The organism is uncultured Gilvimarinus sp., from assembly GCF_963972205.1.
Taxonomy (GTDB): Bacteria; Pseudomonadota; Gammaproteobacteria; order Pseudomonadales; family Cellvibrionaceae; genus Gilvimarinus; species Gilvimarinus japonicus.
Map to the genome: position 1 here is coordinate 1 of NZ_CAXAUC010000004.1, position 57,671 is coordinate 57,671.

Genomic DNA, 57,671 nt, shown 5'->3' on the forward strand with positions numbered 1-57,671 from the left:
CTATTTTAATGGAATTTTCTACTAATAACCGCTGTGGATTATTGGGGGGATTACATATGGTCAACGCCAAAAAATGTATCAATTAGTGTTTCATTGGTGTGCCCACCTCTCTCTTTATATGAAAGCAATCCTTTGTCAGGCCGTTTTCCACCATTTAACTCTAATAGAAAAAATCGATAATCACTAGGGAGTTTAAAATTAAGATATTTTTCGGCCTCTGCAATTGCTGATTCGCTGGTCGGCTGAAACTTGATTTCAAAGCTTATGTTCATTGGTTTGTTCCTGAGTGTCTGGCAGCCGAGGCTCCTCCCGAATGCGGGAATGCGTTATGGACGTCATCTCTAATTAGTAGCATGTTTTTTTGTTTTCGTGATGATGCCATATGTAACCGTCAGGATGGTCATAAGCTTTATGGCCAAAGTCCGCTTCATAATTTGCAAGTGTAATCCCCCAATTTTAAACCGCCTTGGATTCAACCGGTCACTGTAACAGTTGGTTAAGCATATCAGTCGGTGTTTGGAAGTCGAGCGTTTTCCTTGGCCTTGTGTTCAGTTTGTGCGCCACCTTGTTTAGATCCTTCTGAGAAAATCCAGAGAGGCTGCTGCGCTTAGGGAAATACTGCCGAAGTAGACCATTCGTGCTTTCATTGGTGCCGCGTTACCAAGGACTCTGCGGGTCGCAAAAATAAACGTCGATGTTGGTAGCGATGGATAAATTTTCGTGAGATGCCATCTCGGTTTCTCGGTCCCAAGTTAAGCTTTGCTGTAACAAGGCCGGCAGTTTTTTCATCTGTCTAGAAAGCGCTAACACTACGTCGCTGGTTTTCTTGGTTTTTACTTTAATCAAGACCGTGTGCCGAGTCTTCCGCTCGACTAGTGTTGCGATTTGACTGTTGTTTGACCCCAGTATCAAGTCACCTTCCCAGTGTCCTAGAACAGTACGGTCTTCAGTTTCTGAAGGGCGCTCACTCATAGATACACCATCAACGATATGGCCGCGACCTGCTGGAGAATGCGGCTTCGCGTGCCTAAACTTTCGTTTGGTGCGTAAATGTGTACGTAATTCCTTGCGAAATATACCCCGAGTCTGAATAAAGAGGCTTTTATAGATTGTTTCGTGCGATACACGCAAGCTCTTGTCATCAGGATAAGTTCGCTCTAGCCATCCGGATATTTGTTCAGGCGACCAATCCAGCAACAGCTTACCTCGAGCTATGCGATACAGTCGCCGATGTTGTGTGAGCAGGCATACTTTGCGTCGTCTAGAGTGTTTCTTTGCATTTGATTGAGCTTCTGTAGCCCGATATCGACTGACACCACCATTGCTGCTCAATTCGCGACTTATCGTCGAGGGGGTTCGGGAAAGTTGTTCAGCAATTGCTCTCAAGCTAAGGCCAGCGGCTTACGCCTCTGGATATTTCCTCTCGCTCTTCTAGCCTGAGAGCCGAAGATCGCTGCCTTTTGGGTCGAGGCTTAATTCCCCCATGATAACGCAAATACGAAAATACCGTCGCGGGAGACTTACACACTGAGCGTGCAATCACGCTCATGGGCTGGTCCTTTTGCTATTGATCCCAGATAGCAGCCTTTTTCACCTCGTTCATCCTATCAAACTCCTGCATTTACCACCTCTTTACTCATTGTAGTATGGGGTGTTGCAATGACCGGTAGAATTCAAGGCTGTGGATTATTGGGGGGATTACAAGAAGGCGTAATTTCCCTTGTTTGAATGCCTGTAATTTTTTAATCTAGCGGGCTTTTAAAGTGTTTAAAGAACAAGATTTCTATTCGTCAGAAGCATCACTAGACAATTAGAACAGGTTCTTTAAGGCTCTCTAGCCTTTTCAAGGCTGCTAGATTTTCTTTTTTCTCTAAGCTTCTTAATCCACGGTATATTTTTAAATAATTTTTATCATTCATTTTAAATTTTAAGCCGTACATTGCCATAAGTGTTGAGGTGGATGTAGCCGCAGGCAGTGTTGATTTTTCATCTATCGTCGTTTCTTTTAGGTAGTTAATGGCTTCAGTTGTTGTTGGTGAGGAAGGTATGAGCTGATACTTCAAGCTACGAACTTCTTCGTTGGAGCTTCTTACATCTAGAGAAACCAAATCGTTTATGTTTTCTTTTGTGGGGTTATAGTTACATACGTAACCGCTCATGAATACTCTTCCGTGCATGATTATGTCATTATCACGTTGCTCTGGATATCTCTTGGGTTCTTTTTTTAGTTCCTCTTTAAAAAGATTAATAGCTTTTTCTGAGTCGCACAAGTAAAGGCCTCGAAGATTTTCTAAATGATGCGTAAAATTTGGATTGCTTTTGAGGTAATTGAATGCTTTATTTTTTTCTTCGCTCGTCATGGAAGAAAAGTAACTTGAATCTAGCCCCTGAAGTCGCTCTAGTTGCGTTAAGGTAAAAAAATCCAGAAAGTGTTGATAGGCTGGGCTGATATTTAAATCATCTTTCATCGAGGGATCCCTTCTAGGTCAAGTAAGTCGTTTACGTAGTTTTCTGATAATGGTATGGCTTGGTTTTTCCCGTTAAGAACATGCATGTTAACATTAGTTATCCTTCCGGTTGAGTATGAATCTCGAATAATAGGTTTTTCAATGTTGTGCCATACGGTGCCTTGGTCCCATAATTTTTTAGATGTTTGAATAACATGGATTTCACCTGTTGCCGAATTGGCAAATTTTCTTGATACACCATTCCATAATTCACCACTACCGGCTGCTTGACCTACTTCACTTTCCCAAGGTATGTTTTTTATATCGCTCCAACCGTCAATAACCCTGCCGCCAGGGGTGCCTTCGAGTGTGCTGCCGCCAATACTCTCTGCAAACTGTTGTGCAGAGGTTTGGCTGCCAGACCACAGGGTCGCACCATCCTTCGGTGTGCTGACGTCAAGCCTTTCAATAAATCCATCCCATGTGTCCCCGGGCTTTTGAGGTATGTGTGGTTTAAGGATTTCTCTTGCTTCAGCCAATTTTTTATCAGCTAATTTATAATCTCCATTTGTTCTGGCAACATTGGCCTCATTGGATAGCTTTGTGATTTCTTTTCTATCTTGCGCTGCGGTACGGATGACTTTTTGTTTCTTTTTAACCTTGCCGCCGTTTCCCGCTGGTCCTGTGGGTTCTTTGGCTTTACTGGCAGCGCTCGCGTCAGGTGTTTTTTTTGCCGTACTGGCATTGCTGGCGGTATCGGCTATTTTGGGGTCAGCTGTTTTATCCGCTTTGAGTACATCGCTGCTCGTGTCGGCTATTTTAGCGGTGTCAGCAGCAGTGTCTAGCGCTTTTCTCCCTCGCGCCCCTTTGGCAACGCTGGCTGGAGCTTTTACTATCGTACCGACGGGAACCAATATGGAGGCGATGCTACCACCTGTTTGAGCGTCATTGTCGAGCTCAAAAATATCCCCGACGATCCCCGATTCTAGAATGCTGGCCGATTGACTCGCGAGGCTATTCGCACGCGCTAGATTGCCATCTTCATAGTTAAATAGTGCCATTTTATCGAGAAGATAGCTGTATGCGATTTTGCCGTTCTGGGCTTTAGAGGCAGTTACCGCTAAATTCCATAGATCCGAGGGGAGGTTGCCGACTCCTTTTAATACGCCTTTACCGAATTCTCCGGGGTTATCCCACGAGGCTTCTGCGATACGTTGCGTGCTGTTCCATGCCGATGCGGCTCCTTCTTTTGTTCGCTGCCAATAGCTGCGTTCATCTTCGGACTCATCGATCAACGTCTGTAAGTGTTCGTTGGGCTGGCTGTTGTCGGTCTCAGGTGTCTGCTCCTCGGGTGGTGGTTCAGGCGGGTTAGCGTACTCTGCCCTTACATTACTAACTGATGGCATAAAGGTGAGCTGCCCCAGAGTGTTACCTGTGGCTTCAGGCACGATGGGCGCGAGTTTTAGAGATTGTAGGTGGGGCTTCTGCCTAAATTCATCATACTCCTCGTGGCTCATCTTTACGTTGACTAAACTTCCAGCATCGCCTGAGCCATTTTGCGGATAATTATCTTGTCGTATATTTTTAAAACCGTTTTCCCGTGCGGCTTCATTCATATTGAAGCCTTCTTGGGGCTGCCAAGCCAGCGTTACGCCATCAGGGCGGTTAATAATGTTAAGCCCTTGATGCTGAATGAGCTCGCTGGTCAGTGTATTGATCAGCAGAGGGGACTGTTCTGCTGGTGACTGGTTCTTGCTCATGAATCCGTTGTCCTTGCGAGCCCAGTAAGGGCATTCCTGATTCCGTCATTAAGATGCTGTTTGTGTCGAGTTTAAGTCGGGTACTTTTATTAATCGTAGCGACCTTCTTTCTCCCATTGTGCGCGCACTTCGGCGGGAGAGGGTGGGGGGAATTGCACACCTTGGGACTCTAGGTAGGCTTTGATTTTCATGGCCGAATCGTAATTCGTTGATCCAGGAGAAATAATTCCCTTGTTTAGCATATTGTGAATATCCCAAGCAATATTGGCTCCCGCAGTGTTGTGTTGTTTGTAATCTCCGCCTCGCTCAATGAGAAAATACACAAGTTCGTAGTTGTTTAGGTTTGAGGCATAAAGCAAAGCATTGTCGTCAGACCGATTTAATTGGTTTATGTCAGCCCCGTTTTCTAGCAGTATATCTATTTGAGACTTGCTCCCACCACCTACTGCTCTAAACAGAGGCGGTCGGCCCGTGCTGTCTACAATATTAGGATCGGCACCGTATTCTAATAATAATGTAACCCATACGTCGTACTTGGTTTCTCCTCCAATAACTTTATTTAATGGTGTATTACCGTATTGTTTTTCGGGAAGGTTGGGGTCTGCTCCTAGCTCCAAAACTAGCTCGGTACCTGATATGTCATTGGTAGCGATAAACCAAAATAGAGGTGTAATTCCATATTTGCCGTATATGTCGAGGGGGAGACCTTGGTCGATAAGCGCTTGAGCCTGCTCTTTTTTGCCTTTTTCAATGAGATTAATGAGCTGAACGTATTCCGGAGTGAAGTAATCAGACGGCTTCATGGTGAATCCTTGTGTTGAGCAGGCGCTTAAAGCAAAAATAAGAAAAAAAGTTATGCAAAACCGATAGATAGAAGTTGTCGATGTTTTTTTGGATGGGGTCATTCGGGTGATGCTCCTTGAAGGGTGGCAATATCCGTTTCTTTTTGAGCTTCAATGCCATCGATTACTTGATCCATTCCATGGCGGCTGAGGGGGCTGCCGCCTTCGACGCTGTCTAATTTTTGAATGTCGCCGAGAGCTCCGGGGATTTTCAATAGTTGATCGGCTGCGATGGTGGCGGCTGCGGCACCAAGCGCGCCACCTTCCTTTGCCCCAAACTCGGCCGCTAAACCGCTAATCACCGGGTTGGTATAGGTTTGCACGCCAGTTAACACCTCTCCTAAAACATGTTGGCTAGTGATTAATGAGCTGATCTGTCCTTCGCTGAGATCGCTTTTTTCTTCTATGGTATTTGGGTGTAGACCCGCGGAATTAAAGGTATAACCTTCGGTGCCGGTTACTGCGACTCCGGCGCTTGCCAAGCCTCCACCTAAAGAATGTCCCACTATACTGAAAGAATCACCTAGTGCTTGTTCGGTTTTTTTTGCGAGCTCCATTGCATCGTTGTACTGTGCAGTCTCAAAGCCTGCACTTTGTCCTAAGTTAGTTCCCCAGTCTAAAAGCCCTGTAACGCTATTATTGGTGCCGCGGTAGGTCAGCATTGTTTCGCCATTAATCTCAGATTTAAACAGCGCCGAGCCGAAGCCTGACTCTTCACTCATAAACGTTGCATCTTCAAGCCCAGGTATTTTACTCGGGTCTTGCAGCTCTAAACCCACCGGTGGCTCAGGTAATGCTTTGGTGTGTCCGCGATCAAACTCATCCACCTTGTACACATACTCGGCGGCTTCAGCGCGAAGGATATTGTCGTTGTTGAGATTGAGTCGCTCGCTCGCCGCAATGATATTCGGGTCGGTACTGCCGGCGTTTTTTTCGATTAAGTCCTCTCGCTCTTGATAGCGTGCTTTGCGCGCCTCTACTGGTGACGGTTTTGGTTGTGAGGGCGCGTTACCCGTAGCCTCACCATTCATCCAAAACAAATCCCCGTGGCGTAGGATGCGCTGTTTGTCCGCGTTAACAGTGGAGCTGTGTTGCCCAGATTTAAACGATGCGGTGCCGCCCACGGTGTCAGAGACTAACCCTTTTTTAACCCCTGGCTCTGCCCCTGTGGTTGTGGGTAGATAGCTGGCTAAGGTAATAAAAGGCATGCCGTTGGCGCGCACATGGGGCACCTCTTGTGCGGCATCACCGCATTTGGCAATGATGGGATACGGTACCGGCACATCGGTGCCGCCAATAGGCGTTTTGCACACATCCGGTAACATGCTGATAACCAGCCACTGGCCGTCTTTGCGGGCGGTGAGGTTGTTGGTCATGTTGTGGCTTCCTTGCGGGTTGTTTGTATCGCGGAGGTTTCTTGCCTGTGTAAATGCGGCCGCCACTTTAACAAAGGTGCGCTTGGGTCGACTTCGAAGCGCGTCTCAAGGCTGGCGATTAATGGGTTTTTGGGGATCCGGCAGCGCCAGACGACACTCAGGGTTTGTTGATCTGTGTCGAGCACTAAGGTGTCGATGACGGCGGGCAGCGGCAGTGGTGTACCGTTGTTGAGACGCGCCATCACAAAGGCACGGTGCCCGGGCAGCTGCATGGCCACATAACCGCTTGGTGCAACGGCTGAGTCAAACAGGTGCCACGCCTCTAATGAGCAATCTGGGCTGGGCCACGGTGCCTGCTGGTCGAGCGGGGCGCAGTTCCAGTAGCGCTCGTCAAAGTCTTTAGGCGGCAGTGGCCAGCGCGTTTTTTGCCACAGTTCGTCATAGGTGCCGCTAAGTGCTAAGCGCGGTGCCCAGCTTCGATTGACCACGCCCAGCCCCGCCGGTTGCAGAGGGTAGCCTGCCGCTACCTCAGCCATCTCCTTCGCATTGGTTACGTCTTTGGGGTGTTTGATTCGTGAAGGCTCTTGCAGTGATTGTTTCGGGTAAAAGATACTCGGCGCGGTTAACTCCTTAGGTAGGGCGGTATTGGCCTTACGCGCTAAACGAGTGTGGCGTTTGTCCATCCAGCCGCCCCCCAGCGGGTTGCTGTAACACACCTCGTTAAGCAGCCATTCGGGCTGTGTATCGTCCGTTTGATGCTTAGGGTTGGGGACTTGGCTTTTACCGCCAAAGGCATACTCCCAACGCAGGGGGACTTTAATGGCTTTTTTATCGCGCTTGAGCGTCCAGCCCAATACACCGTGATAAAATGCCCCCGGAGGTGACACCTCTAACACTTTCTCGATTACAGGCACGGCGGTGGTTGGGCTGCTTTGGGTGCGGCTTTGCAGGCGTATTTTTATAGGCCAGCGTTTGGCAGGTTTGCTTTGTGGGGCGTGGGCACTGCCCACTACCAACACATCGCAGCACGGCTTGAACGGCGCTAAGTCGGTTTCTTGTCGTAAGCTGTGTTCGTAAAAGGGTTTTTCAGAGTCACGTTTTAATGCTTGGGCATCATGAGAGTTGGAGTCACCCTCTCCGATGGTCATAGGCTCCCAATAGCTATCCTCTAATTGCAGTGGCTCGGCATCGGTATCGCGCACTGTTAACGAAGCCACACCGCTCGCTGGATCAATCGTTATATGGTAGCCAACGCGTATGACTACAGTATCGCAGGCTCGGTCGAGCGTATCGACCGAGCTAAAGCACAGTGCACTAAAGGGCGTTAAGTTGGTCAGTTGCATGATTCGTCTTCGCGCCTAGTTTAAATCAATATCACTGCCGGTGATCTGCATAGGACCGCTGGCCTCGAGTGTCACCTCATTGCCGACTAAGGTAATGTTGCCGTTGCTATTTAAAACGAGCGATGCTTTACCGACTTGCAAAGTGATGGAGTTTCCCGCCTCTAGCACCAGATCTTCACCGGTATTAATCGTGGTGTTCTTTTTGACTTTGGTGGTTTTACTTTGGCCTATTTGTTCTGTTTGATTCAGGCCAACAATGGTGTTCATCAACGCACCGACATTTAAGCTATAGGCGGCGCCAACGTTATCCATGCGCGCGAGAGCAACCGTTTGCATGCTGGTTTTGCCGATGCTCGCTTTGTGATGCCCACCGACATTCAAAGTGGCGTTTTTACCTACACTGAGGGTATCGCTTTTGCCGATGTCGGCGCTGCGGTCGACACCAATATTCACCGTCTCATTATTGGCCACATTTTTACTGCGGCTATCACCAATGGTAATGCTCTCGTTTTTACCCACCTCCTCGGTGCGGTTGTCGCCGATGCTGATGGTTTCGTTTTTATCGACGCGCTCTTGGCGGTTTCTGTGCACAGTGATGGTCTCGTCGCCATCGACTTCTTCGGTGCGGGCTTTGTGCACGGTGATGGTTTCGTTGCCATCGACGGTTTCGGTGCGGTCGCGTTTGATGTGGGTGGTTTCATCGCGGTCGATGGTTTTGGTGCGATCGTTCCCTACCCAGTGGGTTTCGTCGTTGTTGACTTCGATGTCTTGGTTTTTTTGTGCGTGCAGCCAAATTTGCTCCTGGCCGATTTTGTCTTCAAAGCGAAAGGCGTTGGCTTGCTCCCAGGTGCCTTTGGGGGTCGAGCGGGTTAAAAAGCCCGATTGGGTGGCGTTGGCCGGCAGTGACCAGGGCGCGGGTTGCAGGTTGTTGTACACGCGGCTGGTAATCACGGGGCGGTCGGGGTCGCCGTTTAGGTAATCCACCAAGACCTCTTGGCCGATACGCGGTACGTGAATACCGCCAAAGCCCGCGCCGGCCCAGGGGTGCGAGACGCGAATCCAGCAGGAGCTGTTTTGGTCGCGGCCGCTGTAGCGATCCCAGTGAAAGTGGACTTTAACCCGGCCGTGCTCGTCGGTGTAAATCTCTTCGCCCGCGGGGCCGCTGACCACGGCGCTGTCGGGTCCGTGGGTAAGGGGTTTGCGGGTAAGGCGCGCTGGGCGGTAGGGCTCGCTGCTAGGGTGCGCCTCAAATTGTACTTGCATCACAAACGGTGCGGCGCCGGTATCGGCTTCGTAATCGTTGGCCTGAAAGTCGTAGTCGCAAGCGACCATTAAATACTCTTGGTTGTGGTGCGCCTGCGGGTGCTGCTCCAGGGTGAGTAAGCGGCCGGGCGCAATGCCGCGCGCCGAGGCCTTGCCGTAGCTGCGCTGGTGGGGGCTGCGCAGCTCTTCGACGCGCACTTTGGCGTAACCCTCGCCGTCATCCACGTGGGGGTAGCTGCCGGGGTAGTCAAACACATCGAGTTTGCCAAACGGATGGCTGGCGGGTTGTGCGCGCTGGGTGTCGAGCAAGGCGCTGGCTTGCTCAAAGTTGTAGTCACGCGCTTGATAACTGCCCGAGGTAACGCTGCCGGCGCCGTGCCAACGGTCGATAAAGTCTTTGTTGGGCTCGGTGGCGCCGGCCTCCTGAAACGGTAAGGCGGCGTAAGCGGGTGCGGGGCTGGCCAGACCGATGTCGTCGGTCATGACTAAGGTGTGGCCGCTGGCGCTGTGTTCAAAGTAAAACCAGATGCCCTCGTGCTCGAGCAGGCGCATCACAAAGTTAGCGTCGCTCTCGCGGTACTGCACGCAGTACTCCCAGTTGCGGTAGCGGCCGCACAGGTTAAAGCGGCATTCAAACGGGTAGGTGACCAGCACTTGCTTGACCATGTCGGGCACGCTTGAGTTTTGAAAAATGCGGTAGTCCTGGCGTTGGGTGGCGTACCACAACCAGGGGCGCAGGCGCGCACGGTAGAGGTACTGGCGGCCGTGTTTGCCCAGGCTTTGAAACTCGGTGCACTGACCGTTTAGATGGCGCGTACCGCCGTCGGCCAGAGCCACCTCCAGGGTGAGCGCCTGGCCTAATAAGTCGGCGGGGGTGATGTCGCCACTGGGGCTGGTTAACGTCAGATCAAACTGAAACAGTTGCGAGAGTGACTCGCGCCCTTGCAGTGCGCTAAAGCGCAGTTGCTCGGCGTCCAGCGGGCTGATGAGGTTGTATATGCGTTCCATGGGTTAATCCTTTATACCACGTCAAGGGCCGCCAACTGTTGGCGCGTGCCAGTGGGTAGGGCGGTGTGGGCGGCTGGCTCACTTTGTTGGGGCGAGAAGCTGTAGTAAAAATCGTCGTGCTCGGCGCTTAAATGAATGTGCGTTAAGGCGGCGCCCTGAGCCATGCGGGTCAGTAACTCGCGGCTAATAACTGGCAGTAAGTTGTGAGTCAGTATGGTGTCGATCATGCGACCGCCGGACTCGACCTCGGTGCAGCGCTGAATCACTAAATCGATAGCGGCTTGGTCGTAGCTAAATTCGATACCGTGTTGCTCGCCGGTGCGCTTGGCAATTCGGTCGAGTTGCAACCTAACGATTTGTGCCAGCGTTTGGTTGCTGAGCGGGTAGTAGGGAATGACCACCAGACGCCCTAAAAATGCTGGCGGAAACACTTCGAGTAATGGTTCGCGCATAGCGCGGGTTAGCGCATCGGGCTCGGGCATTAGCTCGGGGTCGCGGGTCAGGCTGGTTAGCCGCTCGGTGCCGGTGTTGGAAGTGAGCAATATGACGGTGTTGCGAAAATCAATCGCGCGGCCTTCGCCGTCTTCCATCCAGCCTTTATCAAATACCTGAAAAAACAACTCGTGAACGTCCGGGTGGGCTTTCTCGATTTCGTCGAGTAGCACTACCGAGTAGGGCTTGCGCCGCACGGCTTCGGTTAGGACGCCGCCCTCGCCATAACCGACGTAGCCGGGAGGCGCACCCTTTAAGGTGGAAACAGTGTGAGCTTCCTGAAATTCACTCATGTTAATGGTAATAAGGTTTTGCTCACCGCCGTATAGGGTTTCGGCCAGCGCCAGCGCGGTTTCGGTTTTGCCGACGCCGGAGGGGCCGACCAACATAAATACGCCGATGGGTTTGTTGGGGGCGTCAAGGTGAGCGCGTGCGGTTTGAATGCGACGGCTGATTTGTTCTAACGCGTGGCTTTGGCCGATAACTCGCTGATCGAGGTTGTCGGCTAGTTGCAACACGCTGGTGATTTCATCGCGCACCATGCGTCCTACGGGGATACCGGTCCAGTCGGCTACTACCGAGGCCACGGCGGTATCATCGACCGCAAGCAGCACTAATGGGTTCTCGCCTTGTAAATCGGTCAATTTTTGCATCGCTTGTTGATGGCGTTGTAGCAACTCCTCTAGCGTTGCTTGAGGCGCAGTTTGGGGTTGTGGCTCGTCGGCGCTGGGCGCGCTATTCGCATCTTCGTTCTGCTCGGTGGTTTGCGTGTTGTTTGAGTCGGATGCCGTTTTTTTCAAACGGTGCTGGTGGAGTTGTTGGCGCAGTTGCAATAGCTCATCGATCAACTGTTGTTCTTGTTGCCAGCGCTGGGTAAGCTCGGCCTCTTGGCTCAGCAGTTGTGTTAATTGCTCTTGACACTGTTGCTCTTGGGCTTGGTTTGGTAACCCTAGTGCTGCCTCGCGGGCGATGGTATCGGCTTGGATTTGCAAGCTGGTAATGGCGCGCTGGCAATCTTCGAGCTGGGCGGGGGTGGCATGTTGACTCACGGCAACACGGGCGCAGACGGTGTCGAGTAAACTGATGGCTTTATCTGGCAGTTGCCGTGCGGGAATGTAGCGGTGCGATAGTTTAACGGCAGCGGTGATCGCCTCGTCCAGCAGTAATACTTGGTGGTGTTTTTCTAAGTTGGCGCTGATGCCGCGCAACATGTTGATGGCTTTGGCCTCGTCGGGCTCACCCACTTGCACGATCTGGAAGCGACGGGTTAAGGCCGGATCTTTTTCGATGTATTTTTTGTACTCGCTCCAGGTGGTGGCACCAATGGTGCGCAATGTGCCACGGGCCAGGGCGGGTTTTAGCAGGTTGGCTGCGTCGCCGGTGCCAGCGGCGCCGCCAGCACCTACTAATGTATGAACCTCATCGATAAATAAAATAATGGGCTTGACGCTGGCTTGCACTTCATCGATTACCTGGCGCAAGCGCTGTTCAAATTCGCCTTTCATACTCGCGCCCGCTTGCAGCAAGCCGATGTCCAGCAAACGTAAGCTCACGCTTTTTAACGGTGGCGGTACATCGCCCTGAGCTAAGCGTAATGCAAGCCCTTCGACGACGGCGGTTTTGCCTACACCGGCCTCGCCGGTTAGCAGTGGGTTGTTTTGTCGGCGACGCATTAGGATATCGATAATCTGCCTGATTTCGTCATCGCGACCGGTTACCGGGTCGATTTCACCGTTGCGCGCTTGCTCGGTTAAATCAACCGTAAACTGTTGCAGCGCTTGCTGTTTGCCCAGAGCACCGGGTGCCATAGCGCCGCTGGTTTCGCCGGGGGCGCCCAGTTGTAGCTCGCTGGTGTCGTTGGCGCTCAGTTGATCTTCGGGCGAGTCGGCAATGATGCCAAGTAACTCGTCGGCCAGTGTGTCGACTGAAATGCTCGCTAAGGTGGGGGAGATTTGCCCGAGTTTGTGTTTAAGGTTGGCGGTTTTGAGCAGCCCAAGTAAAAGCGTGCCACTGCGAACCCGGTTGTGGTTATACATTAAAGTGGCGTATACCCAGGCGCGCTCGACGGCGTCTTCGACACTGGGTGATAAATCACTGATGACGTTGGCGCCGCGGGGAAGAGCTTCTAGTGCCTGTATTAGCTCGTTGGCAATGGCGCTGCTGTCGAGCTGGTAGTGTCGTACGATGCGGTGAAGGTCACTGTCATTAAGTTGCACAATTTGATGCAACCAGTGCGCTAATTCGACATAAGGGTTGCCCCGCAATTTACAGAATACGGTGGCCCCTTCGATAGCCTTGTAGGCCAGCGAGTTTAGTTTACCGAACAGGGCGGTGCGGCTGATTTCACTCATAATGATTCCTAAATTGTCAAAACGCGGTGTGGCTTAGCGCGATTTCTTTCCGTAGAGGTTTTGGTACTGCTCACGCGACAGGCGAGCGGCCGTAAAGTAATGGCCTTGGTCATCGAGCCTGTCGGCCACAGGTGTTTCCGCTGTGAGTGTTAATTCCCACTGGGGGGCGTTAGTATTTTTTTGCAACACATATGATAGAGGGGCATCGTTTTTAATCACGCGCTTGATGCCGTTACGGCCCAGCTCGTAGAGCAAAATTTCGTAGCGTGTGGCTTGACGCTCGAAGTTCCAGTCAGTAGGCACTAAGCGTGCGTAGTTAAGGTAATTGGAGCCGGGCAGGCGTCCGAGCACCTGTTCGCCTAACCCGGCATCGGCGAATAGCGGGTAGTAATTTACGATGCCACGGCCTCGGCCAACGTCTAGCACGTGTAAAAAGCGGTATTGCTTCCAGTTGGTGGTAGAGAAAATTCCCTCGCCCAGGCCCGAGAGGACTAAATAGTTGGTTTGCTCCATAGTGATATCGAGTAGGCGCATTGTGTCGGGGTCAAGGTGAGGCAAGCCGCCCCAGGGGGTGTCGCCAACAGGGTAGCGTTTTTTGCGGTATTCGATCGCGCCGGTATCACCCGACTCGCGCAGGTAAACCGGGGCGTTCTTATGCTGTGGCTCTTGCCGAAAGGTGTCGTCGACTACATGGGTATGCACTTGCTCGGTGAGCATGTGGGTGGCGTTGCGTTCCATTTGCCAGATGCCATCAAACGCTTGAGCCAAATACGGATCGGGCGTGCCGGCGTTTTGCGCGGCCAGTTGAGGGCCATATAGACTGAGTAATAAGCTGCAAAGATAAAACGTTTTTTTCATGGTGTAAGTCATCGTAAGTGTTAAAAGGTTAGTGAGTTTGTTGGCTTTGTACGGCTTGCTGTTGCGCTGTCGTCTGAGTCTCGGGACGCAAGATGGCGTCGCCTAAATGACCGAGCTCGACGTCGCGTTCGCCCAGCCAACTGTTCCAGCCTAAGTGATGTGTTTGCCCAAGTTGCATGCCAGCGGTTTGTTCGCGGTTGCAAAGTATCAGGCGTAAGTCCCAGCTCAACTCGATGCCGACGTAGTTGCGCACCCACTCGCGCAGTTGCACGTATTTTTGACACGCAGGTAAAAATTGCTCGTACTGATTGCTGCTCAGCGGCCCAAGATGAATGCGAAAGTGCTGTTGACGATCCATCACCTTCGTGCCGAGTACAGAGTCAAAGCCCAATTGTGCGCCCTGCACACCGCCTAAGCGGCTACGTTGATCGGCGGGTAGCTCTAACCAGTGGGCAACAAATTGCTCAATCTTTACGGGTACATTGAAATAGCTGTTGAGTATGCTGGTTAAGCCCTCAGCGCTACGGCTTTGTTGCACGAGATGACCACTGTGATACCAGCGACTGTGATTGGCGATGCTGTCGGGTGAGTGGTGTGGATCGATCCCGAGCCCGGTGAGGCTAGCTACATGGCGCGAGAAACTGTCGTTTGGGCGATCGAGGCTGGCGCAGGATTGGGCGTTGGCCCACGCGCGATAAAACAACATGATTAAGCGATTGTGAAATACGTCGACAAAATCGCTGAGAGTGCCGTCGCCCTGGTGTGTCATACGCTCGCGGGCATACTCGGTAAACACCAACGGCATAGGGCCATTGGGGCCAAACAAACCGAAGCTATAGATGCTTAGTTTACTTTTGCGCTTGCCCTTATAGTGGTATAGCTTGGCGACACTGGCGCTGGCGAAGGCGCAGCTGGGCTCTTGCCCCAGCTGCAGAGGCTCGTGCCGATAGCGCTGTGCGCGACCGAGTGGCGGGTAGTCGCTGATGCAAGATTCAACTTGACGCAATAAGTTGAATAGATCGTAGCCATACGGATTTTCGCCGACGTCTTGCAGCAGCTCGTGCAGAGCGTGTTGCGGCGTTAAGGCGGCATTCATAGTGTGGGCCTCCCACCAATACGAGCCGGCCAGTGGGCAATTTCACCGCGTTGAGCACTGAGCAAATGAAACTCAGTAAAAGAGTTGATGCCAACATGACGAGTAAAATAACGTTCGAGTACAGCACCCAATAAATAAGGGCTAGCGCCCGCGAATAAGGTTTCATCGACTTCTAGGTTGATAGCTACGCCGCGTCCAAACACTAGCGGTCCGTTACCGGGGAGGCGGCGAGTGATAGGCCGTAGTTCACTTTTCAATAAACTTTTACTGTGCCTGCCGGTGGCGCTGTCGCCGAGAGCTGTGTACAGGCTAAGTAGCTCGCGCAATGCTTTGGCACCCTGCTCAGGAGTGTCGTGCGCCAGGCTTTGGTACGACAGATTTAAGTGGCTGACAAAACGCCAATGCATTTCACCGGCATCGATGGCGGCTACCGGCCTTGTTGGCGCATGAATAATTTTTATACCGGCAACGGGAATTGATTCGACCGGCGTAAGATCTTGCTCGGTACCTGTGTTTAACAGTAAGGGTAAGTCGCGGTTGCTGCAGGTCATCTCCACGCCGAGCTGGCGCATGGTTTTGCTGTAGGGCGCGTCGTGCTGATTAACCAGTGATAAAAATACTTCTGAGCCTTGATAGGTCGAGCGTGGGCCCTTTCGTTGACTGGCCTCGGAGGCGAGCCGAGGTTCTCTGCGCATAGAAAAGTAAGCGCCGTGGTTGCCTTTATCGTCGGCGTTGGAGGCATAAAACGGCCGAAACTCCTCTTCGATAGTATTGTCCCGGTCGAAGCCCTCGGCGTGTTCGATGCTGTATACCTCATAGTCCATCGGTCGTTCGCGATCGGGTACGGCGTGAAACTCATTGCGGGTATCTGACAGTGGGATACGGTCGGAACGCATGTGAATTAAATTAATGGCCGGGGTGCAAAACAAGTCAAAATGACTCTTGTCGATCACCTTTTCAAATTCGCCAGCGTCTTGATCGAGCAAGACTGCGATTTCAAACTTTGTGCACTGCTCAAATTGGCTGAGCGCTTTTTTTATGCCGTGCAGTGCAAAAAAATGAAAACGGCTGGGCATGGCAAAATATTCGTGAAGTAAACGATACCCTTGAAAACTTTGGTTGGCGTAGGGTAGCAGGGCTTGATTTTGGTCAAAGCCATGAGGGGCTAGGGCCTCGGCTGATAACTTTTGCCAGGGCTGTGTATTGCCTTGGTCGAGCGGCCGAATAGCAACCCCCAGGTGATGTCCTACAATCAATTCGTACAAGCTGGATGCGATTTGGTAGTCGCCGCAAATATGCACGGGGATGCTGTCTGTGCACTTGGGGGTGTGCAGTAGCGGAACGTGCAAGGAAAACTCCATGCGTAAACTGGAGGCCGGTTTGGAGTTTGAGGTATGCCCCAGTAGTTTTAAATCAGTGGTCAGAGGTTGGAAGTGAGCGCTTTGCAGCTTTAATGGCAATAGTTCGACCGAGTGTGCTGTGCGAAACTCGCAAGGGGTTTTACCCAGAATCGGTTTTGAGCGAAGTCGTGTTCCGCGTGGCAAAGTGTAGCCATTACGCTGGTTGTTGGCCAAATCACCAGGTGTCATGCGAACAATACACATAGACGGTGTGGGCGCTAGATAATTGGGGTAGACGACTTCGACCAAACGCTGAATAAATCGTGGAAACTCGGCATCCATTTTTAGCTGGATACGTGCCGTTAAAAAACTAAAGCCTTCTAATAGGCGCTCGACATAAGGGTCGGCCACATCAATGCCGTTCATAGCTAGCCGCGATGCTACTTTGGGGTAATGCTCAGCAAAACTCGCACCTGCTTCGCGCAAGTAAGTTAACTCTTTGTTGTAGTATTCGAGCATCTTTTGGTTCATGAATAAACACCGTAAGCGTCGGACAATTGCACTTGACCATTTTCCAGATCGATATGGGTGCGCAATAAAAAGTCGAGCGGGTAGGGCTCAGACCATAATTGTCCTTTTATCTCGAGTGCCACCTGATTATTTGCGGCGTAGGTGTCATCCATAGGCATGACTTTTACGGCAAGGCTGTCTGGTAGTATGCGCGGCTCGTAGGCAAGAAGTGCTTTGGTAATAGCGCGCTTGATCATGGCTCGGTCGTCGTCAACTAACTGTTGCCCAGATAGCGCCAATACGCCAAAATTCAAGACAGACGCTTGGGCGCGTGGATGCTCGCTAAAGTCGATATGCGACTCGGCGTTAATGGTGTTTAGCAGCCAGGTTATATCTCTGAGTACGCTGGCGCGATAGGTGCCTTTGTCCATCATGCGCGTATTGACCGCTTCGGTTTTTTCTTGCGGTTTATGATCCGTTAATCGATCCAGCAAAGCGGGAATTAAACGGTTTTCACGCGGAGTGTCATTTACTTGCATAAATACTAAACAGCCACATCGGAGGAGGAGTCAGGGGTTAGGCTTCTGGTCTCGAGTAGGGCAAAATCTCGTTGTTCACTTACCAGCATCTTTTGTCCGATGCCGGCCCAGGCGGTCTCGCTGAGCGCTTGCCACTCAGTACGTGCCGCTAGTGCGATCTGGTCGTCAAAGCGGTAGCTAAACGGGTAGCGGGCTGGTAGGAAGGCGAGCTTTTCAGTGTCATTAATAAGGGTGACTTTTGCCGGGATCCAGACCAGATCGCGAAGATCTTGCGGGGGCTCTAGCTCGAGTGTACGTATTTGGTTGAACCCCACCCAGTAGTAACCACCATTAATAAATAGCTCACAGCTGGGCCCTAGACGTGAATCGGCGTCGGCTAGCCACTGGGCGGCTGTGCCGTCGATGTAGATAGGCGAGGCGTCGGCTTGGCTATAGGCTTGATCTTGAAGCTCATCGGCACGCGTGTGCTTGCCGTTCTGGCGGTGTTCTATTGCATCAGTTAACAAGGTGACAACAGGTTGATAGCTGTCGTTGCTAAGCGGTTGTTTGACACCGCTAAAAACCTGCTCGCGAAGTACTTCAGCTTGAATTAGTTCGCGATAGGTTTGCGCCATAGGTATTGTTTTGGCATCTAGCTGCGCCGCCGTTTGCAGTTGTTCGAGGGCGCGCTCCCACTGGCCTGTTAGCATAAGTAGCTGAGCAAAATGAACTCGATGTTTTACTTCATTGGGGGCGGCGCGAATGCTCTGCTTAACCTCGACGATCTGCTCAGTTAATGCCGCTTTAGATGTGGTAGGGCGAGCTTCGGGGGTGTTAGGCATGACGCTGAATCCTTAACATTTGGCGGTACAGTATGGCGCTAAAAAATCAGTGTCTAACAGAGTTAGACACTGAAGTGTGGTAATTAAGCTTTGTTTTGCTTAACGTCCCAGGTGCCGGTGACGGTTGCGCCCATAGAGCCGTCTTTATTCTGCTCTTTGACTTCAACTTTGATCTCAGAGTATGAGATGCCGACTTCTTCTAGTACACGAGGGCTGTTAGTGGCACCCATAGGCCGAACGTGTGTAACCAGTACGTCTTTTAAGGTGACCTTCATATACTCTTGTTGGCCGTCGCCTACTTTGCAGCACGACAGTTCAACAGAGGGTACGTGTTTGCCGCTGGCGCAATATTTAATAAGGTTGGCGGTAGATTTATCGACATAGTGAGTAAAAAGCAGCTCGCTAAAGTGAGCTTTGCCTACACCGCCGCCGCCACCGACATTAGCCGACGAGGACTGGCTTACGGCATAGCCCCAGCTAAGAACATCGATTTGACCGGCATGGTTTGAGTCTTTTGATTCTCCTGGAATTCCCTCAATTTTTATGAAGAAGTCTTGCAGAGATTCGTTTGCTGCGGTGTTTACGGAGACCTGTGGGGGGGCCATAACGTTGTTAGAATTTCCCATTGACATACAATATCTTCCTTAGTTACTAGATATAAAAACAAGGCGTCAATCCTTGGTTGTGTCGACGCCCATTGCGGTTAAAGCCCTGCGCAGAGCCGCAGGGCTTTAACATCAATTTCCGCCGTTTTTAACCGACGGCAACTTGGATACAAGGCGCAGCGATACTGTTAATCCCTCAAGTTGGTAGTGAGGCCGTAAGAAAAATTTAGAGGTGTAGTAGCCAGGGTTTCCTTCCACTTCTTCGACGTAAACTTCGGCCGCTGCGAGCGGTTTAATAGCTTTAGTTTGTTGTGATGAGTTGGCGGGATCACCGTCGACGTAGTTCATGATCCACTCATTAAGCCACCGTTGCATGTCTTCGCGCTCTTTAAACGAGCCGATTTTGTCACGGACGATACACTTTAAATAGTGGGCGAAACGGCAACAGGCAAAAAGATAGGGCAAACGCGCTGCAAGCTTGGCGTTGGCCGTGGCATCCGGGTCTGTAAACTCACTGGGCTTTTGCAACGATTGGGCGCCGATAAATGCCGCGACATCGGTGTTTTTACGATGTATCAACGGCATAAAACCATTTTTAGCCAGCTCCGCCTCGCGTCGGTCAGAAATCGCGATCTCGGTTGGACACTTCATGTCGACCCCGCCATCATCGGACGGAAAGGTATGGGTCGGAAGGTTGGGTACCGAGCCACCTGACTCAACGCCACGAATGGAGGTACACCAACCAAACTGTTTGAATGAGTTGTTGATGTTGACTGCCATGGCGTAAGCGGAGTTTGCCCAGCAATAGCGCGAGTGATCAGAGCCGTCAACGCTCTCTTCAAAATTGAAATCGTCGATCGGGTTGGTTTTAGCTCCGTAAGGTGTGCGCGCTAAAAATCGCGGCATGGTTAACGCTAGATAGCGCGAGTCGTCCGATGTACGCAAGCTTTGCCATGCGGCGTACTCAGTGTTTTCAAAGATCTTAGTTAAGTCGCGGGGGTTAGCGAGCTCCTGCCAAGATTCCATTTGCATCACCGATGGTGCGGCAGCGCTAATAAATGGGCAGTGAGCGGCGGCAGAGATTTTTGCCATTTCGCCAAGTAGCTCGACATCAGGTGGCGAGTGGTCAAAATTGTAGTCGCCCACCAGGCAGCCGTAAGGCATGCCGCCAAGTTGATCGTACTCTTGTTCGTAAACCTTTTTAAATATCGGGCTTTGATCCCAGCCTACGCCTTTGTGGCGACGCAGCGTGCGGTGCAGCTCGCGCTTGGCTATAGGCATAAAGCGAATCTTTAATGTTTCATCAGTCTCGGTATTGTTGACTAAATAGTGTAATCCGCGCCAGGCGCTTTCGAGTGCCAAAAAGTCTTCGTGATGAATAATCGTATTGATTTGCTCAGAGAGTTTTACATCGATCTCTGAGATGATGGCTTCGATGGCCTTGTAGGCATCGCCATCAACCGTTGAAGATAATGATAAAGCTTGTTGCGCTAACGTCTGCACCGCATTTTGTACTGCGGATCTCGCTTCGTCGGTTTTGGGTTTAAACTCTTTTTGCAGCAAACTTGAGAAGTCGCTGTCGTGAACTTCGAGTTCTTCTGGTTGAATCGCTTCAGAAAGCTCCATGTGGCGTTCTCCTGTTGGGTGTTGGCTTGCTAATCGTTGTTTTGTGCGGTATCGCTGCTTGGCTTAGGCGCGTTGGCCAAACTTTGCAGTAGCGTTGGGTTTTGCAGTGCGTTGCTAATAAGCTCTTCCGCGCCGGTCTTGCCGTCCATGTAGGTCAGTAAGTTGTTGAGCTGGGTTCGCGCATTTAGCAGGTCTGATAGTCCATCGACGTTTTTTGCAACAGACGATGGTGAGAAGTCGTCCATACTGCTAAATGTCAAGTCGACCGCCAGATGACCCTCACCTGTGAGTGTGTTGGGGACGGTAAAGGCAACACGAGGTTTTAACGCTTTCATGCGCTCGTCAAAGTTATCAACGTCGATTTCAAGAAACTTTCGATCGGCAACAGGTGGCAACTCTTCTTTTTGTTTGCCGGAAAGATCTGACATGACGCCCATGATAAAGGGTATCTGGATCTTTTTTTCCGATCCGTATATTTCCACGTCGTACTCGATTTGAACTCTTGGAGCGCGGTTTCGTGCAATGAATTTCTGACTGCTTTTGTTGTCACTCATGGCTGATCTCCTGCAACATTTTCGGATTTAAAGGGTTTCATCGAGTTACTGATGTAGGCCTGTGATGTGCTCTGCTTGGGATACGCCATCGGGCGCAATGTCTTTTAAGATGGTGAAGAAATCTTGTCCGATCATATTGCGGGCTCGTCGAATAAGATGTGGTGCCGGATTGGCAGATTCGTGGTGCTCTAGGTATTCGCAAACGATGTCGAGCATGGCGATAGCGTCGGCGCGATTTCTAACGCTAGAGGGCACCCCTGTTTGTTCGGTATGGACGGTGGCTGGTGCGTCTGAGTGTTCGCCTACCGGTGGTTCGTCCGCTGCAACGGACGGCGTCTGAGGCACGATCTGTTGTAAGAATCGTATTGTAGAGCTTAAATCTGGACGATCTTCAGGCCCCAGTACGGCGGATAGCTCGGCGTTAAGCTGCTCGAGTTCGAGAAGTAATTGTTGCAGCTGAAGCAGTTCAGGGTGCTGATTGCTCAGTGTTTCGGCTAGTGCTTGAGCCATTTGATCTCGACGCACAGGCTGGTCTTCATCTGTACCACCAAGGATTTTATCAATGCTGCCGAGCGACACGGTGCCAACCTGACCAATCGATAGCGTGCTATGGCGAAGGTCACCTAACAGCCCTTGCATCGAGCCGAGTGGGGCGATGGCGTTGCTACGCAGTAGCGAATCGTACTCCCCGTCAAACTCTAAACTAGGAAACGCAACCGCCCAGCAACCGTTTACTAAAGCTCGTACGAGCTGTATGCCTTTTACCGCACCGGATAAGCCTTCGCGGTGCGTTAGACAGCGCGCGATAATAACGGCCACTCTAAAGTCTAGGCTTTTTCCCAATAGCTGCATTGCCAGCGGTAAAGCCTTGGCCCAGTCTGGCTCGGCGGCGGGGATTATAGTGTCGCCATACTGTTGCTCTGGGCTTGACGCCAGCAGGTTTTCCAGCTCGATAAAGTCCGGATCGTAGTCAATTTCGCAGCCGGGCAGTAATTCCGCATCGGTCGCGCTATTGAGCTGTTCGAGGGCGTTATCAATATGTAAGAAGTTCATTCCTGCTGCGCCTTACTCTGTGGTTGTGCCATTGCGTGCGAGTTTGAATTGCGGGCCCCAGAGTGGATGGGTGACCTCGGCTTCTGATAATTCAAAACGTGGATCAAGTTGCAACGCTTTATTGAAAGCATGTCGGCACAAGGTGGCGCGGTCGGTAACGCAGTAGGTAAACGCTAGGTATTTTAGCGCGACTAGTTGCGTGCCCGACGTGGCGTGCCAAGTGGTTGCACCAATCAAGTCGGTTTCGGCCTGATTGTAATTGCCCGCGTGAAAGTGCGACTTGCCTCTTTCGAGCTTTTGCTCTGCGTCAATTTGCGCGAGCTCGTGCTCACTTTTTTTCTGAGTCATGCAGCCGCTTATTATGGCTGGGCTTAGGGCGATAATGACGAATAATAATGCGGATTTTACATTCATAAGGTTTGAGTCTATCGGTTCGCTCTAGTTAAAAATATGTTTGATTGTTCGGTCGTTGTCGGCGCTAACCTCAAGATGTATCTCTTTGGTGGGGTAGCTTGGGTTGACAATTTTTATGCTGTGTTGCGGTTTGTCTAGGTTTAACTCGCGCAGCGGTGGTGCTATGCCGACTTTTTCTCCGTCGACCCAAACCTCTCCCCAAGGCTGTACCATTAGGTTAACCGTCCAAGGCGCGATGGGTTCAGTTTTGATTGCAGAGGTCTTTACGCGTTCGGCGGCCGTCGTTTTGTCATTGCTTATGTTGGGCATTGTTCCACTAGACGCCGCTGTGGCATTTACTGTGTTTTCTGGCGTATTCTCGATTACCTGTTCTGGGCTTTTCTCGCGTTGGTTGTTTACGGTGGTCGAATGCGATTCGGAATCGTCGTCTTTTTTCAGTGTGTGCTTGATGGTCACGGTTTGTTCTGATTTTATTTCAACCGTACGCGTTTCTGTTCGCATGCCTGGGCTGCGTATTTGCAGCTGATGAACCCCTTCGGGTAGTGACAACGTCGTCAATGGCGGGCTTACGCCGTATTTTTTGTTGTCGATCCAAATCTCGCCCCAAGGTATGACGCTGAGTTTAATGTCACCGCTTCTGACAATAGACGCTGCCGCTTGGTTAGACGGTTTATGCTTAGCGGTTTGGGGTTGTATGTCCGCATTAGTAGGTGCGGGTTTTGGCGCTGGCGTTGTTTTATTGGCGATCGCGGGTTCTGGTGCTGGTGTTTCTGGTGCGGCCGCCTTTAAAGGGAGCTCGAGTTGAAGCTGAAGTAATGGTGGTGTTAACACCGGAATTGGTGTTGTCGCTTGAGCTTGCTCGGACGGCGTGACTACGCTAGGTGCAAGCGACATGCTTGGTGGTATAAGTGCCGTTGCTGTACGGCCGACCTGGGGGGCGGAGTTGGTGAGTTGGGAGTTTTGTGTTTTTGTTCGTGGAGCCTCCACGATGGTGTTTTGCGCTAACGTTTGATCGTCAGGCTGGTCGCCCGCTTTAAGGTTAGCTCTAATGTCTTGGGCAAGCGTGGCGCTTGATGGCTCGGTTGGAGTTCCATTGAAAACCGCGATGGCGATAATGCTTAGTACCGCTAATATGCTAGCGCCAAGAACGGCCGTTTGCAGCTTGAGAGTTTTGCTACTCCTAGGTAACCAAGTGTAAGCGCGCTTAGGCTCTAGCGGTGTGCTGGGGCTAATGGACGCAGCAGGTTCGGGTGAGGTCGCTCGGCGATCAGAGACCTGCATCTGGTAGTTTCCGCCCCTTTCGGTTCCATCGAGCAACTCTTTAACATCGTCAAATGTGCTAGCGCTCGTGGACGGAGTGTCGAAGGCTGATGAACTTAAAGGGTTGTCGGTGTCGAGAGCGCTAGGCGCGCTTGGGCCGTGTACGGGCCGTGGCGCCAGAAGTTTATTTTGTAACGCCTCAACTTCATCCTCAGAAAGGATAACCGTTTTGCCATCGTCCTCATCATAGGTGGTGCTGCTTTTCTCGTCGGTTGCCGGTGGTAGGCTGGTAATGGCTTCGGAGAGCGCAGAGCTGATGCTGAGTGACTCGCGCAACTCGTTGATGCTCTGTTGGCGTTCACTTGGCTGCAGCTTTAAGGCTTTATTGACCGCAGCTAAAAACTCATCACTAAAGTTTGGGTATTGCTCATGAGTTAGAGGTGGCAGCGTATCTTTCATCATTCGTGACACAGAAGCATTGGGAGCGCGGCCAGTTATAACAAAATAGATAACAGCGCCCAGTGCGTAAATGTCAGTCCACGGCCCTTGCTCCGTTATGGTGTCATCGGTGTACTGCTCGATAGGGGCGTAACCTGGCTTCACGACGACGGTAAGTGCTTTTTGTAAGCCTGAGATTACGCGCCTTGCGGAGCCTAGGTCGAGCAGGACGGGTTGGCCATTATCTTGAATGACAATGTTGTCAGGGGCGATGTCGCGATGGTAGATCTGTTTTGAGTGGAGTAGCTCAAGCGCACTGAGCAATGGGCCAAGTACGGATTTTAACCAGCGTTCATCGGTATTTTTAGAGGATTTTTTTAGAACTTTCTTAAGGGTTTCACCTTGGTAGTTAGGCATAACCATATAGGCGGTGCCATTGGCTTCCCAAAACGTTAAAATTTCGACAAGTGCGGGGTGTTTAAATTGTGCGAGTAGTCGCGCCTCTTCGATAAAGCCTTTTAATCCAGCATCAAACGTCCCTTTATGTCTTTCTGAGCGCAAGCTGACATGGCTGGATGAATGCCGGCTGGCGATCGCGGCAGGCATGTACTCTTTGATTGCAACGGTACGCTTTAACCGTGTGTCGTGAGCGGCATAGACGATACCGAACCCGCCCTCACCAATGACATCAGTGACGACAAATTCGTTGAGCTTGGTGTCGGTTGGTAGCGCTGCCGGAGAAAAAATAGGAGAGTTTTTCTGCTGAGTATGTTTGTCCGGCACTTCAACGCTTAGACTCGCGTCCATGCAATTCTCACTAATATCCTTGAGTTTTTGGCGCCCAATTGGCGGTGGCTATGCGGATGTGTGTTTGGGCGACAGCCACGTTCCCTAAGTTGATGGCCGGCATTCTATTGTCTAATCAAATAAATCTTTGTGATTAAAGTCTCACTTATTAATTTGTGTAGAAATTTTTTATGGTTATTATGGCGACCATGAAATGTTGATCTGTCTCCTGAGCATATAAAGCATTCATGTTTTTTATGGTTACACGGAATTTAGTATATGTACCTCTCTCCAGGATTGGAGCTAGTCGCTCTGTCATTTGATGGAATGTCGATAGAGAGCACCCAGCCGCGTTGTTCACTCAGCCTTGATCAAAAAGTTTTGGTGGGACGTAGTCATGATAACCATATGGTGTTGGATGACCCGTCTCGTTGTGTATCTCGCTCGCAAGCTAGCCTCTCGCTCACCAAAGATGGCTCTGTTGTGCTGGAAAATATCAGCGGCTCAGTCAGTATCTTTGTCAACGATAATGAGCTTCGACCGGGCCAAAGCCAGAAGGTGTGTTGCTCAGACAGGGTTCTTATTGGTCGATACGTAGTTGGGCTAGAAGAAAAAGAAAAGCCGTTATCCGATACCTGTAATGTTTCTGAAATAAAGGAGCCTTTGTTTAACGGGGGGGCGGCAGAGCCCGACACGACGAACGTGCGCGACACCTATATCCCTGAAGATTTTGATATATTCGCCGAACCGCAAGCTAGCGATGAGAGCGTCGCCGACACATTTGATCTTAACGAATTGAGTGATCCCCTCTGCGAGACGACTCAGTCCCTGATTGGGGGACTCGATGAAACCTCGCAGGCAGCGAGATCTCTTGATCACCCACAGATGCCTGAGAGTCGCTTGCTTGGCGATGATTTAGAGCATATTGATCCTTTGGCTCTGCTGAGAGATGAAGCTGTTCATAATAATGACTTAGAGCAGATGTTTAGTGGCAATAGCCAGGCTGATCATGGTTCGGAGTTGTCGATGCCTTTTGTGGCCCCAACGCCTGTCAAGCGTAATGAGGCTGAGTCAAGTGATGTTAGTGCGCAAGCCCGTGATGCGTCGTCAGGATCTGAGTTGTTAAAGTCGACACGTTCAATGAGATCAAGTCCTGAGCTTTCTAAAATCTCTTCAGCACCCGCCGACGTACTGGACTCAGGCCCCGAAAGTATTTCGGGCGACGACGTTATGGCTGAACAGCTTCGCACGGCGTTTAGTGAGACTTCGGGTGTTGCGGTGGATCATCTACCGACATTTGACGAAAAATTTGCAGCGACGCTGGGGAGCTTGTTATCGCACCTTACGGCCGGGACCATTGAAATGGTGCATGCGCGCTCTGTGACTAAGCATGAAATGCGGGCAAACGTCACCATTATTGCCGCGGCGGGAAATAACCCGCTTAAGTTTGCCCCTGATGCGCAATCGGCTTTGACGCAGTTAATTGCGCCGACCTTTTCTGGCTTTATGGACCCGATGACCTCTATCGACGAGGCTTTTGAAGATTTGGCTGCCCATCAGGTGGGTTTAATGATGGGGGCGCGTGCGGCGGTTTATGAGGTGGTAAATAAGTTTAGCCCAGAGCGTTTGGGACGCTATTTGGCGTCTAACCAAGTGATGGATAGCATTTTGCCAATGTCACGTAAATCGCGCCTTTGGGAGCTGTACGAAGCAAATTACTCGGATCTTGCCGGTGATGCCAAAGAGGACTTTGAGGTGCTTTTTCAGCAGGCTTTTGCCGAAGCATATGAAAAGGAAGTCGAGCGGGTGCAAGAAGCGAGGGCTTTGCAATGACAGCCTATCACGCGACATCCGGAACGGTAATTGATTTTGCGACGCTGTCGCGTTGCGGCGCCCGTGATTATAACGAGGATGCTTGTGGTTACTGGACGTCGGATACCGGGGCTTGCTTTGTTGTATCCGATGGCGCAGGCGGACATGGTGGCGGTGACGTGGCATCCGAAACTGCTGTTAAAACATTTTTAGCGGGATTTTCTGGAAACCCCCTGTTGACAAAAGAGGCAACAGACTCTTTGTTAACAAAAGCGGATGCGGCGGTGCGCTATGGTCAAACCTTGTCCGACGGACTGGAAAAAATGAGCGCAACCGTCGCTGGGCTTTTTTTAAGCCGCGATGCGACGCAGGCTCAATGGGTTCATGTTGGGGATACCCGTATTTATCTTATTCGTCGGCAAGTGTGCCAGCTACTAACGAAAGATCATAGTTTAGTGCAGCGGTTTATTGATAACGGGGTTATGGATGAGGCAGAGGCGCACAACAAGGTCTCTAGAAGTGTGCTCTACGCCGCGCTTGGCACTGGCGAGTCAGTGCCGCCGGCCTCACTAACGGCGCCTTTTAGCGTGGTTGAGGGGGATGCATTTTTAATTTGCTCGGACGGTTTTTGGGAGTCGTTGCCGCAAGCAACTTTGGTGGCGACTCTAGGCCGGGCCGCATGTGCAGAGGAGTGGTTACTGCGTCTAGAGCAAGAGTTGATCGCTGTCGCTGAACCCAGCCAAGATAATTATAGCGCTCTCGCCGTTTGGATCGGTGGCCCTAATGACATTACGCTTGCGTGGGCGGGCGACTCAATTATGACAGCTGCTGATGCTTAGCCGCTAACGGATACTTTGACGATGGGAATCACAATGCATGAAAGAATAGTTTTTACTTGTCAAAAAATCTTACGCTTGCTCAATGTTCTGGCTTTAGTGAGTGTCTGCGTTGCGTGTGCGTCGTCTCCTAAAAACGACTCAATGTCGGTAAGGTATGTGGCGGATCACGGTATTAACCCGGATATTAACGGACGAGCGTCGCCCGTGGCGGTTACGTTTTATCGGCTTCGTGACGCGACGGTGTTTAAAAGTGCGGATTATATGACGCTTATGGAGCGGGATGCGGAATTGTTGGGTGATAGCTTGTTGTCGAAGGAGCGAATCATTTTGCGCCCCGGTGAAACACAGGAACAGATCTATCTTTTAAATGGTGAAGAGCGAGCTTACGGTATTGTTGCGGGTTATCGCTCTATCGACGCTGGAGGCTGGAAGCTTGTCGGCGACATGCCTAAAGCGCGTTCAGGGTTTATGAAAGTGGTTCGTCACCGTCAGTCGCGCCATGCCAAGACAATTTTTATCGGAAAAAAATCACTCCAAGAAGATGTAGGTTCAATTTTGAACGAGTAGCAAAGGCTCAGGTATATGGATTCGTACAAAAAGATCGTATGGACGGAAGGTATGTTTCTTCGTCCGCAACACTTTCAGCAACAGGATCGTTATGTAGAGTTTTTGGTTCATCAGCGCTCGCTGGCACCAGCTTACTATTTTTGGGGCTTTAGGCGGCTAAATATCGATAGCTCTGCGCTGGCTCTTGGTGTTGTGTCGCTGCTTGAAGCCGAGGGTGTTTTTTCTGATGGAACTGCTTTTAATTTTCCGGTGCAGTCCGCGCCACCTGCGCCATTAACCCTTCCTGAGGGCGCTGTAGATCAAGTTGTTCACTTGGCGATACCTGTTAAGCGCGTCCACGCCAACGAGGTTGAGTTTGAAGTGGACGACTCATCGCTAGCGCGTTTTGGTGTGATCGATACGCTGGTGGAGGATGTAAACTCCGTAAAAGGGGAGGCTGCAGAGCTTCAGGCAGCGACTCCGAGGCTTACACTCTTACTCGAAAAAGATCTTACCGACGCGTGGGTTTCGTTGGGCGTGCTAAAGGTGATAGAGAGGAAAAGCGATCGGCAAGTCGTGTTAGATGAGCACTTTATTCCTCCTGTGGTTGCCTGCGGTGCAGCGAAGCAGTTAACCAGCTATTTAAATGAGCTTCTTGGTTTGGTCGAGCAACGCGCTGATGCGTTAAGTGATCGTGTCGGGCAAATGGGACGCGGTGGAATTTCCGAAGTCGGTGACTTTTTAATGTTGCAATATTTGAACGGATTGCAACCTCAGTTGACACATCTTCTGGCCAGCCACGGGGCGCAGCCAGAGGCCATGTATGGCGTGTTCTCTGCTATGTGTGGCGAGCTGTCGACTTTTGTGGAAAACAGTAAACGCTGTCCGGACTTGCCAGCTTATCAGCACGATTGTCTAAGTAAGTCTTTTCAGCCTTTGGTGAAAACACTAAGAGGTTATTTGTCGACAGTCTTGGAGAGAAACGCTATTGAAATCGAGCTGGCTGAAAAAGCCTATGGCGTAAAAGTTGGACGTGTCAGTGACAAAGAGCTCATTACTAAAGGCCGGTTTATACTGGCGGTAAGCGCGGACGTTGCTTCTGAAGTTGTAAAATCTAATTTTCCTAAGCAGGTTAAAATTGGGTCCGTAGAGAAGATTAGAGATTTGGTTAACTTGCAGTTGCCTGGGATACAAATTGCGCAGATGCCTATTGCGCCGAGACAGATTCCGTATCACACCGGAACACACTATTTTGAGATGGACCCGTCTTCTTCAATGTGGAAGGCGTTTGAGGCCTCTGGGACCATTGCGTTGCATGTTGCGGGGGATTTTCCCGGCCTGGAAGTTCAGTGCTGGATCGTACTGGCTTAATCTTTAGTTTTCAAAGGAAGTGACAATATGACCGCTGAAGATGCGTTTGGCTTAAATCAATCCCGCACGTTTGTTATGCCCACTCCAGGTGGGCGTCGAGATAAGCCACAAGTGAATCACGCGGGATCTAGTCGCTGGCGCGATACCGATGAGGTAGTGTGCGGGAGTAACTCTCTGGTTGCCGTTGCCAATCCGATTCTAAATATGATCTATCAAGTCAGAACCTTGGTGCATAATCCCGATCCCGCAGAGCTTAAAAGTGTTCTTGTAGAAGATATTAAACGCTTTGAAGCGCGCGCTAAGCAAGAAAATATCTCTCAAGAGCACATTGTGGCAGCGCGTTATTGCTTGTGCACTGTGCTGGATGAGACGGCAGCTAAAACGCCTTGGGGTGGTGGCGGGGTTTGGTCTCGTTATAGCCTGTTGGTGACTTTTCATAATGAAACGTGGGGGGGCGAGAAGTTTTTTCAAATTCTCTCTAAGGTAAGCCAGTCTCCAGCGGTGCATATCGATTTAATAGAGTTGATGTTTTATTGCATTTCACTTGGGTTTCAGGGCCGATATAAAATTGTCGACAACGGAAAGTCCGAGTTAGAGCTTTTACGTCAACGTTTGGCCGAAGTTATTGCTGGCGTAAGAGGCGATCATGTGCGCGCCTTTTCTAGTAACTGGCAAGGTGTCACTAAAGATCAAACGCCGGTGTGGGCCGCTCTACCTGTTTGGGTGTCGGCGGTTGTATGCCTAATTCTAGCCGCTGCGCTGTATTCGGTCTTTACTCTGCGGCTATCAAGTCTCTCCGATGTTACCTTTGCAAATATTCTGTCAGCTAGGCTTCCTGAACTTACCTCTGATGCGCCCACTATTAATATGAGCGTGCGGCTTACGCAATTTATGCAGCCTGAAATTAAGGCAAAGTTGGTGCGGGTAAATGAAACAACTGAGGCCGCCACCGTGACTCTGATCGGTGACGGACTGTTTCGCTCTGGCAGTGTCGATGTAAGTCCACAATATGAGGCGATTATCGGAAAAGTTGCACAATATGTAGACGATTTCGGTCGTTCGGTTGTGGTTTCAGGCCATACTGATAATCAACCAATCCGAACGGTCCGTTTCCCTTCAAATTGGCACTTGTCAAATGATCGCGCGCGAAGTGTCGCCAGCTTATTGCGCAGCCAAATGCGTGCGGCTTCCGTTCAGATTACGACTCAAGGGCTGGGTGCCTCTGCGCCTGTAGCAACAAATAGCACGGCAGAGGGGCGAGCGATGAACCGACGTGTGGATATAAAAATACTGACGCCTTCGGCAAGCTATTAAAAGGACTTATTTGTGATCACTCGTTTTTTTCGATTTTTGTGTAGTCGAACCTTTTGGGTCATTGTCGGTATCGTTGCCGTCATTTTATTTATTTGGTTCGCGGGGCCGCTATTTGCGTTCTCAGGCTGGCGCCCCTTGTCATCGACAACCGTTCGGTGGTGGTGCATAGGCCTCTTGTTGGCGTACTTTATTATTAAGTTGTTGATTGGGTTTTATCGTTCAAAAAACATCAACGATAAGCTCTTGGCTTCGATGGCTAAACTGAAGCCAGAGGGATCTCCGGGCGAAACTGAGCCTTATAGTGATTTGCAGCGCAACTTTAGCTCTGCTCTGGAGCACATTAAGACACTGTCGTTTGGTCGTCATAACGGCCTTTTTTCTCGTTTTAAGCGAAAGTATGTTTATCAGTTGCCGTGGTATGTCTTTATTGGAGCGCCTGGGTCCGGTAAAACGACGGCTTTGGTAAACAGCGGGCTGCGTTTCCCACTATTGGACGTACTCGGTAAAGAGTCGGTGAAAGGCGTAGACGGTACACGTAATTGTGACTGGTGGTTTACTGAAGACGCTGTTTTTTTAGATACCGCGGGGCGCTATACCACGCAAGACAGTAGCGCCGAGGCAGATAAGCAGGAGTGGCACGGCTTTTTGGGCTTGTTGCGTAAATTTCGTCCTAAACAGCCTCTAAATGGTGCGATTGTTACTTTATCGGTTGCTGATTTATTGGTGGCAGATGATAAAGCGTGTGAACAGCAAGCGCGCCAAATTCGCTCTCGTTTGGCAGATCTTACTGAGAGTTTGGGTGTTAACTTTCCGGTTTATGTGTTGTTAACAAAAGCAGATCTGTTGGGCGGGTTTTCAGATTACTTCGCGGGGCTGTCAAAAGAGGAGCGCGAGCAGGTATGGGGCTTTACGCTGACCGAAACCCAAGGTGGTGCCAGCGTCGATTCTGATATCTTGGCGCGTGAAATGCTAGCCTTATCTACGCGCCTTTTTGATGGACTGCCCACATTAATGCTGCAGGAGCATGATATTACGCGCCGTGCCCACGCCTACGCATTTGCGCAAAACTTCGCCAATGCTTTGCCGTTGGCTCGTCAAGTCATAGAGCAGGTTTTCTATGGCAGCCTATTGACCAATATTAACTTTCGAGGGGTTTATTTCGCCAGCGGCACCCAAGAAGGTACGCCGTTTGATCGGGTGCTGGGGGCATTGTCGCGCCGTGTTGGTGTAAGCTCGAGCATCAATATCAATAAAAATGTCGCATCCGGGAAAAGCTATTTTATTAAGGATCTTATCAATAAGGTTGTTTTACCTGAGGCGCATCTCGCGGGAAGGAATCGCCGAGAAGAGCGCAAAGAGCTGTTCTGGAGTGTTGCTGGACACGTATGTGTGGCGGGCTTGTTGTTTGTTATCGGTGGGTTATGGTTTCAAAGTTACGGAAAAAACAAGGAGTATGTTGAATATGTAGCCGATAAAAACTTGGCGTTGAGTAAGAAAATGGATTCGTTGTCGAGTTTAGATCCATCGCGAGCGCTTGAGTATTTACCGGTTTTGGATGAGCTTTTGGTTATGGCGGATGGGCGAAACTTTAGTGCCGAAGATCCCCCCTTAACTGTAACCCTGGGGTTGTATCAAGGGGAAAAACTCAGCGCGGCATCGGACTATGTTTATCGGGATGCACTGGATCGTACACTGCTGCCTTTAGTGTCAAAACGTTTGGCCTTTTTGCTGGAGTCATCCGGTGAGCACGATCTGGGTTTTAGCTATCAAGCTTTAAAAGCCTATCTTATGCTGTGGGATACGGAGCATTATGATGGAGAGGAGTTGCTGGAGTTTGTGAGCGAAGATTTCCAGGAGAATTTACCTGGGGGAGTTTCACCCCGTATCCGAGAGTCGTTAAACGTCCATTTAGCTAATCTTTTGCATGAGTCTGTCGTAGAGCCGGGGCCTATTAACGCTCAATTGGTCGAGCGAAAGCGGCAACTTTTAGGACGCTCTGCTTTTTCGCAACGCGCCTATATTCAGGCAAAGGGGCAGCTGCTGGGTACGGTTGGCACTGGGTTTTCTTTTTCCAGTGCGGCGGGACCCAAAAGCGCATTTGTCTTTAGGCGAGAAAGCGGTTTGCCTTTGAGTGCTGGTATTTCGGAGCTATATACTAATCACGGTTATCATAAGCTGTTTCTGCCAGCACTAAGTGATGTTGTACGGAGTATGGCGTCGGAAGATAGTTGGGTGTTGGGGGCTTACTCGACTTTTGGCGAGGGCAAACCGGACTTACTGACGCTTGCCGAGCAAGAACGTGCGGTTAAGCGTTTGTACCTGCATGAGTACGTCGTACAGTGGGAAGATTATTTGGCCGATCTTAGATTGGTTGAGACTCATTCGATGCCCGAGACGATTGAGGTGGCGAGAATTTTGTCGTCGGTTGATTCGCCTCTGATACAACTACTGCAAGCCGCTGTACACGAGGTTAATTTAGGGAACACGTTCTCTGACGCTGAGGTGTCGGTTGTGAAGCAGGCTGTGCGTCGGGCGGGGGTCGCGGTATCTACCTTGGAGCGAAACCTAGACGGTTTGGCGACCGGGCTGGATGGCAGTGAAGTCCTCGAGCGCATCGTTGATGATCGGTTTAAAGGCATTACTCAACTAGTGTCTGGACAGGGTGGTGGATCGTCTTCGGTCGATGCGTTGCTGCGGATGTTTAATGAGGTTTATATTAGTTTGTCTAATACTGACTATTCGATTCGAAGTGGTTCTACCTCTCTCGGGCAATCCGATGCTATTACTCAAATTCGTTCTGAAGCCGCTCGTTTTCCGAGCCCGGTAAGGCCTGTGCTGGAGGGCTTGACGCTAGAGGGTAAGCGTCAGGCAGAGGGTGGTATTAGAAGTACTTTAAGCGATGAGTTGAATCGCTCTGTGGGCGACTTTTGCCGCGTGGCGATACGCGGCCGCTACCCGTTTGATCAACACTCGACGCGCGATGTCACAATGGCAGACTTTTCACGAATGTTTGCTCCTTCAGGGATGATGGATAAATTTTTTAATCAGCATCTTCGGCAGATGACGGATACCACCGGTCGCGCTTGGATCTTACGCGCTTCAAACGAAGACTATGTACCAATTGGAGCGTTTCAGCAGGCGGCAAAAATACGTGACGTGTTTTTCCCGCAGGGTGCCAGCGCGCCAGAAATATCGTTTGACTTTAAGGTGCTAGAAATGGATGCCCAGATCAAACAGTTAACGCTAGATTTCGATGGTCAGGTTTTTCATTACTCGCACGGCCCACAGCTCTCAAGGTCGGTGACTTGGCCCGGCCCTCGTGGAGGTAATCAGATAAGGCTTGAGTTGGACGGGGTCGAGCCTTCTCGTCGTGCATTTAAAGTGGCCGGCCCCTGGGCTCTTATGAGGTTGTTTCAGTCAAGCGATAACCGTAGCGATATATCACCGGAGGCGTTCACTTCCACGGTTTTGGTGAATGGTTATAAAGTGGTCTTTGAAGTGACCGCCAGCAGCGTTAATAACCCGTTTTATTTGGCTGAGCTTGACCGTTTTTCATGCCCCAGCCGGATTTAGTCGTGGCAGAACGCGGTGTTTCGGCTATGACCTTCGGATTTTATGGCAAGGTGCCTGCGATCGGGGACTTTGTCTCACGCGACATTTCCGCCGATCAGGTAGAGCGCCTTGATGATTGGTTTAAAGCGGGCCTTGCCTATCTCCAATCTAAACAAACTCGCTGGCTGGATGATTACTTGGTTGCACCGGTTTGGTGTTTCTTTATTCCCTCTGGCATTTGGGGAGAGCATTCATTGTGCGGGGCGTTAATGCCAAGTGTCGATCGGGTAGGGCGTTATTATCCCTTAGTCGCGGCTGGTGCGGTTTCGCAAGAGTTGCTGGCCGAACCTGTTGCTTTATACCATCGTTTGGCGGGACTCGCAGAGCGGTTGCCAACGCTTTTGCCGCATAATTTAATGCCAGACGATATCCTGGCGCTACTTCATCACGAGGACTGTGGTTGGGACAGTATTGAAGATGATTTCCGTGTGGCGGTTGAGCGTATTTTTTTGTCTACCCGCTCAAGTTATTGGTGGGTTTCAGGCCATACGGCCTCTTGTGGAATCGAACACGACGTCGCCCCCGATGAGCAATTGTTTGCGCGGTTGTTCTCTGCTTATTAAGCGTTTAGGTGTTAGTGGTCTGAGCTTGGCGCGAGATAGTATTTATGCGAGCCTATGTTATAGTCAATTCGCGTTTACATGTTTGTTCCTAACTACCCTTTCTAGCAGCTCAGAATATCGCCGATGAATATCACCCAGACAGATAATATTGCCCTATTTTTAGACTTTGACGGTACTCTGGTGGACTTTGCTGACACCCCTGAAGGTGTGATCGTTTCGCCGGTACTACGGGACGTTCTGGCACAGCTGTCGTTGCAACTTAATGGTGCGTTAGCATTAGTGTCCGGGCGCTCGATACAATCGTTAAACGCTTTGGTTGGCTTGCCGCTGACGATGGCGGGTAGTCACGGTGCTGAGTGGCGCTATGGTGATGGGGTATTGCAGAGTGCGGCCTTAAGTAACCCCGTCTTCGCCCAAGTACGTACACAATTGCTAGGTTTTGCCGACAAACACGGTTTAATTGCCGAAGATAAAGGCCATGCGGTCGCGTTGCACTACCGTACCAACCCGGATAAACAGCCTACCTTGGAGGCTTATATCGCCGATGAGTTGGGCCTTGATCAGAACCAAGAGGTACGTGTGATTAGAGGCAATTGCGTGTATGAGATCCAGCCCGTAGGGGTCGATAAAGGGGTAGCCATTGCACGGTTTATGAGCAGCGATCCTTTTACTGGGCGTCAACCGGTCTATATTGGGGATGATACGACTGATGAGGACGGTTTCGCTTGGGTGAACGCTCAGGGCGGGGTTTCTATCAAAGTTGGCGAGGGGCCGAGCTGCGCTGGCGTGCGTCTTTCTGATACTGGCGAGGTTCTTGCATTTTTGCAGTTACAGCTGGATAAGTTGAGGCAATTAGATGACAGAACGAAATTTGGAGTTGGCGCTGATCGGTAACTGCGTCATTGGGGCTTTAATCGATAAAAAAGCAGAAGTTGTATGGAATTGTTTACCTAGATTTGACGGTGAGCCGGTATTTAGCTCGCTGCTTAAAACCGATGATCCCGAGACGATCATGGGAACTTACGCTATCGATTTAGAGAACTTTAGTCATAGCGAACAGTACTATGAAAAAAACACCGCCATATTAATCACTCACCTTTACGATACGAGTGGCAATGGCGTCACGATCACAGACTTTGTTCCACGGTTTATGCAGTACGGCCGTATGTATCGGCCGATGATGCTTTCTCGCAAGTTGGCCCCCATTGGCTCTCCCAGAATACGCATTCGGTTACGGCCCGCGTGCGATGATGGCTCGCAGGGGTACCGTAAAATCCAAGGCAGTAACCACATTCGTTATTTAGGCTGTGATATGGCGCTGCGACTGACAACGGGTATGTCGGTCACGGCGATTATCGACGAAACCTGGTTTATTTTAGATGGCGAGCACTACCTCATTTTTGGCGATGATCAGTCGATTAACGAGCCTATCAAGCAACTAACCGAGCGCTTTTTAGTAGAGACTGAATCGTACTGGCTGGAGTGGTCGCGCTACTTAGCGATCCCGTTTGAGTGGCAAGAGGCCGTAATCCGTGCGGCGATCACCTTAAAACTAAGCGCTTACGAAGACACTGGTGCGATTATCGCGGCGATGACCACCTCGCTACCGGAGGCGCGCGATTCTGAGCGAAACTGGGACTACCGTTTTTGCTGGTTGCGCGATAGTTACTTCACCGTACACGCCCTTAATCGCCTTGGTGCGACCCGAACTATGGAGCAGTATTTACAATATCTTGTAAATATAGTGGCGGGGATGAGTGAAGAGCACCTTCAGCCTGTGTTCCGTATCAATGGCAGTAAACAAATGCCCGAACGTATTGCGCATAATTTGCCGGGGTATCGTGGTATGGGGCCGGTGCGTGTGGGCAACCAAGCGGCCGAGCAAATACAGCACGATGTGTATGGCGCTATTGTGTTGTCGGCCACGCAAATGTTTTTTGACGAACGTATTCGTCGACCGGGTAGTAAAGAGTTGTTTGAGCTGCTCGAAAAAATGGGTGAGAAAGCTTACACCTATTACAATCAACCCGATGCGGGCTTGTGGGAGTTGCGCGGCAGCAAGCACGTGCATACCTTTTCTAGCATGATGTGCTGGGCCGCGACAGATCGCCTTGCCAAAATCGCACGCAAGCTAGAATTGCCCGAGCGCCTTGAGTATTGGGCAACGGCCGCAAACACGATTCGCGATGCGATCGAGGAAAACGGCTTCAACAAAGAGCTTAACGCTTATACCGCCACTTGGGGTGGGGATACCATGGATGCCAGTTTATTACTGGCTTGCGAGCTGGGCTACATCGATGGTCGTGACGCTCGTTTTACCGGAACCATTGCCGAGATCGAGAAAAAATTATTGCCTAAAGGCAGCCGCTATTTATTTCGCTACGTGGTTGAAGATGACTTTGGCTTGCCGGAAAACGCGTTTACTATCTGTTCATTTTGGTATATCGATGCGCTCGCCTCGGCCGGACGCACGGAAGAGGCTCGCGATTTATTTGAAGACTTACTCTCAAAACGCAATCACTTAGGGCTGCTATCGGAAGATTTAGATCCAGAGACCGGTGAGCTTTGGGGCAATTTTCCGCAAACCTACTCAATGGTGGGTATTATTAACAGCGCCCGGATACTGAGCAAAAAATGGGAGACTGAACTATGAGTCGTTTAATTGTGGTGTCTAATCGTGTGGCCAAAAGCGATGGCGCTAACAAAGGCTCAGAGGGCGGTTTGGCGGTGGGCGTCATGGCCGCGATGGAGAAAGACGGCGGTGTTTGGTTTGGTTGGAGCGGTAAAATTGACAACCGTAATGAAGCCCCTAAAACCGAGACCCGTGGCAATATTGAGTACGTCACCATCAACCTGCGTCAGTCTGAGTACAACCAATACTATAAAGGTTATGCCAATAGTGTTCTTTGGCCGCTGTTTCATCAGCGGCCAGAGTTGATGCGCTACAGTGATACCGACTTGTCCGGTTACCTGCAAGCCAACCAAAAGTTTGCCGACGAGCTGTTAAAGATTATTCAGCCGGGCGATACCATCTGGATTCACGATTACCATTTAATCCCCTTGGGTAAAATGCTACGGGACGCGGGTATTAAAAACCCCATTGGTTTCTTTTTGCACACGCCTTTCCCTTCACTTGATTTGTTGCGCACGGTGCCCGGCTACCACAAAATTCTCAAAGGTCTGATGCATTACGATTTAGTGGGTTTTCAGACGCAGTTTGATCACATGGGTTTTTGTATGGGAATCGCTCAGGGGCTGGGCGGTGAAATTCTTAAAAACGATAAGCTGCGAGTGGGTAATTTGCATTGCACCGCGCGGGTTTACCCTATCAGTGTTGAAACCTCAGCGCTTAACGGTGCAGCGCAGGGAGGGATGCAAACTGATGAGTACCGTCGTTTGCACAGTAGCCTTGGTGATCGCAGCCTAATTATTGGTGTCGATCGGTTGGATTACTCAAAAGGACTCGTTCAGCGTTTTCAGGCCTATGACAAGCTCCTTGGTCACTACCAAGAGTTTATGCGCAAAGTGGTTTACCTGCAGATATCGCCCACTTCGCGAGGAGACGTTCAGGCCTACGGTGATTTAGCTAAGCGTATCGATCGCGAGGCAGGTCACATCATTGGCACCTATGCGGACTTTGATTGGATGCCGCTGCGTTACCTAAACCGGGGGTTTCGTCGTCGCACGATTCTGGCGATGTACAACTTGGCGCGGGTAGGGCTGGTGACGCCATTAAAAGATGGTATGAACCTCGTTGCTAAAGAATATGTCGCGGCGCAAAATCCAGAAGATCCGGGCGTGCTGGTGTTATCCGAGTTGGCCGGTGCTGCCGATGAGTTAGACGCGGCTGTCGTTATTAACCCCTACGATGTCAGCGCTATTACCGGTGGGTTGGCCAAGGCGCTTAATATGCCCTTAGATGAGCGCATAGACCGATGGCGTAAAATGATGGATGTACTGGAAGCGCACGATATTCACGCGTGGCAGAGTCAGTTTTTGGGCGACTTAAAGCAAGTAACTGGCCCTAAGCTGGTTACCTCTAGTAGCGGCGTTTCATAACTGTCGGGAGGCAGCCTCCCGTGGTTAGCGTCACCCTTGCGACAGGCAGAACTCCCTCGGGCGTCTAGCGGCATTAAATCCCGGCTGCGCCAAGGTCAAGCCGCTGGCTTGGCGCTCAGCTCAAGGTTTTTTCTGGCCTCTCCCTTCTCCGCGAGGGTTCTACTTTGGCTCTCCGTGCGCGAGCGCGCAAGGCGTAACCTCAGCATATTCATCCCTGCGGTAGGTTTCCTGCTTGTGACACCTTATAATGCGGTTATGATCCAGCCTTAAATGGCACGTAACGGCATTATCGGGAATCACCATGGCTAGCAAAGATAAACTGTATATATTTGATACCACCCTGCGCGACGGCGAACAGAGCCCTGGCGCCTCTATGACTCGCGATGAGAAAATTCGTATCGCCAAGATGCTCGAGAAGATGCGGGTTGACGTTATCGAGGCCGGCTTTGCGATAGCCAGTAAAGGCGATTTTGAGTCTATTCAGGCGATTGCCAAAGCTGTAAAAGACAGCACCATTTGCTCTTTGGCGCGAGCCGTGCCGGGCGACATCGAGCGCGCCGCTGAGGCGATTAGACCCGCCAATAGTGGCCGAATTCACACTTTTATCGCTACCTCGCCGATCCATATGCAATACAAACTAAAAATGGACCCGCCTAAGGTGTTAGAGCAGGCGGTAGCCGCGGTAAAGTTAGCGCGCAATCACACTGACAATGTCGAGTTTTCGCTGGAGGACGCCAGCCGCTCCGAGTTTGACTTTATGTGTCAGATTATTGAAGCGGTGATCGACGTCGGTGCAGGCACGATCAATTTGCCCGACACCGTAGGTTACGGCGAGCCGGGCGAGTACGGCCAAATGTTTGGGCGCCTTATTGGTAATATCCCCAACGCCGATAAGGCGATTTTCTCGACCCATTGCCATAACGATTTGGGCCTGGCCGTTGCCAACTCACTGTCGGCGGTCATGCATGGGGCGCGTCAGGTGGAATGCACCATAAACGGTTTGGGTGAACGCGCCGGTAATGCCGCGTTAGAGGAGATTGTCATGGCCGTACGCACTCGCCAAGACATGATGCCGGTCGAGACCACCATTGATGCGCAGCATATAGTACCCACCTCACGCTTGGTGAGCAGCATTACCGGGTTTCCGGTGCAGCCCAACAAAGCCATTGTCGGTGCTAATGCGTTTGCCCACGAATCGGGTATTCATCAAGACGGCGTGCTTAAGCACCGTGAAACCTACGAGATCATGCGCGCTGAAGATGTCGGCTGGAACACCAATAAACTGGTGCTGGGCAAACACTCCGGCCGCGCCGCCGTTAAAGCGCGTTTTGAGGCGTTGGGCATCACCTTTGATAACCCCGAAGCGCTAGGTGCCGCCTTTGCACGCTTTAAAGATTTGGCGGACAAAAAGCACGAAATTTTTGATGAAGACCTGCAGGCACTGGTAAGCGATGTTCGCCCGCAAGAGGTGGTTGAGGTGTACCAGTTGGGCGAGATGGAGGTGCACTCTAAAAGTGGTCAGCAGCCCAGCACCACCATTAATTTACGTATTAATGGCGAATCACACACCTGTGCGGCTACCGGCAGTGGCCCGGTCGATGCCACATACAAAGCCATAGAGAGTGCGGTAAATAGCGGCGCTACTCTTAAGCTTTACTCGGTAAATGCCATCACTCAAGGCACCGACTCGCAAGGGGATGTCACTGTGCGGTTGGAAAAAGACGGCCACATCGTCAATGGGGTGGGGGCCGATACCGATATCGTCGTCGCCTCAGCCAAAGCGTATTTGCACGCGCTTAATGTGTTGGTCGCCCCCGAGCGCTCGCATCCGCAGCGCGAAGGAATTTAACCGAGTCTCGTTATGAACGAATTGCAACGCCAGCGTTATTTGTCGGCACTGGGTATCGACACTTTTGTCCCGCGGCTGGTTTTGCCGTGTGCGCCGCCGTCGGTACCTTGTGAGCTGCCCCAGGCAGCGGTGCCCGCCGCTGCTGGCCCCGCTGTTATGGAGGCCGTGCGTCAGCCCGCGCCAACCGCAACCGCCACAGCCTCTGGTGCCAGCGGCGCCGACACCGTTGGCCAAGTGCTGCGAGACATGGGCGTTGCTAAACCCACCGCTGTGCGCAAAGAGCCACTAAAAGCGGCAGTGCCCAAGCAGCGCGAAGTACTAGAGACGATACACTTGCACTTGTGGCGCCCAGCGGATGATCTCATTGTGGTAGATCATTACCACCCGGGCGATGCATTGCCCACTCACACCCTGCTGAGCAACATGTTGCGCTTGCTCTGGCCTAACGATGTGCGGATCGACGCCGGCGAGGCAATACGCTGCCCGATTAGCGATAAAGTCGCCAGCCTTTACACCCGTGAAGATATGCAAGTTGAGTTACAGGCGTGGTTGTCTGAAGAGTTGCAAAAAACGCCCAAGGCACAGGTTTGGCTGTTAGGAGGCGAAGCGGCTAAATATTTGGTGCGCCCGTCTACCGTAAACACCAAGCAACCAAGTGATGATAAAAGCCGCGCGGCAAGCCCCGAGCTTACAGGCGTCGAACCTGAGCAACTGCACTTTAAGCGGCTGCCGTTAACGGTCGAACCATCGGCGGCGGCCGATGCATTGGTGTTGCCAAGTTTAACCGACATGCTCAACGCCCCCGAGTTAAAAAACAAAATTTGGCGTGCGGTGCACAGTAATGGTTGAAAAAAAACGGCTGCCCGATAATTTGCAGGGCTCTGGGGTGACCGACACTGGCGAGCCACTCGAGTACCGCTTGCTGGATGAAAGCTTGCTTGATGCCGTCTGCGAGCTGGAGCGCGACGCCCATACGTTTCCTTGGAGCCGAAAATTATTCAGCGATTGTTTGGGCGTTCGCCAGCCTTGTGTTGTGGTGTTTAGTCGCGGGCAGATTGTTGGTTATGCGGTCGTTAACGCGGCGGCGGGCAATGCCGAATTGCTCAATTTAGTGGTAGCCCACAAGAGTCAGCGCCAAGGTATTGCGCGAGCATTACTGCAGCATGTTATTCAAACGGTAAGTCTCTACGCGGACACTTTTTACTTAGAGGTTCGCGAGTCCAACGCCCCGGCTATTGCCCTGTATGAAGCAATTGGCTTTGTCGAAGTGGGCACTCGCCCCAATTATTATCCCGCCACCAAAGGCCGTGAAGACGCCATTATTTTAGCCTACACGTTATAGGCATTATCTACTGAAATAAAAAAGCCACCCGTGAAAACGTTGAGCACCCCATGTCATCCAGACGCCAGCCAGGGATGAGCTTCTCGCGAAGTAACGACCAATCCAGTAGCGGCAGAGTGTTTATCGGTGTAAGCGCGTCATAGCGTTTTAGATGGTGGCGCCTCGGCCTGTTGCGGGGGTTAATCTTTTACCGGCCTTTTGGTTAGCTTGCGTTGCAAGGTGCGCCGGTGCATACCCAGAGATCGCGCTGTGGCCGATATATTGCCGTTATTTTCTTGCAGTACTTTTTGGATGTGCTCCCACGCGAGCCGATCGATCGACGGCGGCCGTTCGGGGATGGTGGGTTCACGGGGCGCGCTGACACCAAATGCGCCAAGTAGCTCATCCGTATCGGCGGGTTTGCATAAATAGTTTTTGGCGCCTAGCTTTATTGCCTGTACGGCGGTGGCAATACTTGAATACCCGGTTAACACGACAATAACTATTGCCGGTTGTGCCTGTAAGAGCGAGGCAATTACTTCCAGTCCAGAGTCTGCGCCAATCTTTAAATCGACGATGGCTTGTTGATAGCGTTTAGCGTGGGCGCACTGCTGCGCGGCTGCCGCTGTGTGGGCGACGTCAGCGTGGTAGCCACGGCGCGTGAGCGAGCGTTGCAAGGTTGTCGCAAACACAGTGTCATCATCAACGATTAAAAAGTCGGCGGTGTTAGTCATGCTGCGTATCCAGCGGTAGCGTAATGGTTGTGGTGGTGCCGCCCTCGGGGCGGGGGGCCAGAGTAACGGTACCACCAAAGCGTTGAATACTGGCGTGGGTTAAAAATAATCCCAAACCCATACCGTCGGGCTTACTCGAAAAAAACGTTTTTCCCGCCGCCGTGCGCGCCGCCTCGGGCAGCCCTTCGCCACGGTCACTCACTTGCCAAATTAACCGGTTGGTCTGAATGCTGACGCGTATGGCCAGATGCTCTGGGCAGGCATCGGCGGCGTTGTTAAGCACATTGATAATCGCCTGTTCAATGGTGGCGTGAAAGCGCACTTGTCGCACGGCCAAAGTGTCTTCTAAATGAATCTCAGGCCGGGTCTCGGGGCGCAGTAACTGCCAGTGGTCAAGTAGGGTGGTGCAATACATTTGTGCAGACATAGCCGCAGGCTGGTGTAAGCGGCTTAAGTCCGAGCGTGCTCGCAAGCTTGTTAAAATTTCGGCGCAGTGGTTAATTTGGCGGTACAGCTCTTCGAGATCCTCGCCACAGGCAGCGCGCGCTTGCGCATCTTGACGTAAATCGGCCAACAGTACTTTCATGGTGCTTAACGGCGTGCCCAACTCGTGTGCGGTACCGGCCGCTTGGGTGGCTACTGCCAGCAGTTGCTCATCGCGCAGGTCTTCTTCGCGGCGGCGGTTTAATTCATCTTGCTGGAGCCGCACGGCACTTGCCATGCGCACCACAAAATAACTGATGAGTACGGCGCTTAACGCAAAATTTAGCCACATCCCCAACACGTGCCAGTTGGGGCCGCTGTTATGGTGAGCGTGCGCTTCACCTTGTGGTGCCAGCCATTGCAGCGGCACATACCAGCGCAATAATAAGCCGTATAAAACAATGCCGGCTGCGCTTACTGCCCACGCGTTTTTTGACGGTAAGGTAGCGGCGCCGATGCACACGGGTACCAATAAGTAGCTTAAAAAAGGGTTGGTGGCCCCACCGGTAAAATAAGCAATCGCCGCAACGGCTAAAATGTCGGTTAACAGCTGAGCGGTTAATTCAGTGGCGGTCACGCTTTTGGGGTGACGCAGGCGCAGCAGCGAGAAGCCATTGACGGCGGTGAGTAGCAGTAATATCGCAAGTATTGGGGTGAGTGGTAAATGCGCCACCCCGGCTTTGCTAGCCAGCGAGCTGGCAACAGCCAAAGTAAGTATCACCATCGAGCGCATCATAACCAGTTGCCGGCAATGCTCGGAGGGTGCTTTTAGCGTTAGGTAGGGTGTTTTCATGTCGTTATTATACGGGCTAGGGTTAACGCTGACAGCTGTGGCGTTTTGTCGCAGGTGACACTGCCGTTTTTGGTTAGAACGGTACAGGCGTGGCCAATGCAGCCTCAGGGGGCTCCTTTTCTCGAGAGTGACGGTATAAACGCTGCCGGGCTCGGGCTGCTATTGGTCATCCCCGTGCTTATTTGCGCGTAAGAATGCCCCGCTGGGGATGGTGTATACTGCCGCAGCCTTAAATTCACCTGCGTACAGGCCCATTTATGCCTCCCATGCCCGCGACTATGACAGAGGGCTCCGTACCCAGGCAGCTTCGCTCGCTCGCGCTGCCTATGGTGTGGGGGCTACTGGCGACCATGTCGTTTAACGTGGTGGACACCTTCTTTGTCGCGCAGTTGGGCAATACGCCGCTGGCGGCTATGAGTTTTACCTTTCCCGTGGTGATGTTGCTCACCAGTATGGGTATTGGCCTGGGTGCCGGTACCTCGTCGGCGGTGGCGCGTGGTGTTGGCGCTGGTGATTCCGGTCGCGCGCAGCGCTTGGCAACCGATGCTGTCACCTTAACCTTGCTGCTTTCGGTTACCGTTTGTCTGCTGGGCTGGCTTACCATTGACCCGCTTTTTACCTTGCTCGGCGCCTCCGCCGAATTGTTACCGCTGATTCATCAATACATGAGTGTTTGGTACATCAGTGCGCCTTGCTTGTTGGTACCGATGGTGGCCTTAGCGTCGCTGCGGGCGATGGGCTTAAGCCAGATCCAGGGCATTTTAATGGGCGGCGCGGCGCTGTTTAATGCCGCGCTTGACCCGATTTTGATTTTTGGTCTGTTGGGGGCGCCCGAGCTTGGTTTGGCCGGGGCCGCCTGGGCGACCTTGGTTACCCGCAGCATTACGTTACTGCTGGCGCTGTATATTTTGCGCGCCCGGGTAGGATTGTTGGTTAGTCCTTTTGCGCCTTGGACAAGGTTGTTGTCGTCTTGGCGTGCGGTGGTGCACGTGGGGGTGCCTGCCATGGCGGCTAATATGATCATTCCGCTGGCCAGTGCCATTGTGGTCATGATGGTTGCACGCTACGGTAACGATGCCGTGGCAGGGCTTGGTATTGCGGTGCGAGTCGAGCCTGTGGCACTTATCGCATTTTACGCGCTATCGGGGGTAATCGGCCCTTTCTTTGGGCAAAACCATGCCGCGGGTAAAACCGCTCGGCTCGCCGAGGCGCAGCGGCTGTTGTTACTGTTTTGTATAGGCTTTGGTGTGTTGCTCGCGGTTTTTTTACTGGTGTTTGGCTCGCTGATTACCGGCATGTTTACCGATCATCCTGATGTGGCGGCCGTGGCGGTGCGTTACTTGGCGATCGTCCCGATCAGCTACGGCGCCTATGGCTTGGTAATGTCTTGTAATGCGGCGTTTAATGGGTTGGGCACCCCTTGGCCGGCGATGCTGCTATCGTTGTGTCGGGTCCTGCTACTATTTTTGCCTTTGGCGGGAGTGTTGCAATTTTTTTGGGGCTTAAACGGGTTATTTATCGCCACCGCAACCACTAATGTGGTGGTTGGGGCGTGGGCCTGGCGCTGGTTGCGGCGGCAATTACAACAAGAAACTGCGTCACCATAGCGGTCTCGGCTCTTCTGGTGCCAGTGCCTTTTACCGTGGAATTGGCAGTCATAACTATTGGACGTTGTGCCATTTTGCTACCGCTTAACTTGCCTTGTTTGGTATGGTTTAGGGCTTGCGGTAGAATCCTTTTAGCATTGACACGCGGCTCCGCGATGCCGCAGCTTGGCTGCGCAGACCTTGCGTGTTGACCCGTGACGACGAGATTTGATTATGGATAAATCAACAATCCCCTATCAGTTAAAAGATATAACGTTACCCTCCAATGCCGTCTGGCACAAAAGCACGGTATGCCCGGACGACCGGGCGATGTTAATGGCGCAAGCCCCTCGCTGCATTTGGCTGACTGGTTTGTCGGGCTCGGGCAAGTCGACCGTCGCTAACGCGTTAGATGCCACGCTACACGCCAACGGTGTTAAAGCATTTTTGCTGGATGGCGACAATGTTAGGCACGGCTTAAATAAAGATTTAGGCATGACTGAGGCCGATCGCGCCGAGAATATCCGCCGGGTAGGTGAGGTGGCCAAATTAATGGTCGAGTCTGGCTTGGTGGTTATCTGCGCGTTTATCTCGCCCTACAAGCGCGACCGGCAAATGGTGCGCTCGATGTTTAAACCCGGTCAGTTTGTGGAGGTGTACTTAGACACTCCGCTTGCCACCTGCGAGCAGCGCGACCCCAAAGGCCTGTACAAAAAAGCCCGTGCTGGCGTGATCAAACAATTCACCGGTATCAGCGACCCCTACGAGCAGCCCGAGAGCGCAGAGTTACAGTTAAATACCACTGATATCAGCGTCAGCCAGAGTGTAGAGGCAATTTTAAACGTTTTATAACAAGTGCGGCGGACGTTTTTTCTCGGTAGCGGGGTTGTTATCTCAGTGTTATCCCACCAATAACCCACTGCGGTTATTGGTGGGCGATTCTATAAAAACAGGATTGGGGCGTTTTCTATGAGGCGGCCACTTTACCGCGCTAGCCAGATACTGGCGATATGCGGGCTCAGTTTGGCTTGGCAATTGTGAATTATCCCGTTTTCAGGGAGAATGGCGCGCTTACGTATCCGCCCGGAAGGGTTGCCCCAAGTCTTAAGATCTAAAACTATGTCTCACGCTGCACACCTTAAAAATATCCAAAAACGGCGCACTTTTGCGATTATCTCGCACCCTGATGCGGGTAAAACCACGATTACTGAGAAGTTGTTGCTGTTTGGCAATGCGATTCAGGTGGGTGGCTCGGTAAAAGGTAAGCGAGGGCCTCACGCGAAATCCGACTGGATGACCATGGAGCAAGAGCGGGGGATCTCGGTGACCTCGTCGGTGATGCAGTTTCCGTACAAAGAGCGCATTGTTAACCTACTGGATACCCCAGGGCACGAGGACTTCTCGGAAGATACCTATCGCACCCTAACGGCGGTGGATTCGGTATTGATGGTGATTGATGGCGCTAAGGGTGTTGAGGATCGCACCATTAAGCTAATGGATGTTTGCCGCTTGCGCGACACGCCGATTTTGTCATTTATCAATAAGATGGACCGCGATATTCGCGATCCCATTGAGGTGCTAGACGAGGTTGAAGACGTACTTAAAATTGCCGCCGCGCCAATTAATTGGCCGCTGGGCATGGGGCGTGATTTTAAGGGTGTTTATAACTTATACACGGATACTATCCATGTGTTTGCCTCAGGGCACGGTCATACCATTCCGCCCGATACGCAAATTAAAGGCATTGATAGCCCCGAGGCGAGCGAGTTACTGGGCAGCTACGCGGATGATATTCGCGATGAGATTGAGCTGGTACGCGGAGCCACCCATGAGTTTGACCTTGACGAGTACCTGGCCGGGCGCTTAACGCCGGTGTTTTTTGGTACCGCACTGGCCAATTTTGGTGTGCGCGAGATGTTGGACGGTTTTGTCGAGTGGGCACCTAAGCCCATAGGGCGCGAAACCAAAAGCCACTTTGTCGAGGCCGAGAGCAAAGCCTTTAGCGGTTTTGTCTTTAAAATTCAGGCCAATATGGACCCGCGCCACCGCGACCGTATTGCGTTTATGCGGGTCTGCTCGGGTGTCTACAGCAAGGGCATGAAGATGCGCCATGTTCGCTTGGGTAAAGACGTTAAAATCTCTGACGCGGTAACCTTTATGGCCGGCGATCGCGAGTCGGTCGAGGAGGCGGTTGCGGGTGATATTATCGGCTTGCACAATCACGGCACGATTCAAATTGGCGATACCTTTACTGAGGGTGAAGATTTAAAGTTTACCGGTATACCGCATTTTGCCCCTGAGTTATTTCGTCGTATTCGTTTAAAAGATCCGCTTAAGACCAAGGCGTTGCAAAAAGGCTTGCAGCAGCTCTCTGAAGAGGGGTCGACTCAGGTGTTTTTCCCGATGAATAATAACGATATTGTGGTTGGGGCCGTGGGTGTATTGCAGTTTGAGGTCGTGGCGTACCGTTTAAAAGACGAGTACAAGGTCGAGGCTATTTACGAGCCGGTAAGCATTGCGACGGCGCGTTGGGCCGATTGCGATGACCCTAAAAAGCTTGAAGAGTTTAAGCGTAAATGCGCCGATAACTTGTGCATTGATGGCGGCGGGCATCTAACCTATTTGGCGCCCACACGGGTTAATTTGTCGCTGGCCGAAGAGCGCTACCCAGACGTGGAGTTTCGGGCGACGCGAGAGCACTAACGCTACGGCATTGAATGCTCAGTGCCGTGCCCGCAGGCGGTGCAACACTGTTGTTTGTGCGAACGATGCACGCTAGGCCGGTTTAGCTAATTTATCTAAAGGCACAAAAAAAGCGCGGCTTATCGACCGCGCTTTTTTTGTTTATTGCTCTTGCAGCTGAAAGGTGATCGGGATGGTGAAATCGTGTAGCTGTCCCGGTATCAACGCCGGTACCTCGGGGAAGGGCTCTGCGGCTTCCACGGCGTCCATCGCTTCACTGTTTAAAACCCCGTGTTCGGTTTCTTCGATTAGGGTCGCGTTTAACAGTTCACCTTTACGGTTTATTTTAATCGCAATCCTGATTGAGCCTTGATAGCCCCGTTGCATTGCGCGGCGCGGGTAGCTGATCTCGCCTTGCACCTTGCGCACAAGGTTGGAGAAGTAACGCTGGTTAGCGAGTAGCGATTCGGCGGTAAAGGTCGGTACAAAGTCTTCGTCGGACTCATCAAGTGGCTCGGGCTCGACCGGCGCTACGCTGCTGGCAATGCTTGATGAGCTACTGGATACCGGCGCTGCCGGTGCTGAGCTTTCTACCTGCACGGTTTCACTGCTAGCGGCCTGGGTGGCGGCCGGGTTGGCTGACGGTGTTGGCGGAATCTCAATTTTGGGCGTGTCGATTTTACTTTTTGCCGGCACGACGGCAGGAGCGACCGCGACTTCTTGTTTGGGTTGTGCCTCAGGTTCTGGCTCTGGCTCGGGTGTAGGTGCGGGAGCACCCCACAGTGCGACTTGATCGGTGCGTTCGGGCGTTGGGTTGATGCTAGCGTAGCGTCCGGTGAGGGAGATGCTAACATCGCCGCTAACCAACAGTTGCTCGCGGTAGGTTGATGAAAGTGGCACCCGGCCCAGCCAGGTGCTTAGCAATAAGCCAAAAAAATTGTCATCGGCAATCGTTCCTAGCGTTATACCGTCGACACTGACGCTGACCCCTTCGCCCGGTGTTAGGGCAAACACTACGTGATCGTTCTCTTGCAGGCGCTCTTGAAACATCTTGGTGAAGCTCACCATGTTATCGGCTTGCTCAGTCAGGGCGCTGCCGCGTATGTTAATGGCCATGCCCTCAATCCACATACGGCTAAATTTACGTGCCGAGATGCCCCGCTCAGCGGTAATTTTGAGCTCCATGCGCATGGGTTGGTTGGCCGCCAAAAGCGTGCTGGCATCGCTGCTGAGGCTCTCGCTGTAGATGGCGCCGATAAACTGGTCGCGCCCCAGCTCTTGATGGACCGCCATACCGTTTAGCAGCGGCGCCCCGTGAGCGAGGTTAGCGCCCAGCATTAGTAGGGTTAGGATCCAGTAGACAGGGACTTTGAATGTACGCATAGGGCTCGCTTCGCTTTATTCTTGGGTTATCGGCAAGTGCCTGTTAGGTTAGGGCATGGCTCACAGGCTTGTGCGAGTAGATTAAAAGGTTATCGTCAGTTAACGTAAATAAAAACTTAACTCGTATACCTCTTAATCGGGCTCTGTTTTTTAGGCTTACGGGCACTTCTTTTTGTTCGGAATAGCCCTGAAGGCCCCGTGGGCACGGCCAAGACGTCCAGTCACGGCCTTGCAATCTTTTTTAAAGGGCGCCTTAATGGCAAATACCGCCTAGCGGTCTGAGCTTTTGGGCTCGCGCAGAGGCAGCACTGGCCTATTAGAGGTGCCCTATGGCCTTACTTTACCTAAAAATGGCGGTGCAGAAAAGTTTAAAGCGCCAAAACCGAAAGGCATTTATCTGGGGTCAATATCATTAAAGTGTAAAGAACTGCTATTATGAGATTTTGCGGCCGTGTTTACGGCTTAATGAAGTTTGCCGACTGTGGAGATGATCGACCGGCGTATGGAGATTAAGCTAATTCAGAAGTTTCAGCGCGAGACAGTCGATCAGCTGCTCTCGGCGATCCCCTTTTTTAAAGCGGTTAGGCAGCACGACCTAGGGCAGTTTGAGGTATTGCTGGCGCACTCGCGTATTATTACCTATCGGCCTGGCGAAGTGGTGGTGCATCGCGGCGATGGTGACCAGAGTCTGTATTTCTTGCTTAAAGGCTGTTTGGCGGTATACCCCAATGAGGCGTTGCAAGGGGAACCGGTTAATATGATTACTCCGGGCGAGGTGTTTGGGGATCTGGCCCGCCTGACCCACCGGCCGCGCTCCGCCACTATAGTCGCCGATCAAAAAAGCCGTGAGGTGATGGTATTTGCCTCAGATTTTGGGGTGTTTGGCGAGCTGGAGTCTCATTATCCCATTAGCTTACACACCAAACTTTTGTACTACCGTAATACCGTACACAACCTCCGTTGGAAGTTAGAGGTGTATCGCTCCATGCATCCGGACTCCCTCCTCGCCAACGAACATCGAGCCATTAAGCTATACACCGGCCCTAAAGATTGCCTGCAAGAGCTGCAATCGCTACACGATCAGGCTTGTAAGCTCGCCGCCTTATTAATGAGCTGGAACGACCGTTTTGGTGCGATTAACCACGAAGAGCCGCTGGTTAGCGATCAGCTAGTCAAAGCCCTTGATCGCTAATTTGCCGCGCGCTGACAAGTGAGTAATACTATCGCCCTCACGGTACAGTCTGGCCGCTAAGTTCAAATGGTTAACGTGGCTAAAAGCTCTATGTATTTCAGCTGTGCGGCCCATTAAACTCGCGCGCCGGCGTATTTACCCCGCACCTATATAATTAACGCTATGGAATTTTCTGACCTTAAGCTGCCTTACGGCACCTCTCTACAGTTGCAAGTAACCAACAGTGTAGGACAGCCCGAACGTTATACGGCTCGTCTGGTTGGCGCTGTGCCGGGGCGTAGTTTAATTTTTAGCGTGCCCCGCCCCGGTGGCAAGCTCGTTCGTTTTAGGCCAGGGCAAAAGCTTGCGGTGCGTTTAATGATTGCCAATGGCATTGGTTTATTCGCCGCCGTGGTTGAGGCGCAAACTACTGAGCCTTACCCGCTGCTTTATGTGAGTTACCCAGAGGCGGTCACTTTTAAAGGCATTCGCGGTGCGACCCGGGTAACCGTGAATTTGCCGGTGACGACCACTAATCGCGATGATTTGGGGGGCGCTCAAACAAGTGGCTTTATTGCCGATATCAGTACATCGGGTGCTCGTCTCGAGTTGCGCGATGCGATCGTAAACGTTGGTGATACTCTGAGCATCGAGGCGCAGGTGCAAGTCGCCGAGCTCAAACGTCAGCTTACGGTGACCGCGGTGGTGCGCTCTCGTGTTGAACGTAGCACCCAAGAGCGCTCGCAAGAGCTGCCAGCGGTATACGGTGTTGAATTTACCGAGCGTGATCAAGACGCTCTTTTGGTGCTTTACGCTTATGTGTTTGCGCAAATTGTTGAAGAGCAAATGCCGCACGAGCTTAGCTAACCCGTGTAGGTTAAAGGCTGGCTTTTTCGCTTTAGGCGGACTTACGGCGATTTTTTTTGCCGGCGAGCTGCTGGCCCAAAGTGCGCCGGATGAGGTCGATGTCCACCAGTTGCATCTACCCCGCACGTATTTGCGTTACCTTCCCCCCATGCTTGATGGTGCAAGGTTAATGGCCGCCGACGAACACTGCGCTCAGTTTTTGGCGGGCGACTTGAATATCGATCAAAGCACTTTGTCTCACCCAGTTTTTCGTTATCAGTGTCGCGACCCTGACGGCATGACCTATCGCTGGCATGTCGATGGCGACAGCTTAGAGGTTATCGATGAAACCCGACCCGGCGGGCGTGTTAGTTTTGCTGAGTTGTCGGCCGAATATGAGCGAGAGCGAGAGCAAGCCCGGCAGCGAGCCGCTGAGCGACAGGCAAAAATTGATGCGTTACAGCGTGAGCGTCAAGAGGTGGCTGAGCAGTTAGAGGCCGAGCGCCTGGCGCGTGAGCAGTTAGAGGCCGAGCGGCAAGAGCAAGCGCGTCGGGGGCGATTATGGCAAACCTGTACTGCACAATTGGCAGCACAAACAGCGGATATGATTGCGCGAGAGTGGCTGACTGTGGCGCAGCCTGAGCCCGAGGTAGATGAAGGGCGAGTGCGTTTTAACATCGATTTTAACGCGCGCAACTTGACTGGCACAGAGCTGAAGTATCGCGCCTACTGCGATGCCATAGATCAGGGCGAGACGGTAACGATTGAGATTCACCCGCGCGCACTGGTTAGCTCCAGCGCCGACTCTATGAGTTCTCAGGCGGCGTCAACTGGCACTCTAAGTTCGCAATCGTCAAGCCATTAACCTAGCGGATTACCGATCCTGTAGAAACAAAAAAAACCGCGACAACTGAGTTGTCGCGGTTTTTTTGTGTTGCGCTTGTTAGCGTATAAGGCTTATTTGGCCTTTGGCTTACGACCGCGCTTTGCTGGAGCCTTCTTGGCCGGTGCTTTTTTGGCAGCACGCTTAACCGGTGCCTTTTTGGCTTTGGTGGCCGGCTTAGCTTTGGCTTTTTTAGGCGCATTTTTGGCTTTCGCTTTCGCGGCAGCTTTTTTAGCGGCTAGTTTGGCTTTAGCAGCGGCTTTCTTTTCGGCGGCTTTTTGCTTAGCAGCGGCCTTTTTGGCAGCGGCTTTAGCGCGAGCGGCGGCTTTCTTGGCGGCTAGTTTGGCTTTAGCAGCGGCTTTTTTCTCGGCGGCTTTCTGACGAATAGCGGCTTTCTTAGCAGCGGCTTTTGCTTTAGTGGCTTCTTTGCGCTCAGCGGCTTTCTGCTTTTTAGCTACTTCAGCTTCTGCTTTAGCGTTAGCCTTAGCGTGTTGCGCTGCAGCACGGTTAGACGCCTTAATAGCGTTTAAGGTGTGCTTCAGGCCTGCCAGAGTTGATTTGGCGCTGGTCGCTTCGGCTTGAGCTTTGCGTACGGCAGCGTTAGCGGCCGTTACTTGCTTAGCTGCAGCGGCGGTGGCTTTTTTCTTTTTGGCGCTAGCCAATTTGGTGCGGGCTGATTTGAGAGCATTGTTTGCTTTCGTTACCGCTTTTTGTTGAGTTTCAACTGCCTTGGCCGCAGCTGTTTCTTCTGCGGTGCGGGCTTTGGTCAACTGGGTTTGCAATTGCGCCAGTTGTTTTTCCAATTGTGCAACTGTATCAACAGCTTTAGTTTTACGAGCAGCCATGGTGAGCTTCCTTTATTGTTGTGAACAAAAAAGTGAACGGACAAAATCCGAGTGGGTAATACGTTAAAACTTTACGTATGAATTTCAAGCATTTTACGACATTTTCAGTAAAAAAATTGGCTTTTTAGCAAAAATTAATCGCTTTATGCGTTTTTTTTTAAGGTTTAAGGCATTTTTTTTAAATTTATCGGTTTGTTGGACGGTTTTTACTGCGCAATATTTTTGTTGCGATGCTTCTTTTAATAAAACCGCGATGCGCTAGTGTTTACACGAACAGTTAATTTATACTGTGTGTATATACAGTTTTTGAGGGTGTGTATGAGCCGCACAATTATTCACTGCGACGCCGATTGTTTTTTTGCTGCGATTGAAATGCGAGATAACCCCGAGTTAGTTGGACGAGCCATCGCCGTTGGCGGTCATCCAGACCGGCGCGGTGTTATCTCTACGTGCAATTATGCGGCGCGACAATTTGGGGTGCGTTCGGCGATGGCCTCCGCTTATGCACTACGGTTGTGCCCAGGTCTTACGATTTTGCCGCACCGAATGGTGCACTACCGAGAGGCTTCACAAAAAATAATGGCGATATTTCATCGCTTTACGGACTTGGTTGAGCCGCTGTCGCTAGATGAGGCTTTTTTAGATGTGTCGGAGCTGGTGACTGAGGGAGGTAGTGCAAGACAGATTGCGGCTGCTATTCGCAAACAGGTGGTTGAAGAGGTGGGCATTACGGTTTCGGCTGGCGTTGCTCCCAATAAGTTTTTGGCCAAGGTTGCCAGTGATTGGCGCAAACCCGATGGTTTGTTTGAAGTACGGCCTGATCAGTTGTCGGAGTTTGTCGCGCAGCTCCCCGTTAGTTGCATACCTGGTGTTGGTCGGGTAACCGCTGAACGTTTGGTGCAGCTACAAGTGAAAAGCTGTGGTGATCTGCTGGCTTTTAGTGAGCAGGATTTATGTGATCGTTTCGGACAGTTTGGTTCGCGTTTGTATCATTGCAGCCGCGGAGTGGATACGCGCTTGGTGCGTAGCGAACGACAGAGAAAGTCCGTCAGTGTGGAGCAGACGTTTGCGCGTGATTTGCCGGCAAGTGAGGCCTGCGACCTTTACCTCGAGGAATTAATGGCACGGTTGCAAGCGCGTATTGATAAGTTAACGAGTCGTTATGGTGTTGGTAAAGCGTTTGTGAAGGTGAAGTTTGCCGATTTCTCTAGCACCACGTTAGAGCGTGCCGGGGGCGAGTTTGGTTATAACAATTTTGCCGAGCTAATACATGAGGCCGCGAGCCGCAATGAAGGCTTGGTGCGCTTGTTGGGGGTGGGGGTTCGCTTGACCGACGCTGAGGCAAAGCTGCCTACGGAGGTCGGTCAGTTGGGGCTGTTTGGGGGTAGCCCTTAAGCCGCCGTAGAAGTGACGCCTCGCCCGTTTATGGTGCGTCGCCTGACCTGAGGTGGTTAAAAATCACCCAAAGATCTCAGTTTACGAATATTTGCGTACAAATTTGCGGTAAATGGTTAGTCAGGCTCAATACAAGCTGGTACTATTGGTCGCCTGAATATCTGCCATCCACTAGCATAATAACGGGGAGTGTGTACGGTGAGTCGTAGAAAAAAGAGCCGTAACTCTGAAGAAAGTAACGAAATTGATCTGACGCCGATGCTCGACGTCGTATTCATCATGCTGATCTTCTTCATTGTGACCGCATCATTTGTGAAAGAAGTCGGTCTTGATGTGAATGTTCCTGAAGAGAACGATGAGCCGCCACCGCCAAATGCTGACCCTAACATTTTGGTGCAGATTACGGCGGATAACCAGATTTGGGTGTTTGGTGAAAATGGTCGCCGCCGGATTGATGAGTCATCGGTGCGCTCTAACATTACCCAGATGCGCGCTGAGCTACCGAAAGCCTCGGTGATCATTCAGGCTAATCATAAAGCCGATGCTGGTGTGTATGTTGCGGTGGCCGATGCGGCCAAGGCAGCCAAAGCCCCTGCGGTGGTGCTGGTGCCGGTTGAAGACAACTAAGTTATCGGGCGAGTCTCGATACTTAAAAAACCACCTTCGGGTGGTTTTTTTATGCCTGCCTGTTGATGAATGGGCCTAAACGGCTCTTGTGCGGTTGCTGTTTGCTAAGTTTAGCCTTAAGCCGAGGCGCACCCGTTGGCAGTATTCAGCGCTAAGCTGTGATTTTGCGTCCGATCAGAGTTCAGCTCGGGTATTGCCCCACCGCTTAGTTGTCGGGGTTTTGAAGCAGAGGCGGCGAGCGCAGCCTAGCACGATGTGTTAAGGCGGGAGTTTAGTGCTTTTGGGGGTAAACGTGGCGTGAGGCTGGCATTACCACGGCCCAGGTTGGGCGCGTGGTAATGCGCTTGAGTTTTTATTGTTTGCTAAGTGCCTGGCGCACTGAGGCGAGCTTAACGCAGGTAACAAACACCTCCATCGCACCCACTACTTCATCCACCGATGGGACCGACGGTGCAATACGGATATTGCAGTCGTTAGGGTCTTGTCCATACGGGAAGGTGGCGCCCGCTGGGGTCAGTTTTACGCCGGCTTCTGCCGCTAGGCGAACGGTCTCTTTAGCGCAGCCGGGGCGGGTATCAAACGATACAAAGTAGCCGCCCTGGGGTGTCTCCCAACTGCCTAAATCTGTGCCGGTAAAAGCGCTGTCGAGTGCTGTGAGAACCGCATCAAAACGTGGTTGTAGCAGCTCGGCGTGCTTTTGCATGTGGCTCATTAGGACGTCGCGGTTGGGCAAAAAGTGCGCGTGACGCAGCTGATTGACTTTGTCGGGACCAATAGTGGCCGCCCCTAAAAACTTTTTAATGCCTGCCAAGTTGGCATCACTGGCGGCCATAAAGGCGACGCCAGCACCGGCATGGGTGATTTTAGAGGTGGATGCAAACTGGATAACTGTGTTGTCTGTGCCGTGTTTGGCGCAGGCATCAAAGACGGAAGCCAGCTGCGGAGCGTCGCTGTTTAAATCGTGTACGGCGTAGGCGTTGTCCCAGAATACCCGGAAGTCGGCGTGCGAAATATTGCCCAGTTGGGCGATGCGATCGACGGTTTCGTCCGAGTACACCACGCCAGTCGGGTTGGAGTACTTGGGTACGCACCACATGCCGCGAATACTGCTATCGGCTTTAATTAATGCCTCTACCGCATCCATGTCTGGGCCGGTGGCGGTCATAGGGGCGGTAATCATCTCGATACCAAGCTGCTCGCACACGGTAAAGTGGCGGTCGTAACCAGGCACCGGGCAGATTACTTTAGGCTTGTCGATGTTTTTCCAGGCGCTCTCGGGGCCGGTTAAACCAAACTGATAAGCCGTTAGCACGGTTTGGTACATCAAGGTCAGGCTGGCATTGCCGCCTACTAAAATATGGCTGGCAGGTACACCCATTAAATCAGAGCCCAGACGCTTGGCTTCCGCGATGCCATCAATGCCGCCGTAGTTGCGGGTGTCGGTGCCGTTGTCAGTTTGGTAGTTACCTTCCAGGAACCCGTCTAAGGTGTCCGACAGTGAAAGCTGTTCGGCAGAGGGCTTGCCGCGAGTCACATCAAGGTTGAGCTGTTTGGCGACAATGGTTTGGTATTGTCCGGCCAGTTCAGCTTCCCATTCACGCAGTTGTTCGACAGTGGCTTGATCCAGTTGCAAGGGGTCACCTCAATAGTTGGTTGCGGGGCGCATTTAGCGCGCGGGGCATTATTATACAACACCGCTGCGCTCTGTTAAGTGTCGCGCGCCATTAGAGTGGGTTATTGTCGCGCTAGCGGCGGTACCGGGCAGTTTAAGCTGTCGGCGATGGCGCGAAAAAGCTCTGCCTCGGCGGCGGTAATTTTGCCGTCCGATTCAATAGTTTGCATCATTGCTTTGAGTAATTGCGGCTTTTGCAGTGGCCGGGTGCGGTTTAGCTCGTGCAAGGCTTTATCTAAGGCATTGATGTCTAAAGCAGCTCTTTCCAGCAGCGGCAGTTCGCTCATGCGCAGTAACTCGCGCGCTTGGGCAAAGGCCCGGGCCGCATCGGTGGTGTTGTCGGTACCGGCGTGAGCGAGATACGACAACACAAACTGGCAGCTATCGCGCATGTGTCGCAGCTGTTTGTGTTGGCTGTGAAAGTTTGGCTCGCTTAAGTGGTGGGTGACGATGCGCCGCAAGCTCCACTCGTGCAGGTCAGTTCTGTTGTCCGCTGCGATTAA

46 protein-coding genes and 1 pseudogene (1 of these 47 running past the window's edge) are annotated in these 57,671 nt (G+C 51.7%); 21 read left to right on the forward strand and 26 right to left on the reverse strand.

Annotated elements, in window-relative coordinates; translation table 11 throughout:
* Window positions 1–50 precede the first annotated feature (50 nt).
* From AACY82_RS08425 to AACY82_RS08520, 20 genes and pseudogenes are all read right to left on the reverse strand, one after another.
* The gene (locus AACY82_RS08425; RefSeq protein WP_339616356.1) at window positions 51–272 is read right to left on the reverse strand and encodes an SMI1/KNR4 family protein; all 222 of its coding nucleotides are present in this window, start codon (window positions 270–272) and stop codon (window positions 51–53) included.
* Between the two features lie 208 nt (window positions 273–480).
* A pseudogene (locus AACY82_RS08430) lies at window positions 481–1,621 on the reverse strand (IS30 family transposase).
* Window positions 1,622–1,802: 181 nt separating this feature from the next.
* Window positions 1,803–2,468, reverse strand: coding sequence for a hypothetical protein (locus tag AACY82_RS08435; protein WP_339616357.1), 666 nt, complete (start codon window positions 2,466–2,468; stop codon window positions 1,803–1,805).
* Window positions 2,465–4,207: a hypothetical protein gene (locus tag AACY82_RS08440; protein ID WP_339616358.1), complete on the reverse strand. Its 1,743-nt coding sequence runs from the start codon at window positions 4,205–4,207 to the stop codon at window positions 2,465–2,467. The genes AACY82_RS08435 and AACY82_RS08440 overlap by 4 nt, the downstream gene beginning before the upstream one ends.
* Window positions 4,208–4,296: 89 nt before the next feature.
* Window positions 4,297–5,112, reverse strand: coding sequence for an ankyrin repeat domain-containing protein (locus AACY82_RS08445; protein WP_339616359.1), 816 nt, complete (start codon window positions 5,110–5,112; stop codon window positions 4,297–4,299).
* Window positions 5,109–6,425 carry a PAAR-like domain-containing protein gene (locus AACY82_RS08450; RefSeq protein ID WP_339616360.1) on the reverse strand — a complete coding sequence of 439 codons (1,317 nt, stop codon included), beginning with the start codon at window positions 6,423–6,425 and terminating at the stop codon, window positions 5,109–5,111. The genes AACY82_RS08445 and AACY82_RS08450 overlap by 4 nt, the downstream gene beginning before the upstream one ends.
* Window positions 6,422–7,768: a DUF2169 domain-containing protein gene (locus tag AACY82_RS08455; RefSeq protein ID WP_339616361.1), complete on the reverse strand. Its 1,347-nt coding sequence runs from the start codon at window positions 7,766–7,768 to the stop codon at window positions 6,422–6,424. Before AACY82_RS08455 ends, AACY82_RS08450 begins: the two co-directional genes overlap by 4 nt.
* 15 nt (window positions 7,769–7,783) lie before the next feature.
* Complete coding sequence (tssI, locus tag AACY82_RS08460; RefSeq protein ID WP_339616362.1) at window positions 7,784–10,039, reverse strand: type VI secretion system tip protein TssI/VgrG; 2,256 nt, start codon at window positions 10,037–10,039, stop codon at window positions 7,784–7,786.
* A gap of 11 nt (window positions 10,040–10,050) precedes the next feature.
* On the reverse strand, window positions 10,051–12,882 hold the full coding sequence (gene tssH, locus AACY82_RS08465) for a type VI secretion system ATPase TssH (protein WP_339616363.1): 2,832 nt from the start codon (window positions 12,880–12,882) through the stop codon (window positions 10,051–10,053).
* A gap of 33 nt (window positions 12,883–12,915) precedes the next feature.
* The gene (locus AACY82_RS08470) at window positions 12,916–13,740 is read right to left on the reverse strand and encodes a hypothetical protein (protein WP_339616364.1); all 825 of its coding nucleotides are present in this window, start codon (window positions 13,738–13,740) and stop codon (window positions 12,916–12,918) included.
* Between the two features lie 28 nt (window positions 13,741–13,768).
* A complete protein-coding gene (gene tssG / locus AACY82_RS08475) occupies window positions 13,769–14,836 on the reverse strand; it encodes a type VI secretion system baseplate subunit TssG (protein WP_339616365.1) in 1,068 nt (355 codons plus the stop codon).
* A complete protein-coding gene (gene tssF, locus AACY82_RS08480; protein WP_339616366.1) occupies window positions 14,833–16,707 on the reverse strand; it encodes a type VI secretion system baseplate subunit TssF in 1,875 nt (624 codons plus the stop codon). The genes tssG and tssF overlap by 4 nt, the downstream gene beginning before the upstream one ends.
* On the reverse strand, window positions 16,704–17,225 hold the full coding sequence (gene tssE, locus AACY82_RS08485) for a type VI secretion system baseplate subunit TssE (RefSeq protein WP_339616367.1): 522 nt from the start codon (window positions 17,223–17,225) through the stop codon (window positions 16,704–16,706). Before tssE ends, tssF begins: the two co-directional genes overlap by 4 nt.
* 5 nt (window positions 17,226–17,230) lie before the next feature.
* Window positions 17,231–18,046, reverse strand: coding sequence for a type VI secretion system accessory protein TagJ (locus AACY82_RS08490; protein ID WP_339616368.1), 816 nt, complete (start codon window positions 18,044–18,046; stop codon window positions 17,231–17,233).
* An 83-nt stretch (window positions 18,047–18,129) separates the two neighbouring features.
* The gene (locus AACY82_RS08495) at window positions 18,130–18,678 is read right to left on the reverse strand and encodes a type VI secretion system tube protein Hcp (protein ID WP_339616369.1); all 549 of its coding nucleotides are present in this window, start codon (window positions 18,676–18,678) and stop codon (window positions 18,130–18,132) included.
* Window positions 18,679–18,783: 105 nt separating this feature from the next.
* Window positions 18,784–20,277 carry a type VI secretion system contractile sheath large subunit gene (tssC, locus tag AACY82_RS08500; protein ID WP_339616370.1) on the reverse strand — a complete coding sequence of 498 codons (1,494 nt, stop codon included), beginning with the start codon at window positions 20,275–20,277 and terminating at the stop codon, window positions 18,784–18,786.
* Between the two features lie 29 nt (window positions 20,278–20,306).
* The gene (tssB, locus tag AACY82_RS08505) at window positions 20,307–20,831 is read right to left on the reverse strand and encodes a type VI secretion system contractile sheath small subunit (protein ID WP_339616371.1); all 525 of its coding nucleotides are present in this window, start codon (window positions 20,829–20,831) and stop codon (window positions 20,307–20,309) included.
* Window positions 20,832–20,876: 45 nt separating this feature from the next.
* Complete coding sequence (locus AACY82_RS08510; RefSeq protein WP_339616372.1) at window positions 20,877–21,884, reverse strand: type VI secretion system ImpA family N-terminal domain-containing protein; 1,008 nt, start codon at window positions 21,882–21,884, stop codon at window positions 20,877–20,879.
* Between the two features lie 12 nt (window positions 21,885–21,896).
* The gene (locus AACY82_RS08515; protein WP_339616373.1) at window positions 21,897–22,232 is read right to left on the reverse strand and encodes a TssQ family T6SS-associated lipoprotein; all 336 of its coding nucleotides are present in this window, start codon (window positions 22,230–22,232) and stop codon (window positions 21,897–21,899) included.
* Window positions 22,233–22,322: 90 nt separating this feature from the next.
* On the reverse strand, window positions 22,323–24,803 hold the full coding sequence (locus AACY82_RS08520) for a protein kinase (RefSeq protein ID WP_339616374.1): 2,481 nt from the start codon (window positions 24,801–24,803) through the stop codon (window positions 22,323–22,325).
* Window positions 24,804–25,061: 258 nt separating this feature from the next.
* On the opposite strand from AACY82_RS08520, the gene tagH reads away from it, so the two are divergent.
* The 13 genes from tagH to rimI all read left to right on the forward strand — a co-directional run bounded on the left by tagH (window position 25,062) and on the right by rimI (window position 42,089).
* Complete coding sequence (gene tagH, locus AACY82_RS08525; protein ID WP_339616375.1) at window positions 25,062–26,615, forward strand: type VI secretion system-associated FHA domain protein TagH; 1,554 nt, start codon at window positions 25,062–25,064, stop codon at window positions 26,613–26,615.
* Window positions 26,612–27,433 carry a PP2C family serine/threonine-protein phosphatase gene (locus AACY82_RS08530; RefSeq protein ID WP_339616376.1) on the forward strand — a complete coding sequence of 274 codons (822 nt, stop codon included), beginning with the start codon at window positions 26,612–26,614 and terminating at the stop codon, window positions 27,431–27,433. Before tagH ends, AACY82_RS08530 begins: the two co-directional genes overlap by 4 nt.
* A 33-nt stretch (window positions 27,434–27,466) precedes the next feature.
* A complete protein-coding gene (gene tssJ, locus AACY82_RS08535) occupies window positions 27,467–28,000 on the forward strand; it encodes a type VI secretion system lipoprotein TssJ (protein ID WP_339616377.1) in 534 nt (177 codons plus the stop codon).
* A gap of 15 nt (window positions 28,001–28,015) precedes the next feature.
* The gene (tssK, locus tag AACY82_RS08540) at window positions 28,016–29,350 is read left to right on the forward strand and encodes a type VI secretion system baseplate subunit TssK (RefSeq protein WP_339616378.1); all 1,335 of its coding nucleotides are present in this window, start codon (window positions 28,016–28,018) and stop codon (window positions 29,348–29,350) included.
* Window positions 29,351–29,425: 75 nt separating this feature from the next.
* A complete protein-coding gene (gene icmH / locus AACY82_RS08545; protein WP_339616579.1) occupies window positions 29,426–30,664 on the forward strand; it encodes a type IVB secretion system protein IcmH/DotU in 1,239 nt (412 codons plus the stop codon).
* Between the two features lie 12 nt (window positions 30,665–30,676).
* Window positions 30,677–34,237, forward strand: coding sequence for a type VI secretion system membrane subunit TssM (tssM, locus tag AACY82_RS08550; RefSeq protein WP_339616379.1), 3,561 nt, complete (start codon window positions 30,677–30,679; stop codon window positions 34,235–34,237).
* 26 nt (window positions 34,238–34,263) lie between these two features.
* A complete protein-coding gene (gene tagF, locus AACY82_RS08555; RefSeq protein ID WP_339616380.1) occupies window positions 34,264–34,839 on the forward strand; it encodes a type VI secretion system-associated protein TagF in 576 nt (191 codons plus the stop codon).
* Window positions 34,840–34,962: 123 nt separating this feature from the next.
* Window positions 34,963–35,733, forward strand: coding sequence for a trehalose-phosphatase (gene otsB / locus AACY82_RS08560; RefSeq protein ID WP_339616381.1), 771 nt, complete (start codon window positions 34,963–34,965; stop codon window positions 35,731–35,733).
* Window positions 35,696–37,492, forward strand: a complete 1,797-nt coding sequence (locus AACY82_RS08565; RefSeq protein WP_339616382.1) for a glycoside hydrolase family 15 protein — start codon at window positions 35,696–35,698, stop codon at window positions 37,490–37,492. Before otsB ends, AACY82_RS08565 begins: the two co-directional genes overlap by 38 nt.
* A complete protein-coding gene (locus AACY82_RS08570) occupies window positions 37,489–38,898 on the forward strand; it encodes a trehalose-6-phosphate synthase (protein WP_339616383.1) in 1,410 nt (469 codons plus the stop codon). The genes AACY82_RS08565 and AACY82_RS08570 overlap by 4 nt, the downstream gene beginning before the upstream one ends.
* 301 nt (window positions 38,899–39,199) lie before the next feature.
* Window positions 39,200–40,747 (forward strand): 2-isopropylmalate synthase, encoded by a 1,548-nt coding sequence (locus tag AACY82_RS08575; RefSeq protein ID WP_339616384.1) that lies wholly within the window; start codon window positions 39,200–39,202, stop codon window positions 40,745–40,747.
* Window positions 40,748–40,759: 12 nt separating this feature from the next.
* Window positions 40,760–41,596: a hypothetical protein gene (locus AACY82_RS08580; RefSeq protein ID WP_339616385.1), complete on the forward strand. Its 837-nt coding sequence runs from the start codon at window positions 40,760–40,762 to the stop codon at window positions 41,594–41,596.
* Window positions 41,589–42,089 carry a ribosomal protein S18-alanine N-acetyltransferase gene (gene rimI / locus AACY82_RS08585; RefSeq protein ID WP_339616386.1) on the forward strand — a complete coding sequence of 167 codons (501 nt, stop codon included), beginning with the start codon at window positions 41,589–41,591 and terminating at the stop codon, window positions 42,087–42,089. The genes AACY82_RS08580 and rimI overlap by 8 nt, the downstream gene beginning before the upstream one ends.
* Window positions 42,090–42,268: 179 nt before the next feature.
* On the opposite strand, the gene AACY82_RS08590 is transcribed toward rimI, so the two are convergent.
* Window positions 42,269–42,802: a response regulator transcription factor gene (locus AACY82_RS08590; protein ID WP_339616387.1), complete on the reverse strand. Its 534-nt coding sequence runs from the start codon at window positions 42,800–42,802 to the stop codon at window positions 42,269–42,271.
* Window positions 42,795–44,078 (reverse strand): ATP-binding protein, encoded by a 1,284-nt coding sequence (locus AACY82_RS08595; protein ID WP_339616388.1) that lies wholly within the window; start codon window positions 44,076–44,078, stop codon window positions 42,795–42,797. The genes AACY82_RS08590 and AACY82_RS08595 overlap by 8 nt, the downstream gene beginning before the upstream one ends.
* 257 nt (window positions 44,079–44,335) lie before the next feature.
* Between AACY82_RS08595 and AACY82_RS08600 the strand changes: the two genes are divergently transcribed.
* The 3 genes from AACY82_RS08600 to AACY82_RS08610 all read left to right on the forward strand — a co-directional run bounded on the left by AACY82_RS08600 (window position 44,336) and on the right by AACY82_RS08610 (window position 48,367).
* A complete protein-coding gene (locus AACY82_RS08600) occupies window positions 44,336–45,685 on the forward strand; it encodes an MATE family efflux transporter (RefSeq protein ID WP_339616389.1) in 1,350 nt (449 codons plus the stop codon).
* 213 nt (window positions 45,686–45,898) lie between these two features.
* Complete coding sequence (gene cysC, locus AACY82_RS08605; RefSeq protein WP_339616390.1) at window positions 45,899–46,516, forward strand: adenylyl-sulfate kinase; 618 nt, start codon at window positions 45,899–45,901, stop codon at window positions 46,514–46,516.
* 267 nt (window positions 46,517–46,783) lie between these two features.
* Window positions 46,784–48,367, forward strand: coding sequence for a peptide chain release factor 3 (locus AACY82_RS08610; protein ID WP_339616391.1), 1,584 nt, complete (start codon window positions 46,784–46,786; stop codon window positions 48,365–48,367).
* Window positions 48,368–48,508: 141 nt separating this feature from the next.
* Here AACY82_RS08610 and AACY82_RS08615 read toward each other — a convergent pair whose 3' ends face one another.
* Window positions 48,509–49,729, reverse strand: a complete 1,221-nt coding sequence (locus AACY82_RS08615; RefSeq protein ID WP_339616392.1) for a TonB family protein — start codon at window positions 49,727–49,729, stop codon at window positions 48,509–48,511.
* Between the two features lie 502 nt (window positions 49,730–50,231).
* Here AACY82_RS08615 and AACY82_RS08620 point away from each other — a divergent pair.
* The 3 genes from AACY82_RS08620 to AACY82_RS08630 all read left to right on the forward strand — a co-directional run bounded on the left by AACY82_RS08620 (window position 50,232) and on the right by AACY82_RS08630 (window position 52,611).
* Complete coding sequence (locus tag AACY82_RS08620; RefSeq protein WP_339616393.1) at window positions 50,232–50,921, forward strand: cyclic nucleotide-binding domain-containing protein; 690 nt, start codon at window positions 50,232–50,234, stop codon at window positions 50,919–50,921.
* A 162-nt stretch (window positions 50,922–51,083) separates the two neighbouring features.
* Complete coding sequence (locus AACY82_RS08625; protein ID WP_339616394.1) at window positions 51,084–51,767, forward strand: flagellar brake protein; 684 nt, start codon at window positions 51,084–51,086, stop codon at window positions 51,765–51,767.
* A complete protein-coding gene (locus tag AACY82_RS08630; RefSeq protein WP_339616395.1) occupies window positions 51,736–52,611 on the forward strand; it encodes a hypothetical protein in 876 nt (291 codons plus the stop codon). Before AACY82_RS08625 ends, AACY82_RS08630 begins: the two co-directional genes overlap by 32 nt.
* A 92-nt stretch (window positions 52,612–52,703) precedes the next feature.
* On the opposite strand, the gene AACY82_RS08635 is transcribed toward AACY82_RS08630, so the two are convergent.
* Window positions 52,704–53,474: a hypothetical protein gene (locus AACY82_RS08635; RefSeq protein WP_339616396.1), complete on the reverse strand. Its 771-nt coding sequence runs from the start codon at window positions 53,472–53,474 to the stop codon at window positions 52,704–52,706.
* Window positions 53,475–53,792: 318 nt separating this feature from the next.
* On the opposite strand from AACY82_RS08635, the gene dinB reads away from it, so the two are divergent.
* Together dinB and AACY82_RS08645 are read left to right on the forward strand one after the other, a co-directional pair.
* On the forward strand, window positions 53,793–54,869 hold the full coding sequence (gene dinB, locus AACY82_RS08640) for a DNA polymerase IV (RefSeq protein WP_339616397.1): 1,077 nt from the start codon (window positions 53,793–53,795) through the stop codon (window positions 54,867–54,869).
* A 198-nt stretch (window positions 54,870–55,067) separates the two neighbouring features.
* Window positions 55,068–55,496: a biopolymer transporter ExbD gene (locus tag AACY82_RS08645; protein ID WP_339616398.1), complete on the forward strand. Its 429-nt coding sequence runs from the start codon at window positions 55,068–55,070 to the stop codon at window positions 55,494–55,496.
* 352 nt (window positions 55,497–55,848) lie between these two features.
* On the opposite strand, the gene AACY82_RS08650 is transcribed toward AACY82_RS08645, so the two are convergent.
* Complete coding sequence (locus AACY82_RS08650) at window positions 55,849–57,129, reverse strand: aminotransferase class I/II-fold pyridoxal phosphate-dependent enzyme (RefSeq protein ID WP_339616399.1); 1,281 nt, start codon at window positions 57,127–57,129, stop codon at window positions 55,849–55,851.
* Window positions 57,130–57,230: 101 nt separating this feature from the next.
* Window positions 57,231–57,671 carry the 3' portion of a M48 family metallopeptidase gene (locus AACY82_RS08655; protein WP_339616400.1) on the reverse strand. 1,485 nt of this gene lie beyond the right edge of the window, so 441 of the gene's 1,926 nt are visible here — the last part of the coding sequence; the start codon falls outside the window, past its right edge; it ends in the stop codon at window positions 57,231–57,233.

Bases quoted from the DNA above. Each gene is read 5' to 3' on its own strand.
- AACY82_RS08425 (WP_339616356.1), bottom strand. From the start codon at position 272: ATGAACATAAGCTTTGAAATCAAGTTTCAGCCGACCAGCGAATCAGCA.
- AACY82_RS08435 (WP_339616357.1), bottom strand. From the start codon at position 2,468: ATGAAAGATGATTTAAATATCAGCCCAGCCTATCAACACTTTCTGGAT.
- AACY82_RS08440 (WP_339616358.1), bottom strand. From the start codon at position 4,207: ATGAGCAAGAACCAGTCACCAGCAGAACAGTCCCCTCTGCTGATCAAT.
- AACY82_RS08445 (WP_339616359.1), bottom strand. From the start codon at position 5,112: ATGACCCCATCCAAAAAAACATCGACAACTTCTATCTATCGGTTTTGC.
- AACY82_RS08450 (WP_339616360.1), bottom strand. From the start codon at position 6,425: ATGACCAACAACCTCACCGCCCGCAAAGACGGCCAGTGGCTGGTTATC.
- AACY82_RS08455 (WP_339616361.1), bottom strand. From the start codon at position 7,768: ATGCAACTGACCAACTTAACGCCCTTTAGTGCACTGTGCTTTAGCTCG.
- tssI (WP_339616362.1), bottom strand. From the start codon at position 10,039: ATGGAACGCATATACAACCTCATCAGCCCGCTGGACGCCGAGCAACTG.
- tssH (WP_339616363.1), bottom strand. From the start codon at position 12,882: ATGAGTGAAATCAGCCGCACCGCCCTGTTCGGTAAACTAAACTCGCTG.
- AACY82_RS08470 (WP_339616364.1), bottom strand. From the start codon at position 13,740: ATGAAAAAAACGTTTTATCTTTGCAGCTTATTACTCAGTCTATATGGC.
- tssG (WP_339616365.1), bottom strand. From the start codon at position 14,836: ATGAATGCCGCCTTAACGCCGCAACACGCTCTGCACGAGCTGCTGCAA.
- tssF (WP_339616366.1), bottom strand. From the start codon at position 16,707: ATGAACCAAAAGATGCTCGAATACTACAACAAAGAGTTAACTTACTTG.
- tssE (WP_339616367.1), bottom strand. From the start codon at position 17,225: ATGCAAGTAAATGACACTCCGCGTGAAAACCGTTTAATTCCCGCTTTG.
- AACY82_RS08490 (WP_339616368.1), bottom strand. From the start codon at position 18,046: ATGCCTAACACCCCCGAAGCTCGCCCTACCACATCTAAAGCGGCATTA.
- AACY82_RS08495 (WP_339616369.1), bottom strand. From the start codon at position 18,678: ATGTCAATGGGAAATTCTAACAACGTTATGGCCCCCCCACAGGTCTCC.
- tssC (WP_339616370.1), bottom strand. From the start codon at position 20,277: ATGGAGCTTTCTGAAGCGATTCAACCAGAAGAACTCGAAGTTCACGAC.
- tssB (WP_339616371.1), bottom strand. From the start codon at position 20,831: ATGAGTGACAACAAAAGCAGTCAGAAATTCATTGCACGAAACCGCGCT.
- AACY82_RS08510 (WP_339616372.1), bottom strand. From the start codon at position 21,884: ATGAACTTCTTACATATTGATAACGCCCTCGAACAGCTCAATAGCGCG.
- AACY82_RS08515 (WP_339616373.1), bottom strand. From the start codon at position 22,232: ATGACTCAGAAAAAAAGTGAGCACGAGCTCGCGCAAATTGACGCAGAG.
- AACY82_RS08520 (WP_339616374.1), bottom strand. From the start codon at position 24,803: ATGGACGCGAGTCTAAGCGTTGAAGTGCCGGACAAACATACTCAGCAG.
- tagH (WP_339616375.1), top strand. From the start codon at position 25,062: ATGTACCTCTCTCCAGGATTGGAGCTAGTCGCTCTGTCATTTGATGGA.
- AACY82_RS08530 (WP_339616376.1), top strand. From the start codon at position 26,612: ATGACAGCCTATCACGCGACATCCGGAACGGTAATTGATTTTGCGACG.
- tssJ (WP_339616377.1), top strand. From the start codon at position 27,467: ATGCATGAAAGAATAGTTTTTACTTGTCAAAAAATCTTACGCTTGCTC.
- tssK (WP_339616378.1), top strand. From the start codon at position 28,016: ATGGATTCGTACAAAAAGATCGTATGGACGGAAGGTATGTTTCTTCGT.
- icmH (WP_339616579.1), top strand. From the start codon at position 29,426: ATGCCCACTCCAGGTGGGCGTCGAGATAAGCCACAAGTGAATCACGCG.
- tagF (WP_339616380.1), top strand. From the start codon at position 34,264: ATGACCTTCGGATTTTATGGCAAGGTGCCTGCGATCGGGGACTTTGTC.
- otsB (WP_339616381.1), top strand. From the start codon at position 34,963: ATGAATATCACCCAGACAGATAATATTGCCCTATTTTTAGACTTTGAC.
- AACY82_RS08565 (WP_339616382.1), top strand. From the start codon at position 35,696: ATGACAGAACGAAATTTGGAGTTGGCGCTGATCGGTAACTGCGTCATT.
- AACY82_RS08570 (WP_339616383.1), top strand. From the start codon at position 37,489: ATGAGTCGTTTAATTGTGGTGTCTAATCGTGTGGCCAAAAGCGATGGC.
- AACY82_RS08575 (WP_339616384.1), top strand. From the start codon at position 39,200: ATGGCTAGCAAAGATAAACTGTATATATTTGATACCACCCTGCGCGAC.
- AACY82_RS08580 (WP_339616385.1), top strand. From the start codon at position 40,760: ATGAACGAATTGCAACGCCAGCGTTATTTGTCGGCACTGGGTATCGAC.
- rimI (WP_339616386.1), top strand. From the start codon at position 41,589: ATGGTTGAAAAAAAACGGCTGCCCGATAATTTGCAGGGCTCTGGGGTG.
- AACY82_RS08590 (WP_339616387.1), bottom strand. From the start codon at position 42,802: ATGACTAACACCGCCGACTTTTTAATCGTTGATGATGACACTGTGTTT.
- AACY82_RS08595 (WP_339616388.1), bottom strand. From the start codon at position 44,078: ATGAAAACACCCTACCTAACGCTAAAAGCACCCTCCGAGCATTGCCGG.
- AACY82_RS08600 (WP_339616389.1), top strand. From the start codon at position 44,336: ATGCCTCCCATGCCCGCGACTATGACAGAGGGCTCCGTACCCAGGCAG.
- cysC (WP_339616390.1), top strand. From the start codon at position 45,899: ATGGATAAATCAACAATCCCCTATCAGTTAAAAGATATAACGTTACCC.
- AACY82_RS08610 (WP_339616391.1), top strand. From the start codon at position 46,784: ATGTCTCACGCTGCACACCTTAAAAATATCCAAAAACGGCGCACTTTT.
- AACY82_RS08615 (WP_339616392.1), bottom strand. From the start codon at position 49,729: ATGCGTACATTCAAAGTCCCTGTCTACTGGATCCTAACCCTACTAATG.
- AACY82_RS08620 (WP_339616393.1), top strand. From the start codon at position 50,232: ATGGAGATTAAGCTAATTCAGAAGTTTCAGCGCGAGACAGTCGATCAG.
- AACY82_RS08625 (WP_339616394.1), top strand. From the start codon at position 51,084: ATGGAATTTTCTGACCTTAAGCTGCCTTACGGCACCTCTCTACAGTTG.
- AACY82_RS08635 (WP_339616396.1), bottom strand. From the start codon at position 53,474: ATGGCTGCTCGTAAAACTAAAGCTGTTGATACAGTTGCACAATTGGAA.
- dinB (WP_339616397.1), top strand. From the start codon at position 53,793: ATGAGCCGCACAATTATTCACTGCGACGCCGATTGTTTTTTTGCTGCG.